This is a genomic window from bacterium (genome assembly GCA_021372515.1).
Lineage (GTDB): Bacteria > Gemmatimonadota > Glassbacteria > GWA2-58-10 > GWA2-58-10 > JAJFUG01.
The window spans coordinates 1-44,302 of sequence record JAJFUG010000132.1 but is presented as its reverse complement, the minus strand read 5'-3'; the positions used below and the strand labels follow the sequence as shown (position 1 = coordinate 44,302).

Sequence of the window (44,302 nt, the reverse complement as noted above, 5' to 3'; positions counted from 1 at the left end):
ACGGGAAATGTTATTAGGTAAATGCTATAATAATACTTTGGTGTTAAAGGAGATATTTGATATGAATGTTTCAAAATATGACAAATGCAACAATTGGAAAACAGACAACATGAGAAAGACTTGACAATTATTCAGGGGGGGTAGAATTAATAAGAGCAATGAATAGCACATAAGCGTTGCGTAAACACTCAATAAAAAGCCCATACCGAATCAATCCGCCAAGATCTCCCCGGTATGGGCTCGTGTGGCAATCCCCTGGGGGACTGCTGATTAAGCATAACAGCATCCCCCGGGGATTGTCAACCTCTTTGTGTATGGGTGGTTACACCACGCGAAAGGAGGTTGGCATGGAGTAGAATCCGTATCTCTTTTTTGGGTGGATAATACTCTCGACACACTCCGGAGGAAAACAATGTACAGGTATCTTGGCTGTCTGTTGCTCGGTCTGGCTCTGCTTTTCGTCTCCTGCAAGGATGACTCGGACCAGTCGCTGGCCCCGTTGGCAGAGGAGAGCATGTCTCTGAGCGGCGCGAAGCTCACCGACGCGGAAAGGGAGGCCATTATCAAGGCCTCGCCCGATTACGGCAAATGGGTCTATCACGAGAACCTGGGCGCCTATATCGAGTTCCGCAAGCAGCACCGTCTGGATGAGGCCATGGGGGACGGCATCGTGGATAAAATGTTCGACCAGGCGGAGAAGCAGGGCCGGGAATTCTGGGGCCAGGCCAGGGGAATCACCCAGGCCGACTACGAGAAGCTGAAGGCCAAGAGCGACGACTGGCTGGCCGCGGCCTATGACAAGGGCGAAATCAGCCGGGAGGAAAAGGAGAAGTATGCCGGAGAGATTGATCTTATGCTCAAGAATTATCTCAATTTACCGAACAAAGCGAAGCGGTATAGCTCTGCCAGATTAGCCTCGGAGAACCCTCATCCTGTGGATGGAGCAAGGATAACGCTGACCGCTCAGGCCGATATCGCAACATATTATGGACCGGCTGTCAATTCCACCTTGAGGCTCCTTTATACAAGGCCGACCGGATACACGGATCGCAGATTGCACGATTTCCGGACCGAATGGTCAGTACCCACATCAGAAACCGCGTTCAATCGTCTGGTCGGCGGCGCCATTGCAGCTACCAACGGCGGCTGTTATGTACCAGACAGCAGTTGGACACCTTTCCTTACCGGGCTATATTCCCAGTCTTTCAGCGGTAATTATGGGAGCACCGGTTATAATGATTTTGGGACTCCTGCTCTCAATAAATGCTTCATGGCATCTTCGTCGTGGAGCTTTGTTGCTTCTTATATTTGTAACGTTGACCTGAATAGCCAGGGTACTGAGACTCTTCAAACGACTAATATTGCCTTTATTGATTATCCACAGAACGGCAACACGTTCATCATGGGCGGCAAGTGCGATGTACTCGGGAATGCATATTATAACATCTATGACTATAACAGGATGATAGATCTTTGGGCGGATTTTACGCAGGCGACTACCTACGAGCACTGGAGCGCGGACAAGGACGACGATGGAGACCTGGATGTTGCTGATATAATGCAGTTGGTGTATGTCCTTACCAATCCATCCATAACCTGTCACAATGATGTTTTCGATCCGTGGAATTAGCAGACAACAGTGCCGCCGCCCGGTGTCAAGCCGGGCGGCGGTCCTTGGGGGCGGAAAATGCGAACGAAATTTTTCCTGTTAATGGCTTTTTTCTGTTTAATCGATCTCCAAAACTCGATGGCAGAGGATGTCCGTGAGCTGGACCTGCATCAGAGCCGCCAGCGGAAACAGAAAGCCGCCCCCGTGCTTGCCGCGGCCGCGAATGAGCAGGTGACAGTGCTGGATTTCAAGGCACAGGTGCAGTTCCTGCCCGACAGCACCCGTCTGACCTGCCGCACCGATCTCACGATCCGTCATCTGAAGTCGGGAACAGAGCCCCTGTTCCTGTATTTCGACGCCCTGAGCCTGGATTCGCGGGTGGATTCGGTCCTTTCAGTGATCGGAATCGACTCGATGCAACTCTATGTAAATTATGGCGTAATGTTGATTTACCAGGGACAGGTCGAGGCCGGCCAGGTCGACACCCTGACTTTTTGGTTCAAGAACAAGACTGATTTTCGCGGCTACCGTCCCCTGTCTCAAGGCCCGGACCGGTTCTATCACAACTATTACGGGATTTTCTACTGGAGCCCGTTCCCGGCTGAACCGAGTTTCGCGGGGGCCTACAAAGTCTCGTTCGACATAACTGCGCCGCAGAAATATCAGGCCGTGGCCATGGGTGAGCTGGAGCGCACCTGGGAACCCTCGCCCGGACTCACGTGCTTTGAATGGAGAACGAAATACCCGGCCAAAGATACTCCGATATTTGTTGTGGACAAGTACCAGGTTAAAACATACGAACGTGAGGCCAGGCGTTTCAACATCTATCATCTCGGAGCGCCGGACAGCCTGCTCGACAGGCGGGCCGAATGGCAGTTCGAGGCCTGGAAAAAATATGAAACGTGGTTCGGCGGAATTGAATACCAGACGGTCAATATGGTTGAACTCACACAATGGAGTTCGCAAACGACGCCCTACTTTTCCTTGCCCGGGACGTTTTTCGTTCCCGAGGGGCATCTGGGCGGCGAGAACTATATTATCGGCAATTCTCCCTATCTGATGCAGAAATCTCAGGTCCACGAGCTGGCCCACCAGTGGTGGGCGCATCGGGTCTGGTCGCCGGAACACTTGTACACGATGGAGGGCTGGGCCGAGTATTCCGCCCTCCGGGTGATGTGGCCGGACAAGAACGAGCTTAAAAACCGCTATCGAAACAACCTGCAGAAAGCGTTGAAAACGATCCTCGGCACCGAAGCGGACCAGCCACTGGTCGATGTGCAACCCACGGAAGACAGGTCACTCTATTATCTGAAAGGCCCCTGGGTGCTGTATATGCTGGAATCCATGCTCGGGGAGGACGCTTTTATCGCCTGTCTCAAAGAATATCAGACTGGTTTTCCGTATCAGGAAAATTCATTGACGGATTTCTTCTCAATTCTGGAAAGAAGCTACGGCCGCGACCTGGGCTGGTTCAGGCGGGAGTGGTTTGAAAAGGCCGGCTATCCCCAGGTGAGGCTCAGGTCGTCCTATCGGAAAGATGGAGAAAGCCTTTCCGGGCGGCTGGTGCTCGAGCAGACCGACGGCCTGTTCGATATTCCGGTCGAGTTGGGAGTGTATCCACCGGGCCAGGCCGTTCCGGAACTGACGGAGATTCATCTGGCAGGGAAGGCGGACACGGTCACCCTGTCTCTGGCGGCGATACCCGATTCCATCCGCCTGGACCCCGGGGTGAAAACGCTGATGGATGTGACCTACCAGCCCCAGATGGCGCTCGCGCCACAGGGCGTGGCTCCGGGCGGACAGAGCCACCGGCTGGAACTCTACCTCGACAGCTCCTCGATCTATCGGGATGCCACCCTGTTTTACAGGGCCGGCGGCGCGGACTGGGATTCGGTCCGCATCCTGTCTCCGGGCGCGCCGGGCGGTTTCCTGGGGCTGGACCTGCCGCCTCAGAACGCAGGCGTGGAAGTGGAATACTATATCCGGGTGACAAACGGGAGCGGGCTTGAATTCAATCTCCCCGAGAGCGCGCCGGACAGCGTGGCCCGGCTTGAATTCAAGGCTCTTCCGCGGCCGGGACGGCGGGCGCTGGCGGGTTTCGAGCCGAGGAAAATGGACCCCCCGCTGACCCATCCCTCGGAAGAGGAAATATTCCCGGCGCAGAGGGCCGGGCTGCTGTGTTTCAACCCCGAGGACCTGAGCGTTTTCGGTATTCTCTACGGAGCGGGCAACCTCGCGCCGGTTGTGGATTCGGAGCAAAAGAAATGCTACTGTTACAACTGGTTCACCAACACGATCGATGTAGTGGACCTCGATTCCTGGGCCATCGAGCGAAAAATTCCGGTGCCGGAGGGAGTGTCGCTCGATTATTCCAGGACCCTCTACAGCCTGCTGGATGAGGATTATAACGCGCTGTACCTGCTCGACTGGGACTGCCTGTACCGGGTGGACCTGGCCAGCGGCGCTTTCAGGATTATCGCCGGACAGGAAGGGGGCACTACTTTCGCTATTGTGCCGATGCAACTGGAATTGTATCCGGGCAAGGACATTTTGTTGCTGAAGAACAGAAGCCTTGTGCAGTTGTATTCCCGCTCCGGCGGGGGACTGTTGCGTGAGATTGAGATGGACGGGACCAACGAGTTTCCGACACTTCTGAGCGATAGTGTCATGCTTACCGCCGAGTTGTATATCAATCCAACAGATTATTTCTCGGGAGACACGAGGCGGCGCTATCTGGTCGTGCGGCGCTACGATATATCCAGTGACAAGCCGGTTTTGCTCAATTCCTCTGTCAGCCGGGGGGAGTCTTTCTCTTTCCCGACCACGATGATACTGGGTGCCGGCAGCACGAAATTCCTGGATGGAGGAAACACGCTCGTGGCGGAGGTGGAGGACACTGTTACTGCGCTTTTGATCTGGGATTGGACCCGCACCGATTCAGTCGCCAGGTTCGCTTTCGATTACGAAAAATACCATTCGAACTCTGTCTACCGGAGCAGCGACAAGGGACGGCTCCTGTTCACCCTGTCAGGCGACCACAATTGCCTGGCCTTGATCGACCTTGACGCAGCGCAGGTGCGGGAGCCGTTCTATTCACCATACACCGGCGAGACTTTCAGCAGCCCACCCATGTACGGCACCCGCCTGATGTGGGTCATCACCCCGGCCGGAGACAGAGACACGGGAGATGTGGACGGTAACGGCCGGGCGGATGTTTACGACCTGCTCGCAATGTTGCACGCGCTGGGCAACCCTGGCGGCTCCGGCATTGCGAGCTTTGATCTCAACTCGGACGGCAAGCTGGATGTGTTCGACCTGCTCGGCCTGCTGAAATTGCTGAAATAGTTGTCCTTTTACCATGTCGACTGTCATTCCGGTTGCCGCGGTCCCCGCCATTGCGCCGCGGCCCGAAATGCGCTAATATTCTAAGTGTAGTCAACAATCAGCCTGCTCAGTTGTCGTGTAACGCCCGGTGCCGGGCGGCCAGGTTCACCGGAAGTCCGCGGCGGGCCGGGTCTGCGCGGCCTTTCGCTTTCCGGGCCGGAAAATATGGAGAAAATTTCTATGACCTTTGCCAAAGTCCCGGGCGCCACGCTCGAAAAAATGAAACAGGCCGATGTGCTGGTCCCCTGCCCGCTGATGCTGGACGACAAGGGCCGCATGCTCGTGGCCCAGCAGGAGCTTCTCACCCGTTATTACATAGAGGCCGGGGCCAGCGCGGTGGTGCCGGGCACCCACACCGGCCAGTTCGCCCGCGGAGATTTGGAGCTTTACGCCCAGTGGCTGGAACTGGTGGCCAGGATACAGGAGCGCCACGGCGACAGCGGACGCATGTTCCGTCTGGCCGCGGTGGGCGGGCCTAAGGGTTTCGAGATGCTGCGTCTGGCCAAAGCCGCCGGCTATGAGGTGGTGATGGTCGCCCCGACCGCCCTGGTGGGAAGCGACGGCCAGCCGCTGGACGAGGCCGATAGCCTGGCGCTTCTGCGCGAGATGGCCGCCCTGGTTCCGGTTTACGGGTTCTACCTCCAGCGGGCCGTGGGCGGGCGTGATTTCAGCCCGTCGTTCTGGGAGGGACTGTTCGAGTTCGCCGCCGGGGCCAAGGCCGCCCCGTTCGACCGGGGGCGCACGGATGACCTGATGTTCGCCGCGCTGCGCAGCGGTCGCACGGACGAACTGGTGATGGCCACGGGCAACGATGACTACATCGTGGGCGACCTGGCCCGCACCTGGGTCCACCCGGAGAACCCGGGCCTGCGCCTGCGGATCACGGTCGGCCTGTTAGGCCATTTCGCCAGCGAGACCCACGCCGCGGTGGGTCTGGTGCAGAAGCTAAAAAAGTGGCGCGAGCTGGCGGACCAGGGCCGCGGCGACGAGATATTGAGCCGGGACCAGCTCACCGAGCTGGCGGCGGACGTGACCGCGATGAACTGGGCCGTGTTCGACAGCATGGCCCTGCCGGGGTCGCCGCCGTTCGAGAACAGTGTCCATGGCATACATTACCGTCTGCGGCGCCTGGGCCTGATCTTCGAGCCGCAGACCGACATCCGCTGGTTCGGCCGTGGCGGCGCGGTGCGTATCGAGACCGGCCGTCCGGCCTTGGAGCGCGAGATCGATCTGGCCTACGGGGCGCGGGGCTACCTGACGGACGATTCCTTTGTGACAGCCGAGAAAGTGGCCGCCTGGCGGCAGGGCCGGTAAGGGCAAGGAAGGAGAGTTTTTCGCATGAGCTGGAACAATCTGGCGGACCTGGACTCGGTGGACCAGGACGACCTCAACGAGTACATGTCCCGCCCGGACGAGCGCGTGCTGGAGCTGATCGCACGCCGCGGCCGGGATGAGATAGTGATCTACGGCGCCACCGGCAAGTGGATGAGTGACCTGACCGAGATGGTGCTGCGCGCGGTGCAGATAACCGGAACCACCTCGCGCAAGGTCCACCTGATCAGCCGGTTCAGCACGGACCGCGAGCTGAAAGGGCGTTTCGCCCCCTACGCAGGCCTGTTCGAGGTGCACCGGGTGGACATGCTGCGCCTGAGCTATCGCGGCCTGGCCGGGGTGCCCGCGGACGCACGCTGGGTGATTTACGGCATCGGTTACAAGTTCCGCACCACGGAGACGCGCGAGGAGTACATGCGCCTGTGCGACATCTACGGCAAGGTGATCCCCTCGCTGATTTTCACCCTGCACCGCTGCGGGTCGGATATCGCGATGATCGGCTCGGGCAACCCGCTGCCGCTCACCCCGCTCGACCGTCAGGCCCGCGAGGATGCCTGGCTGATGGCCAAGCCGGGCAACATCTACGGCGAGTCGATCCGCAACAAGGAGGAAATCCTGCGCCTGGTGGTGGAGAGCGGTGAGGCGGACGCCTCGCGCGGGGTGATCCTGCGCGCCATGTACATGACCAATTTCACCTACGGCGGGCTGGAGCCGGTGATGCTGGCCGTGCGCGACGGGGCCGAGCTGGACCGGCGCAAGCTTTGGGCGTTCAACATAATCAGCCACCGCGACGCCAACATCTACGCGATCCTGGCCGTGCAGTCGGCCTCCAACCCGGTGAGCGTGCTCAACATCTCGGGCTACACCGTGACCCTGGACCGGGTGGCGGATGTGGCGGCCCGTCAGTTCGGACGGCAGCCGCGGCTGTTCGGCGCGCCCAAGCGTTTCCACCTTCTGGCGGATGACAGCCGCACCCAGGCGCTCTACGGCCCGCCCCTGGACTCGCTGGATGAGTTGCTGGCGGCCCAGGCGACCTGGATCGCGCGCGGCGGGCGCTCGCTGCACCTGGACCATAAGGTGGGCCTGGCGATCTGAGGCCGGATAAAAATGTGCAAGCGCGAAAGGCCGTTTCCCGAGGGCGCTCCGGGGGCGGCCTGTTTTACTGGCAGGAGATGAGGATTAACGCCAGTGAAAGATATTTTGCACTTTTCGCTCTATTCGTTATTATGTGAACTAAACGCGCTGGACAAGCTTACCTGTGAATGTCATGTTGCGGCAAAACTCTTTGAAAGGAATGAATTACTGGATTGCATCTAAAAATGACATCTTAATCGATTGCCGTGATCGGCGGGGAGGGGAAAATGGGTTCTGCGGCTGTTGCGACCGAAAAGCGGACTGTGCGGCCGGCCTGACCTGGTGCCTTTGGGTGATGCAGGAGGGCTGAAATGCAGGAAGGAAACAGGATGCTATGGTTGCATATGGTTCACATGGCCCTGGTGTTCTGCAGTGTGTCTATAAGTGCGATTATGGCGCCTTGTAACCCCCCTGCCTGTTTTGTTGCACCGGTTTGTCGACAGACACTTTCTCTATCAATGGCCCTGATGAATCAAGACCCGCCCGATTTCCGCCTCCGAATCCTCCCGCATTGATTGACCTTTCTCAGCCGGCGTTTTATTATCCATCCTGTACAAAGTTTTAACCCAGTTTACGGCTCAACGTGAGCACCCGGTCAGAAGCTTCTACGTGGACACCGTGAGACTTTCGACCCGCTTGCGCGTTCAATAGCTGGAGTCTGAGACAGTATCTTCAATCTGAGGCAGAAATTCGGCATCTTGTGGGAGAGGCAAAGATGAGAATCCGTGCGATGCTTTACGCGGCTTTGGCTGTGACAGTCGCCCTGGCCCTGGGTTGCACCAGCGACGAGGTGCTGGAGATTCCGTTCCCGCCCGGGATCGAGGGCCAGGACGTGCAGGTGAGCCTGGCCCTGCCCGCCGGCATGCTGGACAGCTCGGCGCTCTGGGAGGTGATCCCGCCCGACTGCAAGCGCGGCAAGAAAGCCTACGCCCAGCCGTTCCTCGACCGCTGGGGCCTGGAGCACGGCGACACCACCCGCTGGAAAGTTACTTTCCTCTGGGACCCGGCCACCGGCAGCAAGGGCAACACCAAATATTTTATCTGGCGCAAGTCGCGCGAGGACGTGGCCCCGCTGTTCAGTTTCCAGGATGACAGCACGAAGACCCTCACCGTGCTGCAGGAGGGAAAGCCGGTGCTGTCCTATGTCTACGGGATGAACCTCAAGGCGGGCATGGCCGCCGACCGCATCCGCTCCTGCTACGTCCACCCGCTCTGGGGCCTGGACAAGGAGGTGCTGACCGACGATTTCCCAGAGGATCACCCGCACCACCGCGGCATTTTCTGGACCTGGCCCGAGATACTGGTGGGCGACAGCCCGGACACGCTCTCGCTCTGGGACATCCGCGGCATCCAGCAGCGCTTCGAGAGCTGGTTCGAGCCGCCCAAGGCCGGGCCGACTTTCGCCTCGTTCGGGGCGCAGAACGGCTGGTACGCGGGTGACAAGCGCGTGATGGACGAGCAGGTGCGCCTGACCGTGTTCCGCGCCGGCGATTTCGGCCGGATCGTGGATTTCGAGTTTCGCTGGACCGCCCAGGACGAGCCTGTAAAGGTGATCGGCGCGCCGGAGGAGGACAAGGGCTACGGCGGGTTCGGCATACGCATGGCCCCGTTCACCGAGCCGGTTATCACCACCGACAGCGGCCCGCAGGCCGAGGACAGCAACCGTCAGCCGTTCGGGTGGGCCGATTTTTCGGCCCGTTTCGGCCAGAGCGAGAAAGCCTCGGGCGCGGCGATTTTCCCGGACCCGGCCAACCCGGGCTATCCCAACGGCTGGACATTGCGCCATTACGGCTATATCGGAGTGGCCTGGCCAGCCCTGGAGCCGTTCACGTTCCAGCCCGGGGCGCCGGTAACCATGCGCTACCGGGTCTGGGTGCATCGCGGGGACGTGGACTGGGGACGGGTGGCGAGCACAGGCAAGATCTCCCTGACTCCGATCCAGGCCCGCCTTCTGCAGGAAGCCCCGCCGGGGGCGCTGGAGAGCCAGACCTCCAACCCGGAGCGCAACCGGGAAGGCAAGTAGAGCGCTATTGTGTCAGGAATGAGAAATCCCGGAGGACACCGGTCCTCCGGGATTTTTTTCCCCCGCTGAGGACTATGAGCGCAACTGCTGGCGGGTGATACCATTCAAGGCAAGCGTGGCGGTTGCGTTTTTCTTGCCAAAATGGATAGATTGAATAAATTCTATCAAACTTGTGCTTGGCACCGGATTCGGAGACCCACGTGAAGAAACTGACGAAACAGATCGCGGAACGTTTTGCGCCGGGCTACGGCGATCCGCACAATATAGAAGCGCGCAGCCGGGTGGGCCTGCTCGAGGGCTGGGTCAGCATCGTGGTCAACACCCTGCTGGGCGCGTTGAAAATCTGGCTCGGCCTCGTCACCGGCAGCCTGGCCCTTATGGCGGACGCGTTCCACACCCTGGCCGATTCGGTCACCTCGGCCGTGGTGGTGCTGGGTTTCTGGCTGGCCCGTCAGCCGGCAGACCGTGAGCACCCGTTCGGCCACGGCCGGATAGACAGCGTGGCCGGGTTGGCCATAGCGGTGCTGCTGGCTGTGGTGTCGTTCGAGAGCGGCCGCGCCGCAGTGGAACGGATTGTCAACCCGCAGCCGGTGGAGGCCGCGTTCTGGGTGATAGCAGTGGTGGCAGCCTCGGTGCTGGTCAAGGAGTGGCTGTCGCGTTTCTCGCTGGAGCTGGGCCGCCTGATCGGCTCGGACGCCCTGGTGGCGGATGCCTGGCACCACCGCAGCGACGTGTTCGCCACCTCGCTGGTGGTTGTGGCCTTTTTCGGGGGGCGCCTGGGCCTGCCCTGGCTGGACGGGGTGATGGGCCTGGGGGTGAGCATATTCATCGGCTGGGCGGCCTGGGCCATCATCCGCCAGAGCGTGGGTCCCCTGCTGGGCGAGCCGGCCCCGGACGAGGTATACCGCGAGATCGGACGGATCGCCGCCGCGGGCGAGGGCGTACGCGGCGTGCACGACATCATAGTCCACCGCTACGGCCTGACCCACGTGATCTCGGTGCACATCGAGGTGCCGGGCGACCGCAGCGCAATCGAACTGCACGACACGAGCGAGCGGATCGAGGAGAACATCGCCCGCCGGTTCCCGGGCCACGCCGTGGTGCACGTGGACCCGATAGATTTCAACCACCCGCATTACGCCGCGGTCCAGGCCCGGGTGGCCGCCGCGGTGGAGAGCAGTCCGTACTGCGGCACCTACCACGACCTGCGGATCGTGGGCGGCGAGGAGCATTTCACGGTCATCCTGGACATCACCCTGAACGGCCGTCCCACCGAGTCTCAGATCGAGCAGTGCCGCCAGTCGATAACCGACAGCGTGCGGGGGAGCAGCTTCCCCCAGGCCCGCGTGCTGATCAACGTCGAGCCGCTTTTCAGCCATCCGGCCCAGAGCGTCTGAGAGCTGGCCTTGTTTCTCCACCCCGTTTGCAGATAATCTCTCCGCCCCGGTGCCGTCAACCCACCGCGCAGCCCTTTCTTTCAAGGTTGCGGTGGCGGGCAGCGGCGAAATAACGTATATAAGAAGTATTCTCAGGCTCTGTTTCAAGCTTTCTCTCAGACAGGAGCGAGCTATGTGGAATGGTCGTGTCAGGTCATTTTTTCCCCTGGCCCTGGCGGTCGTGGTGGCGCTGTCCGCGGCCGGCTGCGGCGGCGCGAAGAAGGAGCCCCTACGGCTGAACGTGGCCTGCGCGGCCAGCCTGACCGATGTGATGGAGGCGGCGGGCAAGGCCTACGCGGCAAAGACCGGGGTGCAGGTGGAGTGCGAGTTCGGCTCGAGCGGGGCCCTGGCGCGCAAGGTGGCCGGGGACGCGCCGTTCGACCTGTTCGTCTCGGCCAATCTCCAGTGGCTGAAGTTCCTGGAGGACAACGGCCGGGTGGATTCGGGCGCCGGAGTGCGCGTGGCGCTGAACACTCTGGTCTGCGTGGTCCCGGCGGAGGCCAAAGCAGTCCCGAGGTCGGCGGCGGAGCTGGCCGGCCTGGATAGAGTGGCCCTGGGCGACCCGGAGCACGTGCCAGCCGGAATCTACGCGCGCCAGGCGCTGCAATATTCGGCTGTCTGGGACTCGCTGCAGAATAACAATCGCCTGGTTTTGAGCCAGGATGTGCGCGCGGTGCTCGCCCTGGTGGAGCAGGGGGCGGTGGACGCCGGGATAGTATACGCCACGGATGCCCGGATGAGCGGGCGCGTGCGCCTGGCGTTCACGTTCCCGGAGGCATCCCACGACCCGGTGGACTACTACGCCGCGGTGGTGACAACGAGCGGCCACGCCGCCGAGGCGGCCAGGCTGCTCGAATTCATGCAGGGCGCCGAGTTCCGCGATATCCTGACCGGCTACGGCTTTTCACTGCCCTGAGCGCTTACCCGGAGCGAACGGATGCTGGGGATCCAGGAATCGGAATGGATGGCGGTGGGGCTGTCGCTGTTGATGGGCGTGGGTGCCACGGTTCTGGCCGTGGGGCCGGGAGTGGCCCTGGCCTGGCTGCTCAGCCGTCACAGTTTCCGGGGCAAGAGCGTGCTGGAGACAGTGGTGTTCCTGCCCCTGGTGCTGCCCCCGGTGGTGACCGGCTATACGCTTCTGATGCTGTTCGGTGCGCACAGCCCGCTGGGCCGTCTGCTTGACGCGCTGGGCGTGCGGCTGGTGTTCACCTGGGGCGGCATGGCCGTGGCCGCGGCGGTGATGGGCCTGCCTCTCTTGGTGCGCACGGCGCGCCACGCCATCGAAAGCGTGGACCCGCGCCTGGAGCAGGCCGCGCGCACCCTGGGTTGCTCGCCGCTGCGAACTTTCTTCACGGTCACCCTGCCGCTGTCCTGGCCGGGGATAGCCGCCGGGCTGGTGCTCTGCTTCGCCCGCGCCCTGGGCGAGTTCGGGGCCACGGCGATGCTCTCGGCCGGGACACGGGGCAACCGCACGATCGCCCTCGAAATATTCCGCCACTACCAGACCCCGGGACAGGATTGGGAAGTCCTGCGCCTGGCCCTGATCTCGGTGACCTTGAGCGCCCTGGCCCTGGCTGCGAGCGAGTACCTGATCGGCCGCTCGGCCGCAGCGCGCTACCGTGCCGAGCGCGGGAGGCAGGGATGATCGAGCTTGCGGTGCGCGTGCGGCGCGGAGCCTACAGCCTGGAGGCGGCCCTCTCCAGCCGCGCCCGAGTGACCGGGCTGATCGGCCCCTCGGGCAGCGGCAAGACCACGCTTCTGGAGGCCCTGGCCGGGCTGCTGCGGCCCGCCTCCGGGCGGATCGCGCTGGCGGACGGGCAGGTGTTTTTCGACTCGGCCCAAGGGATCGACATACCGGCCGAGCGTCGCCGCCTGGGGGTGGTGTTCCAGGAAAACCTGCTCTTTCCCAACCTGAACGTGCGCGACAACCTCCTGTTCGGCTACCGTCGCGTGCCGCCGGGCGAACGCCGTCTGGAGCCGGAGGAAATCTGTGCGCTGCTCGACCTGGGGCCGCTCCTTGGGCGGGGCACCGCCGGGCTGTCCGGGGGCGAGGCTCGCCGGGTGGCGCTTGGCCGCGCGCTGCTGGCAAGCCCGGTGCTGCTCCTTCTGGACGAGCCGCTCACCGGCCTGGACGCCGCCCTGCGCGACCGGGTGCTGGCCTACCTTCTGCGGCTGAAGCAGGAACTGGCTATCCCGATGATCTTCGTGAGCCACCGTTTCGCGGACATATTCTGCCTGGCCGACTCGGTGGCCCTGCTGGAGGTGGAGCAGGCCGGGGACGGCCGGAAGAGCGCGCGCGTGGCGGCACAGGGTGAGCCGCAGGCGGTGATCGCCGCGGCTGAGAAAGTGGTGGGGCTGGACCAGCTTGAGACCATTATCCCGGGCGCTCTCGCGGAGGCTGCCCCGGTGACGGACTGCCGCACGGTCCAGGCCGAGGGACTGAAGCTGCACGTGGCCCTGGACCACGGCGCCCCCGGCGCGCGCTGCTATGTCAGCCTGCGCGCGGATGAGGTGATCCTGGCCCGCAGCCGTCCGCCCGCGCTCAGCAGCCGCAATGTCTGGCCGGGCCGGGTGACCGGCGTGCGCTGCCTGGAGCATACCACGGTGGTGACAGTGGACGTGGGGATACCGATTGCGGTGGAGGTCACCCGGGCGGCGGTGCGCGAGCTGGAGCTGGCCCCGGGGGTGGAGGTGTTCGCGATTGTCAAGGCCCGCAGCCTGCGCACGGTGGTGCTCGGGCAGCCGGGGGAGTGAGCGTATCCTGTCGGAAAACGACGCCCGGAGCGCAGGGGGGAAACTCAACGCTCCGGGCTTTTTCTTTTCAACCTGTCAATCTCCGCTGTCTGAGCTACTCTAACAGCAGTGTCTGGTCCTCGTCGTCGGTGGGACGGTAGACACGGTAGAACGGGTTGTAGCGGAAGGTGTTCGAGCCGGACTTGAGGTTCACGCTGCCATCGACCGGGTACTGGCGCAGGACAGTGTCCTCGGCGGTCACGGCGACCAGGCGGCCGAGTGAATCCAGCGGGAGCCTGAGGTCATTGAACTGGATTGAGCCCTTGTAATCCCCGGCAAAGTCAGTCGATTGGCTGATATAGAGAGTCTTCGGAACCCAGTAATCGCCGCGAAACTTCATGGTCCCGTCGAACTTGAGCTTGCCGCCCAGGTACAGGTGCCCGTCGTCCGTGAAGTCGTTGTAGGCCAGCTCGAACTTGAACTTCACCCCGTCGAGCGTGTTGCCGGACAGCTCGGTGAAGCCCGGAGTGACGGCGTAGCCGTACATGTCGGCACTGACGCGCACGGTCTTGGTGCCGTACTCCGCATCGACCATCAGCTCGCGCGCGGCCTGGACATAGCTCCGGTAGACCATGCTGAAAATGTCCTGGCAGACCGTGTTCCGGGTCAGCTCGGAGACAGTCTGGTTGTCGCGGCTGCCGCCCATGGTCAGACTGCCGTCCAGGTTGTTCTCGTTATCCGGCGAGTTGGGGTTGTCGCTTCCGCCGCAGGCGACGGCGAGCAGGAATAAAACAGTTACGCTCAGAAAGGTCAGTCTCTTTTTCATCCGGGTCTCCGAAGCATAATGAGCAGCGGGTCGGAGCAATCTGCCTCCGGCCCCCGAGTCAACCGACATTGACTTGAATGTGCGAACATGGCTTCTGATTTACAAGGTTTTCCGCCTGGGGGGGCAGCCCGTCCCGGCCTCACGGCCGGGGCGAACGGTAATAGGGGTTGAACCGAATGCGCAGGTCCCCGTAGATCAGGGTCTGGCTCCCCTCTATGTTAAAGTAGCTCAGCTCCCCGGCCGAGGCGTAGACACTGGTGATCCGGTCAGCCGCGTCTATCGGCAGCCGCATGGAATTGTACTCCACCGCGCCGGTGTAATTGCCGGCGAACGCCAGGCCATCGGTCAGGACCAGCCGGAACTGGGTGACCTGGCCGCCCGCGGACCGGACAAAGCCCTCGGCCCCCAGCTCGCCGCCCATGAAGACGAAACCCGAGTCCGAGAAGTCGTAGAGGGTCATGCGGAAAGAGAAGTCGACCACCTGCTTGTCCGACTCCCGCATCTGCCTGTTCCCCGTAACCTCGGCATAGCCCGAATAACGTCCGCTGACCCGGGTGGTGAGCAGGCTGTCGCCGACTGTCTGGGGGCTGTTGGATATCCCGGCCAGGGCGCGACGGCTGAGGCCGTAAAGCTCGGAGTTCAGTATCTGCGCGACCGCCAGCTGGTTATCGGAGGAAACAGGCGTGTTCAAGCGGTCGGCGCCCAGGGTCAGGCGGCCGCCGTAGAGGGTGGAATTCGCTCCACCGGATGTCGGGTCACCGCGGCCGCTGCTGCATCCGGCAAGCACCACCGCCAGCAGCAGAACTGCCGGAAAAAGGGTGTTGCTTTTCACTCACTCCTCCGGGTATACATAGCCTCAAAAACAGTCCGTTCAGCCCAGGCCTGCATGGCTCCGCGGGGGTGCGCTCTACTGGCAGCCGCAATCCAGGGAATCGGGATCGACATAAACGTCCTTGAAATACGGCTTAAAATTAAATCTCGTATCCCCGCTTATCAAGGTCATGCTGCCCTGCTCCAGCTCCGGGTAGCAGTGAAGGACTTTCGCCGGGGCGTCGGGGCTGATTATCTGGTTGCAGGGGTCGATGGGCAGCCTCTGTGTTTCGTAGAGCGCCTCGCCGGAGTAGCCGCCGGCGAAAGCCAGGCCGCCGTTCAGGACTACCTTGACGCTGTACCTGTGCAGGCCGATCACGTCCATGTACCCGCTGCAGTCGACCTGGCCGCCCATGAACACGGCCGCCGAATCGGAATAGTCGAAGAAAGTCATCCGGACCCAGAAATTCTGGCCCGTGGTGTCGGGCTGATATGTCGTGGCGCCCTGGACCTGCATGTAGCCCGAATAGCGGCCGCTGACCCGCACTATGCCGAGGCTGTCCTCTTTCTGCGGCGTGTCGGCGAGCCCTTTCAGCGCACTCTGGTAAGCGCCGTAGATCTCTCCGTTCAACAACTGGCAGATCCTCAGTTTGTTGCTTGACGACACCGGGGTGTTGACCCGGTCCTGGCCCAGGGTCAGACGGCCGCCGTAGGCGGTGGCGTTCCGGTCGGAGGCAAGCGGGTCGCCGCGGCCGCCGCTGCAGGCGAGCGGGGCGGCCAGGAACAGGCAAAGCAGAGCGAACCGGACGAGCGTTGTTGTCATGGCCGGCCTCCCTGAAAAGGTTAAGGCGTCAGACACCCCGCTTGGGCGTTCCCTGCTCAATACTGCCGGTTGTGGTCCCAGGTCTCCAGGGTGAAGCCGAGGAAGAAATAGGTCCCCGGCGTGCCGGCGCCCTCGGTGAAACCGTAGATGTTGGGATCGTTGTTGAGCAGGTTGTTCACTCCCCCGTAAACTTCGAACGATTCGCTGAAACGCTTGGAGGCGAACAGGTGCACCAGCGAGTAGCCGTCCGCCCGGTAGGTGTCCGAGATTATCCGCGTGCCGACCGAGGCCAGGCGGACGCCCGTCTTGAACCTGCGCTTGGAGTCCTCCCAGCGCAGTTCGGCCGTGTTGAGCATGTCGGGCTTGTTGAGCAGACGCTTGTCGGTGGTCTTGTCCTTGGTCTGCATCACCGTGGCGTCGTCGCTGAAAACGATCCTGTCGGTCAGGCGGGCGCTGAGACTCAGTTCGAAACCGTGGCTCAGGGCCTTTTCCACGTTTCTGTACTGCAGCACCGGGCGCACCCAGGCGGGCGTGCTATGGCTGATCGCCGACTGGCCGAGGGTGTCGAAGCCGGTCTGCACCGGGTTGATCATGTCGGTCAGGTCGTTGCGGAAATAGCGCACATCGCCTTTGAGCTTCCAGTACTCGCCCTCCAGGCCGATCTCCCAGGAGTTCGATTTCTCGGCCTTGAGGTCGATGTTCGGCAGGACCAGGCTTTCCTTGCTCGGGTTCTCGATGTAGAGCTCATAGATGCTGGGTGCGCGCACGCCCCGTCCGTAGCTGCCCTTGAGCCGCAGCGGCTCTAACAGGCCGAGGGTGAAACTGGCCTTGGGGCTGAAAGTGGCGCCGAACTGGGAATGGTCATCCACCCGCGCGCCCAGGACAGTGAGGAACCGCTCGCGGGGCTGGAAAATGTCCTGCAGGAAAGCGGCGGTGTTGCGCACCTCGTGGTAGGTGGTGTTGTCGTTTCTCTGTTCCCAGCGGCTCTCGGCGCCCAGGGTCAGGCTGTTGCCCGCGGGCAGGTGCTGGGTCAGGCGGGTCTCGACCTGCTTGAGACGCTGCTCCAGGTTGTAGTCCTGGTCGCTGCCGGTCAGGGGGTTGGTCACATCGCCGTAGATTTCCGGGTCGATGCTGATGTCGGTGTTGAACTGGTAGTAGTTGCCGCGCAGGGTGAATTCGGTTCGCTCTGGGATGACGTAGTTGTACTCCAGGTAGAACGATTTGCGGTTGTCATCCGTGCGGCGCTTGCCGTCGCCCCAGTCGTATGGCCGCACACCGCGGCGCTTGACCAGGGATTTCTCGAAGCCGCCCTGGACGAGCTGGCGGCCGGTGAGGTCCATCGAAAGGTCCACTCCGCCCGAGCGCAGGTTCCTGCGGTCCCCGTCGGTCCAGGGCGTTTCCTTGTAGCGGTCGAACTGGCCCTCGTGGTCCAGACAGGCGAACAGGGAATAGCCGAGCTGGCCGACCCGCTCGGCCATGTAGCCCTTGATGAACGGGTTCTGGTCCTCGCCGTACTTGCTCTGGCCGTAGCGGACCGAGACCCCGGCCACCATGTCCTCGGGCGGTTTCTTGGTGATGATGTTGATCACCCCGCCGATGGCGTCGGAGCCGTAAAGGGCGCTGCTGGGCCCGCGGACGATCTCGATGCGCTGGATCATGGCGGTGGGAAGGTCATCCAGGTTGACATTCTCGCGCAGGCCGGCGGCCACGCGGCGGCCGTTGATCAGGATCAGGGTCTGGTTGGTGCGCAGCCCGCGCAGGCTGGCCGACAGGGAGCGCTCCTCGTCCCCCTGCAGGTAGAGGCTCTGGGCGTCCATCAGGGCATCGGCCACGGTCAGGGCGCCCATCTCCTGGATCGTCTCGTCGCTGATTATCTCCACGGCCGAGGGCACCACCTTGATGTCCATGGGGACGATGGTGGCGGTGACAGAGACCCGGGGCACCGAATCGCTGACCTCCACCGCCGGCAGGGGGATGATACTCTCCTTGAGCGCAAAACGGACCACCACGGCCTGGCCCTCGGGCACATAGACCCGCTCGGTGCGGGTCTCGAACCCGGTCATCCAGGCGATCAACTGGCAGTAGCCGGAGGGGACCTGCATGATCTCGTACTTGCCGTCACTCAGGGCGACCGTCCCCAGCTTGGTGCCGCGGATGGACACCTGAGCCCCTTTGAGCGGCTGGCCTGTTTCCGTCAGCACGGTCCCGCGGACAGTGCCGGTGCCGGCGGCTAAAGCCGGTGCGGCGATCGCTGTCAGCAGGAGTATCAGGATTCCACGCAGCATGGCGATCATCCCTCGCGTAAGACGTTGAAAGGCGGTTCGGGTGGACACAGAGGAACGTGTGAGCCGGTCCTGTTCTTCGGGGAGCTCGATTTGATCGAAATGCCTGGCTCGGGGCGACGCCTCGACATTATCGTCCGGCCCGGGAAGGGAGGTGGTTGTGTCGATCCGGACTTCGCCGCAGGCGCAATGCGGCTTTGCCGGCCGGTCAATCACAGGCGGGCGCCGGAACTAATTTTACCACTCATTCAAGAATACACGATTCGAAACGCGTGGTTCCAGTTTTTCTCTTTACATCGCAACCGGTAACAGCCTGCCGGTGAATTTTTTCCGGGTTTCGGGCGGACCTGGACGTGTGTTTCTGATGGGTACAGGGAAATGAGTTTTTGTACAGAAAAGCAAGGTGTCTTTCCAGATAGTTGAAACTTATCCGCTCTTGTAATAATATAAACACTCAATAGACCCGGTTCGCACCGGCCGTCCCCCCGGCCGAAGACTACAATCCACCGCGACAGACCAGACGGAACTCTATGACACTCCCGGGAAAACCATACGTGCCGCAGCCGGATGAGCTGCCCGAAGCGCAGTGGGCCGCCGGCATCCGGTCCGGGGACAGCCGGGCTTTCGAGGCCCTGTTCCGCAGTTGCTACGGCCGCCTGTTCCAGTACGCTGGCCGTCTGGTGCGCGACCCACAGACCGCCGAGGACATTGTCCAGGAAGTGTTTGTCAAGTTATGGGCCGGCCGGGTGGGCCTGGCGATCCACACCAGCCTGCGCGCCTATCTCTACACCGCGGTGCGCAACGGCTGTTTCAACCATATCCAGCACCTGCAGGTCCGCGAGAGCCGCCGCGATGAGATCCAGCAGGCGGCGGCCCCGGAGCCGACCCCGGACCAGGTGCTGGAGGCCCGGGATTTCGAGCGGGCGGTGGGCCGGGCGGTGGAGGCGCTGCCGCCGGCCTGCCGCGAGGCGTTCCTGCTCCGCAAGCAGGACAACCTGTCCTATGCCGAGATCGCAGAGCTGCAGGGCGTTTCGGTCAACACGGTCAAGACCCAGCTTTCGCGCGCGCTGAAAGCGCTTCTTAAGTTCATGCCGGGCCAATGATACGGCCGGTAAAAGGACGCCGGGCAGAGGGCGGTGATTTTTCTTCGCCGCTTTGTCACCCATGCCGGGCAAAGGACTGTCATTATATCCAGAGAGCCAGGGATGGCTCCTGTCCCTGAAACCGTTTTGCCGCGAAGGGGCGGAGGATGAAAGAGGATATCGAGTACGAGCTTCTGCTGCGCTACCTGCACGGGGAGTGCGATCCGGCCGAGGAAAGCCGGGTCGACCAGTGGCTCTCCGCGGACGGGGAGAACCATGCTCTCCTGGAAAGGCTGGCCGGAGTCTGGGCGGCGCCCTCCCCTGGCCTGCCGGCGCCGGACCTGGAGAAAGCCTGGACCTCGGTGGCGCAGAAAGCCGGACTCATCGAGGCGGCACGGTCCGAGAGCGCTGCGGACAACGTGCGGCCGCTCGGTACCCGCGCCGCGGGGTGGTTCACCGGTGGGAACAAGGCGGGACGCTGGCTGCGGATCGCGGCGGCCGTGGCGCTGCTGGCCCTGCTGCCCTACTGGGGAGGCCACCTGCTGACACGCCTGGGGCCGGACTACTCCGCGGCCGAGCTGAAGGAAATCAGGGTCGAGATGGGCAGGATGGAGTCGGTGGTCCTGGCGGATGGCAGCCGGGTCACGCTGGAGGCGGGGAGCATTTTCCGCTATCCGGAGAGTTTCAGCGGTGGCGAGCGCCGGGTCGAGCTGGAGGGCGAGGCCTATTTCGAGGTCGCCCCCGACAAGGAGCACCCGTTCGAGGTGCGGGCCACCGGGGCGCTGGTCCGGGTGCTGGGCACCAAGTTCGATGTCCGGGCCTGGCCGCAGGGAAGCTCAGTGCAGGTGGCGGTGCTGGAGGGGGCAGTCTCTTTCAGTCACGACCGTCTGTGGCGGAACGGCAAAGTGGTGGTGCACGGCGGCCAGTTGAGCCTGATGCAGCGCGGGGACGGGATCAGCCCGCCGGTCGAGGCCGATATCGCCCGGCAACTGGGCTGGCTCAAGCGGGAGGCGGATTTCGAGGGCGCGCCCCTGTCCGAGGTGCTGGCCTGCCTGGAGCGCTGGTACGGGGTAAGATTTGTCCTGACCGACTCGTCTCGCCTGAACGAGCGCCTGACTCTGCAGTTGGACAACCAGTCGCTGGGGAGCGCACTGGAATTGCTGGCCCTGCTGACCGAGCTGCAATGCGAGCAGAAAGCGGACACGGTGTATCTGAGCGCCGGGCCGGATGGGAAGCCTTAACGGGGTGAGGAAATATCAATGGAAAGTTTAATTAATGGAGAAAACATGTGGTTTACGCAGCGAAAGATATTCATTCTTATTCAAGTTTTCATATGTATTGCCTGTCATTCCCTTCTGGCCCAGAGCGACAGCCTGACAGCGGAGGTGGAGCGCTACCGGGGACGGGTGCCGGAGTCACTGTTCAACACGGTCTCGATCGAGCTGAAAGATGTCCGGTTCGAGGACGCGCTGAAAACGGTGGCCGACAAGGGCAAGATCCGGCTGAACTTTAACCAGGACCGTATCCTGAGCGACAAGAAAGTGAGCCTCAAGCTGGAGAAGGCCCCGCTGCTCAAGGTGCTGTTCAGCCTGTTCAAGGCCACGGGGACGGGGCTGGTGATCACGCGGGACGGGCAACTGGCCGTGGTGCCCTCGGACAAGCCGGTGGCCCGCAACGAGTACCGCAGCGCGGACAAGGCCCCCTCAAGCGCGATCAAGGGCGCCGTGCTGGAGGCCCAGACCGGTGCACCCCTGGCCGGGGCGAGCGTTGAGGTGCTGGGCACGCATATCGGGGTCACCTCGGCCGGGGACGGCTCTTTCACGATCGAGGACGTGCCGGTGGGAATCTACGTGCTGCGGGTCAGCCTGACCGGGTATAAGCCCTCGGTCATCCCGGACGTGGTGGTCCGCTCGGGCCGTGACGCCTCGGTCAATTGCGCCCTGACCCAGATGGTGTTCGAGATGGACAGCATCACGGTGAGCGGGAACTATTTCTACCAGTCGGAGCAGGAGCCGGTCAGCACGGTGGGGTTCTCGCACGAGGAGGTCCGCCGCGCCTCGGGTACGGCGGGGGATGTCAGCCGTCTGGTGGGTGTGCTGCCCAGCATCGCCAAGGTGGACGATACGGTGAACGGCCTGATCGTGCGCGGCGGCAACCCGGTGGAGAACGCGTTCTACCTTGACAACATGGAGATTCCCAACATCAACCACTACCCGGCCCAGGGCAGCAGCATAGGACCGATCGGGCTGATCAACCTGGATTTCCTGCAGGATGTCAATTTCAACGCCGGCGGTTTTTCATCACTCTACGGCGACAAGCTTTCCTCGGTGATGGAACTGAATTTCCGCGAGGGCAACCGGGAAAAGTTTCAGTCCCAGGTGGACCTGAACATGATTGGCCTGGGCCTGGTGGGCGAGGGCCCGCTGGCCGGGGGCAAAGGCTCCTGGATGTTCTCGGCGCGCAAGAGCTACCTTGACCTTCTGGTGGGCGCGATCGGAACAGGCGTGGCCCCGCGCTACGGGGACTACCAGGGCAAGGTGGTGTTCGACCTGCCGGGTAACAGCAGCCTTGAATTCCTGGGCGTGGCCGGGGTGGACCATATCAACCATAAAAAGGATTACGCCGTGGACAACGGCGATGATGACTACGGGGACGCGGACAACGTGGAGCACCTGTTTGGCGTGAATTGGAAATACACCCGGGGCGGTTTCCACAGCGAGACCTCGCTGTCGGAGATGTTCACCAGCTACAAGTATAAGTTCTGGGCCACCACGGATGACAGCCTGGAGGTGACCGACGGGACAAACGAGCAGGCGGTGGGTCTCAGGAATGTCAACACCCTGAGTCTCGGCCTGGGCCGCACCCTGCGTTTCGGGGTGGAGGCGCGCTCCATGTTCAACGACTATGATTACTACTTCAAACCCTATTTCGATCACTACGGCAACAACTATCCGGAGACAGTCATCCGCCGCAAGCTGAACGCCTCCCGCCTGGGTGCGTTCGCCAGCTTCACCTGGAGCGTGACCCCCAGCCTGGACCTGAGCCCGGGGCTGCGCCTGGAGCATTACACGGTCAACGGCCACACGCACTTTCAGCCGCGGCTGTCGCTTGTCTACCGCCTGAGTGAGCGGACCTCGCTCACCGCCGCCGGCGGGGTCTACCGTCAGAGCCTGCCGCTGACCCTGTTGTCGCAGGACCCGAAATACGAGAAACTGAACGATCCGGCGGCTTACCATACTGTGATCGGCCTGAGCCAACTTCTATCCGAGAACACGCGCCTGACCGTGGAAGTCTACGACAAGCAGTATCGCCATTTCCCGCTCGACCCGAGCCAGCCGGCGCTTTTCATCGCGGACGAGGGTGGCAACCGCACCTCGCTGACCGACAACGGACAGGCCTACGCACGGGGCGTGGAGGTGGTGCTGCAGAAAAAGTTGGCCCGCGACCTGTTCGGCCTGGTCAGCGGCTCGTATTACACCTCACGCTACCGGGGCTACGACGGGCGCTGGCGCGACCGTATCTACGGTAACCGCTTTACGTTCAGCGCCGAGGGCGGGTACATCGCGAGCAAGAAATGGCAGTACAGCTTCCGCTGGATCGTGGCTGGGGGAAGGCCCTACACGCCGTATGACCAGGAGGCCTCCAAGAGCCTCGACTCGGGGGTTTTCGATCTGGACCGGATCAACGGCGAGCGCCTCCCGGCCTACCATTCGCTGAACCTGCGCGCCGACCGGACCTTCAACTTCAAGAACTCCAACCTCGTCTTGTACTGGGACATCTGGAATGTCTACAACCGGAAGAACATATCCAGTTATTCCTGGAACGAAACTGAAAACCGTCAGGACCGCGATGACCAGTGGAGCTTAATGCCCATCTTCGGACTGGAATGGCAGTTCTAAACTCTGCAGCAACGCTGAAAACAAAGGGCCGCCACGGGCGGCCCTTGTTGTTCCAGCAGTAATCCGGAATATTCCACGACAGCATTCACTGGACCGTGACCGGCACGCCCCAGGAGGTGTTGCTCACCCCGTCGTTGTCCGTGCTGCGGGCCGAGATGACATGGCTGCCCGCGGAGGCGCCGCTCCAGTTGAACTCGTAGGGCGGTGAGCTGACCTCGCCCAACTTGGTCTTGTCGGCGAAGAACTCGACCCGCACCACTGAGCCGTCGTTGTCGCTGGCCGCGACCCGGATCGGGATGTCGGCCCCGGCGGCGAAAACGGCCCCGGGCGAGGGCGAGGTGACATCCGAGAACGGCCGGATTCTATAGCGCGAGCCTCGTCCCGAGACCACCATGCTCTCGGCGTCCACCACCTCGAAGTTCGAGCCGTTGATGGTTTTAAGCTGGTCAAGTTCGTTGTCGTTCCATTTGCGGCTAACCCCTCCGGAGAAGAACCAGTCGCCGCCATTGTCGGCCAGGATCATGCCGTATTTCTTGAGCGCCTGGGCGATCACCTGCGACTGGCCGGTTAGGCGGGAGATGTCGTAGCTCTTTTTGAGCCGCACCCGCAGGCCCATGGGCGGAAGGTAGGGGTCGGTGCGGCTGGAGGCATAGTGCGAGGCCGGGTAGACATAGGCCCGCCGGGTGACCTCCACGGTGAAACGGATGGCATGGTTGACCTCCCCTGCGGCCACCTCGTCGTATTGCACCACTCCGGGCAGCATCGGCAGGCCGGCGGCATCCACGCTGGTCCAGGTGTCCGGGCGCTGGGCGTTGGAGTTGAGGTTGAAAATCGCTCCGCAGCCTGCGCTCCAGCCCGGAGGGTTGGGGAAAACGCGGCCCAGTTCGTAGAGCACGCAGTTCGTCGAGTCGAGGATCAGTGAATGCCGGTCGCCAGTGGAGCTTGGCCCGCCCTCGATCAGCACGTCGTCTGGGACTGGATAGGGGCCGGGGTCGCTGTCGTTCGGGTAGGTCACCATTGTAATGGGCACAAGCGGCTGGTCGCCTCCCACCACGTTGTAGGGTATGGCGGACATGTCCGGATGCAGCGGGGCGCTACCGATAGTTCGGATAATGTTGTCCGACAGAGCGTGCACCGGGAAACCCTCGACCGGCTGGTTCCAGGGGTTGTCGGCCGGGAACAGCCGGCAGCCGCCCAGGGTGTGGACATTGGTGTTGCGCAGGTTGAGGAAACGGGTGCCCAGGGTGTCGCCTCCCGAGACCACGGTGAGGAACCCGCCCACGAAACTGTCCGGCGCCACGAACGTGGCGGCGGAGGCCCGCACGGACAGCAACTCGGTCTCGGCCTCGCGCAGGTACAGGCGCAGCGGCGCCGAGCCGTGCAGGTTCTGGAAAGTGAGCGTGACCGTATCGCCGGGCAGGGCGTGGGCCGGGGACACCTCGACCAGGCTGGGCGGGCCCCAGTAGACCGCCTCGGGCGCCAGCACGCCGGCGAGCACCTTGAGCAGGGCCAGCAGGTCGAACACGCCGATTGCGCCGTCCGCCGACTTGTCCACGTTGGCCAGGACACGTTGGCGCTCGGTGGGGGCTGTGGCCCCGCCCAGGATCTTGAGCAGGTCCAGCAGGTCGAACACCCCCAGCACACCGTCGTCGTTGACATCCCCCAGCCAGGAGGCGCCCGCGGGCGGCGCCGCGGCGGCTTGTTTCGCCGCATGTGCGGCCGGGCAGAGGCCAAGCAGAAGGAACAGGATCAGTACAGGAACGGTTTTCCGCACTTATCGGCTCCCGGTCGGGGTGACATGGATAGTGGCTGAATGGTTCTTAATTAAAACCAATTTAGCCCGGCTCACCCTTCAGGTCAAGCTTCCGAATTACAGTCCGCCCGAATTTCACGAAAATCAGCGGCTTTTCAGGACCAGCGTGCAGATACGCTTGCCGGGGAGGTCCACCTGGGCCTTTTCCCCGGCCATATGCACGGCGGCGCGGTTGTCCGGCGCTCCGGCCAGGGTGATACTCTCCGCGCCGGTCAGGCCGGAGCCGGAGGACAGAAGCGCCCGGCAGGCCGCGGCGCGCGGGTTGAAAAAGCGCACCGCCAGGCCTTGCGGCATTTCCTGCACCGCGGTCACCACCACCGGGCCCTCGACAGCGAGGAACGAATGCTCACGCGGCAGTGCGCCGGCCCTCTCGCGCGCCACATAGAGGTCACGCGGCAGGAGGGTGGCGCTGCGCGCCGCGCCGCCGACCCGCTGGCCGAGCAGACAGAGACGTTCCACCGGCACGGGGCCGGAAAGCGGCAGGATATCGTAGCGGAACTCGTGTGGGCCCTGTATCTGTCCGCCAGGGTTGTCGTCGGCGAACACGGCCTTGCGGAAAGAGCGCAACAGGGTCAGGGCCAGGGGGCGCTGCGGGGTGTCGAGCACGGCGCACTCGGGAAGGCCGCGGGCTATCACGGCCAGCCCCGCGGCGCCATCGCCGAACGCGGTCCAGCTTTCGCGCGGGACAGTCTCCACTGCCAGTTCATCGCGGCTGTCGTTGTCCGCGGGCAGGGCCACGGGGCGCTCGACAATGTCGAACGCCGAGTTGGACAGGCTCGCGCCGCCCTTGACCCCGGTGGGAAGGAGCACGCGCAGACGGTGGTCCAGGACGTTGTTCTCCACCCGGGTGCTGACCTCCAGGCGGTCCGCGCCGCGGCGCAGGGTGATGTCGCTGATTATGCGCAAAGCCGCCGTGCGCTCGGAGCGCCGCATGTCGCGGAAATCGAACTCCGCGGGCAGGTTCATGGTTAAATCGATCCGCAGGGTGGAGCGCGCGAACCCGTCCTCCAGCACCGAGATATCCGCCCCGCAGGCGCTGGACAGTTGCACCCGGTCGTTGACCGCCACTCCGTGGAACCAGCCGTCGCCGATATCCGCGCAGTCCTCGAAAGCGAGCAGGCCGCTGTAGGTGCGCCCGCTGCGCTTGTCGGTGACACTGAGCGTGCCGCCCGGCTCGGCCCGGACCAGGAGGAACTCGTTCTCGATGGCGCCGGAGGCGGCCTTGAGGCTGCCCGAGTAGCGCACCGGACCGGGCGCGGGCTCCACGCTCAGCGTGGTGTAGCCGAAAGCCGGAACTTTGAGCTGGCAGCAGACCCGCACCAGGTTCCGGGGGTCCCACTCCGGGCCCTGGTAGCGCTCGCGGCGGAAACCCTCCCGGTTCTGCGCCTGACCGCAGAGCTGCCAGGGAATTACGGCGCCGTCAGGCCCGCGCAGGATGAAAGCGAACTTGCGCTCGTAGCCGAAAAACTCCTCGAACGTGGTGGCCCAGTCGGTGGGCAGACAGATATCCAGATCGACCGGCTCATCCAGGGCCGAGGCGGTGGGGTTGAACACGGCCATGAACAGCGCACTCTCGGGAAGCGGGGTTTTGGGCGCGGCGGCCTCGGCCAGGGACTTGAGCGCCGCGGCGCTCAGGTGGCTCGAGATGCCGAGCGACTGGTCGAAGCGGTAGAGCATGTCCTGGTGGATCTGGTCGATCGAGCAGCCGCACATACTGTCGTGGGGATGGTTCTCGAGCAGTTGTTTCCAGGCCAGACGCAGGTAGTCCGTTGGGTATTCCGCGCCCAGGGCCAGGGCGGCGAAAGCGCTGAACGGCTCGGCCCAGAGCGTGAGCTCATCCTCGCACCGCGCGTTTTTCTGCTTGAGGTGTATGCGGCTGGAGAGCACGCCCGGTATCAGTTTTCCGTCGCGCTGCGTGCGGCAGCTCATGCGCAGCTCACCGGTCACGCTGCGGGTGATCTTGCCGCGCTCGGCCAGCAGGTCGCGCATGTAGTCGGCCGGGGTGGAATGGACCACCCGGATGCCCTCGGCGGCCAGGCGCTCATTGGCGCGGGCCAGGACCGCGGGCATGCGCGGCTCGATCTCGATGTGGTCGCGCCCGTCGTACAGAAGCAGCGTCCCCGTGGCGCTGCGGGCGGACTCGGCGTGGACAAACCGTATCAGGCGCTCCAGGGCGCTGTCGGGGTCGAACGGCGCGCGGCCGAAATCGCGCACCCGGGCCTGGAACGTGGTGTAGCCCTCCGCGCCGAAACGGTAGGTGGGCACGGTGGTGCCATCCGGGGCGCGCCAGTTGAAACAGGCCGTGTCGACCCCCACCGGCGCTCCGCGCCAGACAAAGGCCACCGGGCAGCCCATCTGGTCCAGTATCTGCGGCATCTGGCCGGTGTGGCCGAACTGGTCGTTGACAAAGCCGGGCCAGACAGTGGCAGTGGAGCCAAGCTCGCGGCAGAGGTCAGTCCCGAGCTGAAGGTTCCGCACCAGGGACTCGCCCGAGACCAGCCACTCATCCGGCTCCACGTACCAGGGCCCGGGCAGGAGCCGTCCCTCGCGCACGTAGCGCTCGACCAGCTCGCGCTTCTCGGGCCGCACCTCCAGATAATCGAACACCGGGATTGCCTGGCCGTCGGTCACAAAGTTCCGGAACTGCGGCTCCTTCCCGAACGTGTCGAAAGCCTCATCCAGCAGCGAGACCAGGCGCATGCGGAAACCCTGGAACGGCTCGTACCACTCGCGGTCCCAGTGCGTGCTGGCGATGTAGTGGGCGGTGCGCGCCGGCGGGGTCTGGGCCGGAGCGGCGAGAGCAACGATGAGGATCAGGCTGAACAGGCAGAGCGAGAGGCGCGTTTGCATTACGGTCCTCCGGGAGCGGGGAAACGTGGGTGGAAAAGCGCATTTTCTATCGTATAGACGGGCAATGTCTGCGAGGAGCAGTCTGCGCGGATCAGTCTTTCAGCGCGGCGGCCACAGAAAAGATAAGGCTGTCCCCGATTTGCCGCCAGGGCGCTTTACGGCCGGTCAGAAGCGACTGGTTCAGCTCGATCTCGATCCCGGCGTAGCGCTCGGGGAACAGCCGCCGCAGCGCCGTGACATGGCCGTCCGACACGCCGCGGTAGGGGTAGTTGAAGCGCACGCGCAACTCCGGCAGGGCGGCGGCAAGAGTGGCCTTGAGCTTGCGGCAGAAAGCTTTCTCCGCCGCGCGGCGCGGGTCGTAGAGCAGCCCCAGGCCGGCGTTGCGGACCACGCCCTCCAGAGCCGGGGTGAAACTGTGCACGGACAGGTGCAGCACCTGCTGCCCGCGTTCCAGCGCGGCTCGGATTTCAGACTCCACCGCGTTGCGGAAGGGCAGATAATGCTTATCTATCAGGCTCTTTTTCTGTGATGGTCCAAGAGCGCTGGTCCGGTCGGAGAAAAGGCGCGGGTGGTGCAGGCTGCGGTTGAGGTCCACCAGCAGGCGAGTGTTGGTGGAATAGAACAGCGGGGCGCCCAGGGCCGCGGCCAGCTCACGGGCGAGCGCGAGCGCGCCCGGGTCCCAGCCGCGGTGGCTTGCCAGCAATTCACCGCAGCCGGCAAACAGGGCGGCCCAGGACCGGGGCACGGAGTTGCCGCCGTGCTCGCAGGTGATTATAACAGCGGTCTCAGGGCAGGAACATTGCGCCGTGGTCGAGGCAGCGGCAGAGCTCAAGGTAGACCTCTTTGAGACGCTCGCGGCGGCAGTCGCCGTCCAGGGCGGCCAGGATGCGCCCGGACAGGCAGCCGCGCCGGAGCAGGACTTCCAGCGGCTTCTCCCAGGCCGGGTCGTGCTCGAAGCCCGGTAGGCAGAGCGCGGCCAGGTGGTTCCAGAACTCCAGGGCGGTCACCGGCCTATCCGGATTCAACCCGAACAGGGCCAGGTAGCCGCGGTCCGCGATCCGGGCGGCGTGTCCATCACGGATCACCTCGCGGAAAAGCGTGGCCAGGGGCTCCACCTCCCAGCGTTTCTGAGCCTCTGGGTCGATCCAGTCTTCCATGGAAAGCTTTTTCAGGACAGCACAGATCAGCGCGGCCGCGGCCAGGTCGGCCGGGGGGCACTCCTGGAGGTCGAGGACGCGTATCTCGATTGAGCCGCGGTCGAAACGGGCGATGGCCCCGCGGGAGTTGAGGAACTCTTTCTTGAGTATGCCCGCCGGGTCGAACGGGGCGATCTGGGCCAGCATGGGCTGGTAGATACGGCTTTCGTATTCCGCCTCGGAGAACGCGGCCTCGGGCACGATTTGCCCGGCCACGGCGGGAAGGCGCTCGGAGTTGTGGCAGTAGACCTCCATGCGCGAGTCGAGCCAGCCGGTGGGGCGGCTGTCCAAGAGAGGCGAGCTGGCGGTCAGGGCCGGCATAACGGGCAGCAGAAGCCGGATGGCGGCGTGCAGGCGGCCGAATTCGTTATCCCCGCTGAACGGCAGGTTGATGTGCATGCTCTGCAGGTTCGACCAGCCGTGGCCCTTGCAGCCGAAAATGCGGTCGTAGGTCTGGTAGACCTCGCTGTACTCGTGGGGCCAGAGACGGGTCTGGGTGTGGGGGTCCATCCAGGGATGGGCCGCGCCGGGCATCAGGCGCGCGCCGAGCGGCGCGGCGAGTTCGGACGCGCGGGCCACGTTGCGCCCGAAAGCCCCGGCCAGGCCGGAAAGCGCCGGGGCCGGGCCGGCGGTCTTGAACTCCAGCACGTGCAGCACCAGCTCGTTGGACCAGTCGATCCGCTCCAGGCCCTCGGCATCACCGGCCAGCTCACCGGCCTGGGCGGCCAGGAGCTTATCGGCGACGGGCAGGACCTCCAGGCTGTCCCGCCCGACCAGCATGTATTCCAGCTCGACCCCGAAAGCCTGGAACAGGTGGATGGGGCTCGCGTCGCTCAAACCGTGGCGCTCCCCTGCTTGCGGGTTTCGAGGCGGCGGAGGAAGACCTCCATGATCCGGATGTAGAGCTCCTCGTCCAGCACCTCGTCCTCCACCCCGGCATCGATATTGGGATTGTCGTTGACCTCGATCACGTAGACTTTGTTGCCGATCTGCTTGAGGTCCACCCCGTAGAGGCCGTCGCCGATAAGGTTGGCCGCCTTGAGCGCGGTGCGGACCACGCCCTTGGGCACCTTGCCCATCGGCAGGGTGTCGAAGCGCCCGTAGACATCGTTGCCGCTCTTGTCCTTGCCCACGATCTTCCAGTGCTTGTGGGCCATGTAGTAGCGGCAGGCAAACAGGGGCCGCCGGTCGAGGATGCCGATTCTCCAGTCGAAATCGGTGGGCAGGACCTCCTGGGCGATCACCAGCTCGCTTTTTTTGATCAGGGCGCGGGCCTCGCGCAGAAGGCTTTCGCGGTCGGAGGCCATCACCACGCCCTGGCTGAACGAGCTGTCGGGCTGCTTGAGGATGCAGGGCAGGCTGAACTCCTCCAGGAGCTGATCGTAGTTCTTGCTGTGCACGATCAGGGTCTTGGGCGTGGGCACACGGTAGCGGCTGAGCAGCTCGGCCAGGTAGACCTTGTTCGAGCAGCGCAGGATCGACTCGGGGTCGTCGATCACAACCAGGCCCCCGGCCACGGCCTTGCGGGCGATGCGGTAGGTGTGGTGGTCGACGTTGGTGGTCTCGCGGATGAACAGGGCGTCGAACTCGGAGAGCCGGTTGGAGTCATCGCGGGTGATCAGCTCCACGCTCATCTCCAGCGATTCGGCGGCCTTGATGAATTTCTTGATCGCTTTCTGGTTGGAGGGCGGGCGCTTTTCCTGCGGGTCCTGCAGGATCGCCATCTCGTAGCGCGCCACCGGGCGCTTGGGGATGACCAGTTTCTTGCCGCCGAAGAACTCGCTGAACACCTGCTCGGCGAATTCGCGCTCCTCCAAGGGGATTTCCTTGACTCCCAGAGGACTGACATTGACCAGCTGCCACTGCTGGGCGATGAAACTGAAATCGGCGCGCAGGAACGGCGTGGGGAAATACTTGAACAGCTTGGAGCTGAGCTGTTCGAACCGCTTGTCCGGCGAGCGGCCGAAATAGATGTTGACCGAGGTTTTCCTGGCCTCGCCGACATCGCAGCCGGCCAGGGTTTTCTGGATCAGCTCGTCCATCTCGTCCGAGGCGAGGCGGATGATGCCGACCGATTTCATGTCCTGAATGGTGGTGACGCTGGGCACGGGCTTGTGGCCGCGGGCCTCGGCCAGCAGCGAGACATAGTAGCCGATGGATTGGTAACGGTAACTCTGGCAGATGTTGAAGACCTTGTCGCCCTTGAGTACGGAGTAGAATTCATCGGCCAGGTAGGAGCGCGCCGCCACCGGGCCGATCCCGTCCACCCTGAGTGGGAAATCCTCGGGGTTTTCGATCACTACTATAACCGACACTTAATGCCTCCCTCGCCTTTGCCTGCTCGGGGTGATCACCAGCAGGTTGGCGTCGAATGTCAGGATGCCCAGCATGATCGAGCAGATGAGGTGGTTAAGTTCGACCTCGTAAATCTGCGTGTCGCTCACCGGGTTGGGCATCAACGGGTCCGCCACGCGCGCGGTTTTTTCTTCCATGTTGTAGCCGCAAAGCACCACGAAATGCCCGACCGGCACCCCGCGGATATCGTCGTAGATCATCCGGTTGCCCTGCTCGATCTCGCGGGCCGTGCGGTAGAGATAGGTCGAGCACAGGCCGGTGAGGATCGGGGTGTCGTGCTTGAGCAGTCGCCGGATGAGCGAGGGCTTGAGGTCCTCGAAAGTGATCCGTCCGCCCAAGCCCAGGAAACGCAGGTAGGCCTCGGAGGCGAAACGGATTTTCTTGCCGCTCTTGTGCTTGATCTGCTCGTTCAGCTTGGCGCTCAGATCGACTTGCGCCGCGGACCTGAACCAGGTGGGGTCGAACACCTTAACGTCGTACGTGTACAGCGTGGCGTCATAGCCGTTCTCCAGTGCGTGCAGCCCCAGCAGCACGGCCAGCGTCCCGCCGTCAGCCAGCTTGGGCACCTCGCGGATGACCTGCATGAGGTTGCGCTCGTCCTCGTAGTAATTGTATACGGCATGCAGGCAGGTCGGGCCGCAGGTGATGTCATCCGGCTGGGGCAGTATCTCCATGTGAATTGTGTTCTGCATATCGGTTGTCCGTGAAGTTGAATACAGGCCGAGGAAAGCACACCGTTAAATATAAGCGAGAACTGGCCGTGGGAGGAAATTTTTCGGGCAAAAAGGGAGGCAGGCGAGGCAAAGGAGGCGGCCTTTACGTCCAGATGCCCGACGGGCGCGCCTCCGGGGCGGTCGGACGCCGCGCGGGGCCCGGCCCGCTGCGACGGCGGCCCGCCAAGCCGTTAGAGAGCGGGGTTTAGAGCCTCTATTCTATTGCAAATACGGGCGCGGTGGAATAAAATCCATTCGAACCCGTGACCCCAAAAAGGAGAAAACATGCATTCCACCCGGACAGACCTCAAGTATGCCCTGGCGTTCCTGCTCCTTCTGACCGCCGGCTGCGTGAACGCCCAGTTCAATCCCGCGCCCGGAGCACCGAGCTACCCCGCCACAAGAAACGTGATGGTTCTCAAGGGCATCCCCGAGAAGCCCTACATCGAGCTGGGCGAGATAACCGCCCGGGGCCAGGACGAGCACAGGATGCTGGAGCGCATCCGCAAGCAGGCGATGGAAGTGGGCGCGGAGGCGATCATCCTCACCCCGACCCAGACCCGGACCAGCGGCATCAAGGAGCAGCACCAGGGCCAGTTCGCCACCACCGAGGTGCTGATGCGGGCCATCGCGATCCGGTTCAAGGCGAATTGAACGGCAGGGGGAGATGAGAAATCTGCCGGCAGAGAGGCAGGTTGAAGCGCAAGAGGAAAACGGAATATATGCCTTTTCAGCCGGAATCAAGTTCCGGGCTGTATCTGTTAACGTATAAAAACTAAATAGATTCCCCGCCTCGTGTACCCGCGTGCCAGGCTCTCCGCATAACTGTGCCTGTAGAAATTCTAATGTTCAGCAAATTTGAGTGCAACATACGGCCGTTAACTTGCCTCCGTGTGGTCGGGTATTCCGCAGAACTTCGGTACGTGCGACTGTTCGTTCGTTCCGGAAGGGATGCGGATTGATTTATAACCATATCCCGGAGGCGAAATGCGCAGTGTCGAGTCTGGTTTGCGGCGCTTTGTCGGCGTCGCGTTGTGCCTGTTCCTGGTTCTGCCCGCGGCTGTGATGGCCCAGGGGTCGGATGTGGCGCTCAAGAGCGGCCGCGGGGTGATCGCGGGCCGGGTGGTCGGCGAAAGCGGCGCCCCCCTGCCCAGCGCCCAGGTGTTCGTGGAGGGGACCTCCTACGGCGCGGTGGCCGACCTTCAGGGCTACTACCGTGTCAGCAACGTCCCGGCCGGCAACTACAAGCTGGTTGTGACCTATGTGGGCTACGACCGGGAGAGCCGCGAGATCACCGTGGGCGCGGGCAGCACCTCGGCCCAGAATTATCAGCTCAAGTCGATAGTGATCGAGGGTGAGAGCATCGTGATCGAGGGCGGGCTGCGTCACGGCCAGGCCGAGGCCCTGACCCGCCAGAAGAGCGCCGACAACATCAAGAACGTGGCGGCCGAGGACCTGATCGAGGCGTTCCCGGACCCGAACACGGCCGAGGCTTTGCAGCGCATTCCCGGCGTCTCGATCGAGCGCGACCAGGGTGAGGGACGCTACGTGCTGATCCGCGGCATGGAGGCCCGGCTGAACGCCATGACCGTGAACGGCGAGCGCCTGCCATCGCCCGAGGGCGATATCCGCACCGTGGCGCTGGATGTGATCCCGGCGGACGTGCTCTCCAGCATCGAGGTGATCAAGGCCATCACCCCGGACATGGACGCCGACGCGATCGGCGGCTCGGTCAACCTGATCACCAAGAGCGCCATGGACTACGACAAGCCGGTGGTCAAGGGCAGTTTCTCCGGCGGCTACAACTCGATAGTCGAGGACGGCATCTACAAAGCCGGCATCACCCTGGGCAACCGTTTCGGCGCGGAAAAGAAACTGGGCCTGCTGGTCAGCACGGATTACTACAAGTCGAACAAGGGCTCGGACAACAACGAGCTCGCCTACAGCGTCGAGAATTTCGGCGGACCGGACGTGAAGGTGCTGGAGGACTACCAGCTCCGCGACTACGTTATCACCCGCGAGCGCTTCGGGATCAGCTCCACCCTGGATTTCCGTCCCGATGACCGCTCGAGCTATTCGGTGCGCGGCTTCTTCAACGACTTCGACGACACCGAGAACCGCCGCCGCCTGCGCTACCGCCCGGGCAAGGGCGATATCGAGAGCGCCACCAGCGCCACCGGCGCCACGGTGGAGCGCGAGCTGAAGGACCGTTTCGAGCAGCAGCGTATCGTGGGTGTGATCGGCAGCGGCCAGCACAAGCTGGACAAGGTGAATGTGGACTACCAGCTCTCCTGGACCTGGGCCCAGGAAAAGGAGCCGGGTAGTTTCTACAGCACCTTCCGCCAGAAGAAAGTCAACCTGGACTGGAGCGTGGCCGACCCGGATTTCCCGGTGTTCAACGTGACCAACGGCAAGAACCTGTTCGACAACGAGGACTGGGATTTCAGCTCATTCTCGCACGAGCACAACGCCACCCGCGACCGGGACATCACGGGCAAGCTGGACCTGGAGCACCCGTTCAGCTTCGACGGCGGCACGGGCTCGCTCAAGTACGGGTTCAAGGTGCGCAACAAGGACAAGAACCGGGTCAACGACGTGCGCTACTACGACTGGGCCGGGGATGAGGATTTCACCCTGGCCATGGTGGCGAGCGGTTTCGAGGGCAAGGATTTCCTGGACGGCCGCTACACTCTGGGCAAATTCCAGGGCCCCAAGGAAGTGCGCAGTTTCTTCGGCCGGAACTACGGCAGCTTCGAGTACCTGCCCAGCGATTCCCGTCTGGACACCGATCCCTCCAATTACGAGGCGACCGAGAACATCTATGCCGGCTACGCCCAGTCGCGGCTGAACTGGGGCCCGAGCATGCTGCTGTTCGGCCTGCGCGTGGAGCGCACCAACATCGATTACACGGGCTACGACGTGGAGACCAACGAGGACGGGGACTACCTGAGCACCACCCGTCTGAACAACACCAACAACTACACGAACCTGTTCCCGATGGTGCACTACCGCTACAAATTTGACGAGAACACCAATTTCCGCGCCTCGTTCACCACATCGCTGGCCCGGCCGGACTACTATTCCCTGGTGCCATACCGGATCAACAACGTGAGCGACACCGAGATGGAGATGGGCAACCCCGCGCTCAAGCCGACACAGGCGATCAATTTCGACCTGATGCTGGAGCACTACCTTCGGCCGATGGGCGTGGTCTCGGGCGGGTTTTTCTACAAGGACCTCAAAGACTACATATACAGCAGCGTCTACACGCAGCGCGGCGGAGATTTCGACGGGTACAAGATCTATCAGCCGCTCAACGGCGACAACGCCACGCTCTGGGGTTTCGAGCTGAACCTTCAGCACCAGCTCACGTTCCTGCCCGGGGCGCTCAACGGCCTGGGCCTGTACGCCAACTACACCTACACCGACTCCAAGGCCAAATTCCCCGGCCGCACCGGGAACGACGCCAGCCTGCCGGGCCAGGCCAAGCACATCGCCAATTTTTCGCTCAGCTACGAGAAATACGGGTTCGCCGGCCGCATCTCGATGAACATGCACGGCAAGTACATCTCCGAGGTGGGCGAAAGCAGCGATTTCGACCGCTACTACGACAACCACACGCAGTGGGACATCTCGCTCAGCCAGAAGATACATCCTAAGATATCGCTCTACATGGACATGCTGAACCTGGGCAACGAGCCGCTGCGCTACTACGAGGGTGTCACCGCGCACCCGGTGCAGCAGGAGTTCTACCGCTGGTGGGGTGACGCGGGCGTGAAGTTCGAGCTGTAATCCGGCAGCGGACGACTGTCATCGGCCGTGTCCCGCGCGGGGCACGGCCGGTCCATTAACAAGGAGCTTGCCGATGAAAAAGTATCTGAGCTTTTTATACCTGCTTCTGACCGTGGCGTTGTTCGTGCGTTGCGGCGGCGCGGCGCAGCCGCAGGGCGCCGGCGCTCAGGCGGCGGCTGCCGATTCCTCTGCCGCCACGGCCAGGAAAGTGCTGGCCGAAAGCTGGATCAGCCCCTGCACGCCGGGCGACAACATCGACTCGCCGGCCCTGTGGCGCGCCCCGGACGGCGCGGACTGGGTGATCTGCACGGCCAAGAGCACGGATGAGCTGGTGGTGTACAACGGGGCCGACGGCCGCGAACTGCGGCGCGTGGGCGCCCCCGGCGAGGCCCCGGGCCGGATGCGCCGCCCCAACGGCGTGGCGGTGATCGATGACCTGTGCGTGGTGGTGGAACGCGACAACCACCGCGTGCAGGTGTTCGGTCTGCCGGCGTTCAACCCGCTGGGCACGTTCGGCGCGGCCGAGCTGATAAAGCCCTACGGGCTGTACGTGCTGCCCGCCGCCTCCGGCGGCTACCGTCTGTACGTGACCGACAACTACGAGACCGCCGAGGGGAACACCCCGCCTGACTCGGCCCTGGGGGCGCGGGTGAAGCTCTTCAGCCTGCGCGTGGAGAGCGGGGCTGTCAAGGCGAACCTGGAAAAGTTTTTTGGTGAAACCAATGGCTTGGGCGTTCTGCACGTGGTGGAATCGATCTGCGCCGACCCGTCCTCCGGGGTGCTGCTGGTGGCGGATGAGGATGCAATTTACAACGATATCAAGGTTTACGACCTGGAGGGAAATTTCAGCGGGCGGGTGATCGGCCACGGCCTGTTCCGTTACCAGCCCGAGGGGATCGCCCTGTACGAGAGCCCGGACGGCGGCGGCTACTGGGTGATGACCGACCAGGACATGCAGAACAACACTTTTCACGTGTTCGGGCGCAAGGATTTCAAATTCCTGGGCTCGTTCGGCGGCGAGGTGACAGCCAACACCGACGGCATAGCGGTGACCAGCCGGGCTTTCGGCCCGTTCGCCGCCGGGGCGCTGATCGCCGTGCACAACGATTGCGGCTGCGCGGCTTTCGACTGGAACGAGATTGTCAAAGCCTTGGGATTGGGGATGCAGTCGCAGGGGAATTGAGGCGGTAAACAGTTCGAGGTCAAAGCCTTGTCAAGGGCGGGGAATATGCTTATATTCCCCGCTTGTTTTTTGTTTTTCCTCAAAACCAAATCCTCTGCGCCGAGGTCCCCGTGTCGATAATCGATTATTCGCTTGTGATCCTCTTCTTTATCGGTCTGATCAGCATGGGGTTTTACTTCAACAAGTGGGTCGGCGGAGCCGAGGACCACTTTCTGGCCGGACGTCAGTTGCCGCCCTTCATCCTGGCCGCGGTGGTGGCCGCCACCAACATCAACCTTTACAACTACGTGGGTTACGCCGGGATCGCTTACAAGACCGGTGTCTCCATCGTCTGGCAGGAGTGGACCGGCCTGATGTGCATGGTCACGGTGGGCATGTTCATCCATCCCCTGCTCTGGCGGCTCAAGATCAGCACCGTCCCGGAATTCCTGGAACTTCGCTTCAACAAACCTCTGCGGGCGGTGATGGGTGTATTCATGATCTTGCGCGGCGCTTTCTGGATGGGCGTGATCCTCTACCTCTCGGTGACCATCGCCATCGGAGTGACCGGAATCGACAACCGCGAACTGTGGGTGTTCATTTTCAGCGTCATCACCCTGTTCGTCATCGCCTTCACCGCCATGGGCGGAGCCTGGTCCGTGGCCATGACCGATGTCTCCCAGTTCATGCTTCTGCTCCTGGGCACCTTGATCATCATCCCCATAGTCATGCCCAGCGTGGGCTGGGTGCCGGGACTGCGCCAGGTGCTGGCCCCCGAGACTTTCAACCTGATGCCGCAGCACGGTGATTACAACTGGGCCTTTGTCCTGGCCATCTGGCTGCTGGGCATCCAGTACTGCAGCACCAACAACGACCTGGTGGTCCGCGCCCTGGGCGCCTCCTCCCCGCGCACCTCGGCCATCGGCTGGGTGCTCTCCGGCGCGGTGATGGTGCCGTTTGCCTACCTGATCGTCCTGCCCGGCCTGGCTGCGACCCAGATCCTCCCCGGTCTGACCGGCCCGGCGGTGGACAGCGCCCTGCCCATACTGCTGCAAAAGTACATGCCCACCGGCCTGTTGGGCATAGTGCTCTGCGGGTTCATGGCCTCCAACATGTCCACCATAACCGGCAGCCTCAACGCCAACTCGGTCATCGCCGCCAAAGACCTCTACCAGAGCCTGATCAACAAGGACGCCACCAGCCGCCAGCTGCTCGTTTTCGCCCGCTGGGCCACGGTGGTCATCGGCGGGATGATGATCGCCTTCTGCTACCTGGTGCCCCGCATCGGCTCGGCGGTGGAAGCCTATCTGACCGTAGTCAGCATGGTGGACATGCCCAGCTTCGTCATTTTCATCATCTGCGGCCTGTTCATCCGCCGGGTGAACTCCTTCGGCGCCGTGGGCGGCTTCGCCTGCGGCATCGGCGCCGGGGCGTACTGCCAGATCGAACACTGGGCGCCCTTGACCGGCCTGCCCTTCGCCGACACCACCCTGATCTCCTCGGCGGCGACTCTGGTGGCCGCGGTCGCGCTCTCCCTCGTCACCAAACCCGCCCCGGCTGCCAAGCTGGAGCGCGTGCATTCCGCTTTCCGTCCCTCGGAGCAGGAAGCCACCGACGACAAATTCTTCCATCTCTGGCCTGTCTCACCCAAGGGCCGTTTCTGGATGACCGTGCATCTGTTGGGCCTGGCCCTGTTCTTCCTGGGCATCGGCCTGGGCGCTTTCGCCGTGCCGCATGCCGGGGCCGTCTCGGCGATAGGCATGATCATCTTCCTCATAGGCGCGATCCTGCGCCTGCTGTACGACTGAGGCGGGTTTTTACAAGACGGAACTGGTTACACAGCTACGAAATCTGCAGGGGCACGGCGCGCCGTGCCCCTGCGTTTTTACCCCCCTGGAGTTCTCTTTTTCCGTACGAATTTATAATCTGCCGGCAGGAAGGTCGGCGTCGGCCGCCCCCTTTTCCAAAGGGGAATTGAGGGGGATTTGATAAAAAAGGGCGACATATATGTCGCCCCTACGACAGATGTGGACTATACTGGACAGGCGACCGGCCGTCCGCCCCGGCGCTTGTACCCGAATTTATTTTGATTCAAGCCCTTCCGTCTCACTCCACCCGGCGCGCCAGGGCCAGCACGGCCACCGCGCCCGCTCCGGCCTCGCGCAGGGCGCGCACGCACTCGCGGACCGTGGCCCCGCTGGCCAGGATGTCATCCAGCAGAAGCACGGGGCAACCGTTCAACTCGCGGCGGCAGAGGATGCCGCGGTGGATCACCTCCTCGCGGCAGCTCAGGGCCACGCTCTTGAGGGGCGGGATCTCGCTGCGGAAAGCCAGCAGCCCCTGCTCCAGGCGGAAACAGCCCGGAGCGCAGGCGCCCTCCAGAATGCAGCCGACCGCGTGCGCCAGCCCGCTCAGGTGGTAGTCCGCGGGGGGCTGATTGAGCTTGGGCGGCACGATGGCCCCCAGGCTCAGGTTATCGCCCAGCGGCCCGGCCAGGATCGCGACGGCCAGGCAACGGGCGAAGAAAATCATATTGTGGCGTGCCCCGTCCCCGGCCCGCCCGAACCGTCCCTTGTTGTCCTTGAACTCCATCAGCGCCCGCGAATAGGAGTGCTCCAGGCGCCCGCAACGGTACTCGCCCAGGCAGAGCAGGCAGTCCGCGCCCAGGCCGGCAGCATCGGCCTCAAGCTCCCAGGCTTCGTCCCGTGCCAGGGCGAGGGCCTGCTCCAGGCTGTCCATCCCCGCATCGAGACACCTTTCACCGAATCGCATTTCCGTTCGCCTTTCCGATATTTTGCCTGACAAAGCCCTATTCGCTCTTAAGCGGCTCGATAGTCTCCTCGGCCGCCTCGCCGATCTTGATCCGCGCGGTGAGCGGCCCGCTCTGCGCGAACAGCACCCGCACTTTCCGCCCGCCGGCGTCGATCTGCGCCCCCAGGCCGTCCGGCTCCTGGATCAGCTCCACGTCCGACATCCGGCTGTCGGCCTCCTCGCCCAGCTCGAACACGTGCAGGAAGAAGTTGCGCTTCGACCCCTGCGGGGCCTCCACCTCCAGGCGCCAGGGGACAATGGGCGGCCGCAGGCTGTTCTTGTTGACATGGTTGTACTGGGCCGTGGGCTCGTAGGGATGGCCCCAGTGGGTGTAGCCCTCGCCGCCGCGCTTGGTGATCCGGGCGCGGTACGGCAGCAGGGTCTTGAGGAAGACCCTGCACTTGCCGCTGGAGAGCGTGCCCTCCTCGCCGGCCGGGTCGCTGAGCCAGGTGGAGACCGCCGCGCTGTCGTAGTTGAACACGTGCTGCGGCACCAGGGGGACTTCGTGACCGTCGACCTTAGGCTCGGTCGGCACATGCAGGAACCAGATCTTGGGGAAATCGGGACGGGTGGACTCGACCCGGTCGAACACCACGAAGAACTCGCGCGGCCCGCGCAGGAAAAGGAACTGGCGCGTGACCTCGGCGGCCTTGCTCCTGGAATATCCCAGGCTGATATCGCCGGCGGCATAGGTGTAGCGGTCGTTGTGGCTGTAGGCCACGATTTTCCCACGGTCATCCCGCTGGTGGCTGGAATAGACCCAGCGGATCAGGCCGCCGTCGTTCTCGTTCTTGATCCCGTCCTGCTCCCCGGGGCCCGGGTCGGTGCGGCGGAATTTTTCATCCGGGTCGTAGATGGTCACGATGTTGTAGGCCAGGGAGCCGCCGATGTAGTAGTCCCCGTCGTTGTGCCCCTGCCCCCCGGCGCGCAGGGCGATCCAGCCTTTCTTGGCGATGAGGAACGCGCCCTCGTCATCCCGCGAGTGCCCCTCGAACTTGGGCCCAACCCCGAAAAAGGCCCAGGCGGCGTTGGGGTCATCCCAGGCCGAGCGCATGTAGACATGGCCCGCGCCCTTGAACCACGCCGCGGTGGGATAGCCCGCGGCAGCGGGCGATTTGCCCTCTATGGAAGGATCGTAGAACAGGAAACGGTCCCAGGGCAGACGGTTCCACTTTTCGCGCCAGGCCTGGTCGCAGATGAAATTCGCCACCGGGTCGTGATAGCGGGCGGCGAGCAGGGGCGCGATCCGGGCGTAGTCGCGCAGCTTGTCGGCCCCGTTGTCGTCGATCCAGGCGGTATGGTCGGCGAAAGGGACCACCAGGTTCACGGCCCAGCGGGTCATGCCGGGCAGGTAGCTGGTGGGGGCGCAGGCGGCGAAAAGGTCCTGGCCGGTGGCGGTGCGCCAGGCCTCGAAGGACCAGGGGATCACTTCGAGGGGGCCGTAGCCGCCGTGGCCCATGCTTTCGGACCAGACCTCGCCCATTTCATCGAAAGCCGGGATGCACTCGGTGGGCACGCGCGCGGCCCAGGAGTCGAGGAAGCGCTTGCAGTCCGGCTGCACGGCGGTGCCCGCGCCCTCCAGGGCCAGGGCCACCATCAGCTTGGGCGTGATCCCGTCCCGGGTGTTGGGCGTGTTGAGGTGCGCCGGCCCCCAGGTCTGGTTGTAGAGCCAGCCGCCGTTGTTGAGCGTTATCTCGGGGGTTTCACTCCAGTAGCGCAGCCACTTGCCCAGACAGTCGCCGTAGAGCTTGCGCTCGGCGGGCGTGAGGCCGTCGTAGACCCAGTCGAACACGATCCCGTGCCAGCCGAAATAGCCATCCCCGTCCAGGTCCAGCACGCTGCCGTCACCCCAGTACTTGCGCGCCACCTCCACGTACTGGGAGCACTCGTGGCCGAGCTGGCGCTCGACCAGGTAGCAGATACCGGCGCAGACCAGTCGCATGGGCGGGCGGAAACGGCTGCGGGTGCGCTCCACTCCGCCTGCCACCGCGCTGTCGGCCTGGGCCTTGACCGCGGCGTACTCCGCTGAGAGCACGCCCTGGGAACGCTGGGCCAGGCCGGGCAGGCTCGCGGAGGTGATGAAAATGCGCGGGTGCGGGGCCAGCTCGTAGCCCGACGCGCTGGAAACGGCTATGGTGGCAAGGAACAGCAGGACTGCAAGGAACCTTTTCATCGGGGTGTCTCCGGTTGAGGACTTTCAGTCCCGGTACAGGCAGGGCCGGCTTTGCCGGGCAGTAATGGGGACTCAATTTTCAAGATAAGCACTTGCCGCCAAATATGCACCTTCTCCGGCTGCGCGGGAAGAAAATTGGCACTGGCGCCGCGGGCCGGGCGGGGTTAAAATACAGCTTTCCGCATAACGAATGTAATTACTTGCATCGGCGCCGGCGGGAGAGGACGGATGAGATACAGCTCGGTCAAGTGTCTGCTGATCGGCCTGGCGCTGATTGCACTGTGCGGCGCCTGCCACCGGACTCCCCCCAAGTATCCCGCCCATCCCCGCCTGATCCTGAGCGGCCCGTTCCTGGAGGAGACCCGCGAGCGCTGCGCGGGCAGCCGCAAGGCGCTCTGCGACAGCCTGACGGCGGCAGTGCGCGACCGGCTGGAAATCCCGATCGAGAACCTCGAACAACGCACTGCCGGCGAGCTGGCCGAGAAATGCGCTTTCCTCTACTTAGCCGCCGGGGACACCACAATGTATGCCCCGGGCGCGGCATGCCTGGAGCGCGCCCTGGAGCGCTGGGTCGAGCTGGAGGACAGCGAGAGCGGCGGATTCTGGGAGACAGTGGAGCTGCGCCGCCGCTGCGCGTTCGCCTACGACTGGCTCTGGCCGGGGATGAGCGACAACCTTCGCCTGGCGTTCGGCGAACGGATCGTGCAGGCTGGCAATCTGGCCTGGCAGAAACGCTATTTCACCCCCTACGGCGGCGGAGGCTACGGCACGCTGGACCCGGTGTTCTGGCCCGCGGTGAGCCTGGCCGAAAGCGGGGTCAACGACAGCCTGGCCGCGCGCTGGATGGCCTGGAGCGACAGTTGCATCCACCAGTGGCGCGCCATGCAGGACCAGGTGGCAGGCGATGACGGCGGCATGTACTCCGGGATGGCCTACGCCGCCTACAACTACGTGCGCACCCCGATCTTTGATTTCGAGGTCTGGAAAAGCCTGACCGGCGAGGACCTGGCCGAGAACAACGCCTACCTGAGCCTGTTCCCCCTCTGGTGGCTGTATTCGACCAAGCCCAACGGCGAGTGGCTGCGGATCGACGACGCAGGGAGCGTGGCGGGCGAGATCGCACCCTGGCATTTCAAGTACCTGGCCTCGCGCTACCGCGACCCGCTGGCCCTGTGGTACCTTCAGAACCGCGCCGAGAAGTCCGTATCGACAGTCTGGGACGTGCTCTGGGACCCGGGCGACCTGGGCCTGAGCCCTGCCGGACCCGACAGCTCCTGGCCCCTGGCCCGTCATTTCGAGGGCCTGGGCTGGGTAGTGATGCGTAGCGGCTGGGACAGCCTGGCCGTGCACGCGGTGTTCGACTGCGGCGATTTCTACTACGGGCACCAGCACCCGGCCGAGGGCGGGTTCGTGATTTTCCGCAACGGCAGCCTGGCGATCAACTCGGGCCGCTACGAATGGGGCTCGGAGCACCGTCCCAATTACATGGCCCGCACAATCGCCAGCAACACGATGCTGATCTACGACGAGGACGAGAAATTTGTCACCGCCGGGGGGGATGAGGAGGCGAACAATGGGCCGGACGGCCGCGAGCTCAGCAACGACGGGGGCCAGCGCTGGCCCAAGCCCGAGCGCACCGCCCTGGGGGATGCCCGTGGAACGGAATGGGACACCGGCGACATCACGGCTTTCGAGACCAACCGCTGGTACAGCTATGTCTGCGGGGACGCCGCCCGGGCCTACAGCCCCCACAAGCTGAAATCGTTCACCCGCCAGTTCCTGCACCTCCAGCCGGACCTGTTCCTGGTCTACGACCGGGTGGAGTCGACCCGGCCGGAGTACCGCAAGTACTGGCTCCTGCACACGGTCAACGAGCCCTGGGTGCGACGCCGCGAGGCCACGGCCCGCGAGCGCGGCGGGCGGCTGCTGTTGCGCTCGGTGTTCCCGCAGGATGCCAAGCTGAACAAGCTGGGGGGCCGGGGCAACGAGTTCGTGGTGTTCGGCCGCAACTACCCGCCGGCGCTGACCCACTACAGTGCCGGGCCGGGCGAGCAGTGGGGCGGC

The 44,302-nt window shown here is 63.4% G+C and carries 29 protein-coding genes; 17 read left to right on the top strand and 12 right to left on the bottom strand.

All coding sequences use genetic code 11. The annotated features are described in order from the left end of the window. Positions 1-412 precede the first annotated feature (412 nt). The 9 genes from LLH00_12795 (at position 413) to modC (ending at position 13,672) form a co-directional block, all read left to right on the top strand. The gene (locus LLH00_12795; GenBank protein ID MCE5272147.1) at positions 413-1,630 is read left to right on the top strand and encodes a hypothetical protein; all 1,218 of its coding nucleotides are present in this window, start codon (positions 413-415) and stop codon (positions 1,628-1,630) included. A gap of 117 nt (positions 1,631-1,747) precedes the next feature. Next, positions 1,748-4,954: a hypothetical protein gene (locus LLH00_12790; protein MCE5272146.1), complete on the top strand. Its 3,207-nt coding sequence runs from the start codon at positions 1,748-1,750 to the stop codon at positions 4,952-4,954. A 219-nt stretch (positions 4,955-5,173) separates the two neighbouring features. Further along, positions 5,174-6,307: a hypothetical protein gene (locus LLH00_12785; GenBank protein ID MCE5272145.1), complete on the top strand. Its 1,134-nt coding sequence runs from the start codon at positions 5,174-5,176 to the stop codon at positions 6,305-6,307. 24 nt (positions 6,308-6,331) lie between these two features. Further along, complete coding sequence (locus LLH00_12780; protein ID MCE5272144.1) at positions 6,332-7,420, top strand: hypothetical protein; 1,089 nt, start codon at positions 6,332-6,334, stop codon at positions 7,418-7,420. A 754-nt stretch (positions 7,421-8,174) separates the two neighbouring features. Then, positions 8,175-9,482, top strand: a complete 1,308-nt coding sequence (locus LLH00_12775) for a PmoA family protein (GenBank protein ID MCE5272143.1) — start codon at positions 8,175-8,177, stop codon at positions 9,480-9,482. Positions 9,483-9,682: 200 nt separating this feature from the next. Next, positions 9,683-10,879 carry a cation diffusion facilitator family transporter gene (locus LLH00_12770; GenBank protein MCE5272142.1) on the top strand — a complete coding sequence of 399 codons (1,197 nt, stop codon included), beginning with the start codon at positions 9,683-9,685 and terminating at the stop codon, positions 10,877-10,879. A gap of 172 nt (positions 10,880-11,051) precedes the next feature. Next, a complete protein-coding gene (gene modA / locus LLH00_12765; protein ID MCE5272141.1) occupies positions 11,052-11,834 on the top strand; it encodes a molybdate ABC transporter substrate-binding protein in 783 nt (260 codons plus the stop codon). Positions 11,835-11,855: 21 nt separating this feature from the next. Next, the gene (modB, locus tag LLH00_12760; GenBank protein ID MCE5272140.1) at positions 11,856-12,563 is read left to right on the top strand and encodes a molybdate ABC transporter permease subunit; all 708 of its coding nucleotides are present in this window, start codon (positions 11,856-11,858) and stop codon (positions 12,561-12,563) included. Continuing rightward, the gene (gene modC, locus LLH00_12755) at positions 12,560-13,672 is read left to right on the top strand and encodes a molybdenum ABC transporter ATP-binding protein (GenBank protein ID MCE5272139.1); all 1,113 of its coding nucleotides are present in this window, start codon (positions 12,560-12,562) and stop codon (positions 13,670-13,672) included. The genes modB and modC overlap by 4 nt, the downstream gene beginning before the upstream one ends. A gap of 94 nt (positions 13,673-13,766) precedes the next feature. Here the strand turns inward: modC and LLH00_12750 are convergent, their stop codons facing one another. From LLH00_12750 to LLH00_12735, 4 genes are all read right to left on the bottom strand, one after another. Then, positions 13,767-14,477: a hypothetical protein gene (locus LLH00_12750; protein MCE5272138.1), complete on the bottom strand. Its 711-nt coding sequence runs from the start codon at positions 14,475-14,477 to the stop codon at positions 13,767-13,769. 139 nt (positions 14,478-14,616) lie between these two features. After that, positions 14,617-15,309, bottom strand: coding sequence for a hypothetical protein (locus LLH00_12745; protein ID MCE5272137.1), 693 nt, complete (start codon positions 15,307-15,309; stop codon positions 14,617-14,619). A 75-nt stretch (positions 15,310-15,384) separates the two neighbouring features. Then, positions 15,385-16,110 carry a hypothetical protein gene (locus LLH00_12740; GenBank protein MCE5272136.1) on the bottom strand — a complete coding sequence of 242 codons (726 nt, stop codon included), beginning with the start codon at positions 16,108-16,110 and terminating at the stop codon, positions 15,385-15,387. Between the two features lie 56 nt (positions 16,111-16,166). Next, positions 16,167-18,395, bottom strand: coding sequence for a TonB-dependent receptor (locus LLH00_12735; protein MCE5272135.1), 2,229 nt, complete (start codon positions 18,393-18,395; stop codon positions 16,167-16,169). Positions 18,396-18,946: 551 nt separating this feature from the next. Here LLH00_12735 and LLH00_12730 point away from each other — a divergent pair. The 3 genes from LLH00_12730 to LLH00_12720 all read left to right on the top strand — a co-directional run bounded on the left by LLH00_12730 (position 18,947) and on the right by LLH00_12720 (position 23,373). After that, a complete protein-coding gene (locus tag LLH00_12730; GenBank protein ID MCE5272134.1) occupies positions 18,947-19,495 on the top strand; it encodes an RNA polymerase sigma-70 factor in 549 nt (182 codons plus the stop codon). Between the two features lie 146 nt (positions 19,496-19,641). Continuing rightward, positions 19,642-20,715, top strand: coding sequence for a FecR domain-containing protein (locus LLH00_12725; GenBank protein ID MCE5272133.1), 1,074 nt, complete (start codon positions 19,642-19,644; stop codon positions 20,713-20,715). Between the two features lie 45 nt (positions 20,716-20,760). After that, the gene (locus tag LLH00_12720; protein MCE5272132.1) at positions 20,761-23,373 is read left to right on the top strand and encodes a TonB-dependent receptor; all 2,613 of its coding nucleotides are present in this window, start codon (positions 20,761-20,763) and stop codon (positions 23,371-23,373) included. A gap of 85 nt (positions 23,374-23,458) precedes the next feature. On the opposite strand, the gene LLH00_12715 is transcribed toward LLH00_12720, so the two are convergent. From LLH00_12715 to LLH00_12690, 6 genes are all read right to left on the bottom strand, one after another. Next, positions 23,459-25,147 (bottom strand): Ig-like domain-containing protein, encoded by a 1,689-nt coding sequence (locus LLH00_12715; GenBank protein MCE5272131.1) that lies wholly within the window; start codon positions 25,145-25,147, stop codon positions 23,459-23,461. Between the two features lie 123 nt (positions 25,148-25,270). Next, positions 25,271-28,036, bottom strand: coding sequence for a glycoside hydrolase family 38 (locus LLH00_12710; protein MCE5272130.1), 2,766 nt, complete (start codon positions 28,034-28,036; stop codon positions 25,271-25,273). A 91-nt stretch (positions 28,037-28,127) separates the two neighbouring features. Continuing rightward, positions 28,128-28,868, bottom strand: coding sequence for an N-formylglutamate amidohydrolase (locus tag LLH00_12705; protein ID MCE5272129.1), 741 nt, complete (start codon positions 28,866-28,868; stop codon positions 28,128-28,130). Next, positions 28,822-30,069: a glutamate--cysteine ligase gene (locus tag LLH00_12700; protein ID MCE5272128.1), complete on the bottom strand. Its 1,248-nt coding sequence runs from the start codon at positions 30,067-30,069 to the stop codon at positions 28,822-28,824. The genes LLH00_12705 and LLH00_12700 overlap by 47 nt, the downstream gene beginning before the upstream one ends. Next, positions 30,066-31,547, bottom strand: coding sequence for a RimK family protein (locus LLH00_12695; GenBank protein ID MCE5272127.1), 1,482 nt, complete (start codon positions 31,545-31,547; stop codon positions 30,066-30,068). The genes LLH00_12700 and LLH00_12695 overlap by 4 nt, the downstream gene beginning before the upstream one ends. Continuing rightward, positions 31,548-32,279, bottom strand: coding sequence for a peptidase-C39 like family protein (locus LLH00_12690; GenBank protein ID MCE5272126.1), 732 nt, complete (start codon positions 32,277-32,279; stop codon positions 31,548-31,550). Positions 32,280-32,585: 306 nt separating this feature from the next. Here LLH00_12690 and LLH00_12685 point away from each other — a divergent pair, with 306 nt between their 5' ends. From LLH00_12685 to LLH00_12670, 4 genes are all read left to right on the top strand, one after another. Beyond that, the gene (locus LLH00_12685) at positions 32,586-32,954 is read left to right on the top strand and encodes a hypothetical protein (GenBank protein ID MCE5272125.1); all 369 of its coding nucleotides are present in this window, start codon (positions 32,586-32,588) and stop codon (positions 32,952-32,954) included. Between the two features lie 333 nt (positions 32,955-33,287). Continuing rightward, positions 33,288-36,092, top strand: a complete 2,805-nt coding sequence (locus LLH00_12680) for a TonB-dependent receptor (GenBank protein MCE5272124.1) — start codon at positions 33,288-33,290, stop codon at positions 36,090-36,092. A gap of 73 nt (positions 36,093-36,165) precedes the next feature. Then, positions 36,166-37,275 carry a phytase gene (locus LLH00_12675; GenBank protein ID MCE5272123.1) on the top strand — a complete coding sequence of 370 codons (1,110 nt, stop codon included), beginning with the start codon at positions 36,166-36,168 and terminating at the stop codon, positions 37,273-37,275. 110 nt (positions 37,276-37,385) lie between these two features. Beyond that, entirely contained in the window at positions 37,386-39,062 is a 1,677-nt protein-coding gene (locus LLH00_12670; protein ID MCE5272122.1) for a hypothetical protein, read from the top strand. Positions 39,063-39,360: 298 nt separating this feature from the next. Here LLH00_12670 and LLH00_12665 read toward each other — a convergent pair whose 3' ends face one another. Both LLH00_12665 and LLH00_12660 read right to left on the bottom strand, forming a co-directional pair. Next, positions 39,361-40,026, bottom strand: coding sequence for a phosphoribosyltransferase (locus LLH00_12665; GenBank protein ID MCE5272121.1), 666 nt, complete (start codon positions 40,024-40,026; stop codon positions 39,361-39,363). Between the two features lie 37 nt (positions 40,027-40,063). Then, positions 40,064-42,238 (bottom strand): hypothetical protein, encoded by a 2,175-nt coding sequence (locus LLH00_12660; GenBank protein ID MCE5272120.1) that lies wholly within the window; start codon positions 42,236-42,238, stop codon positions 40,064-40,066. Positions 42,239-42,466: 228 nt separating this feature from the next. Here LLH00_12660 and LLH00_12655 point away from each other — a divergent pair. Continuing rightward, a partial coding sequence (locus LLH00_12655; protein MCE5272119.1) for a heparinase II/III family protein occupies positions 42,467-44,302 on the top strand: 1,836 nt, incomplete at its 3' end.

Coding starts and splice junctions, on each gene's coding strand:
- LLH00_12795 (MCE5272147.1), top strand. CDS start 413: ATGTACAGGTATCTTGGCTGTCTGTTGCTCGGTCTGGCTCTGCTTTTC.
- LLH00_12790 (MCE5272146.1), top strand. CDS start 1,748: ATGGCAGAGGATGTCCGTGAGCTGGACCTGCATCAGAGCCGCCAGCGG.
- LLH00_12785 (MCE5272145.1), top strand. CDS start 5,174: ATGACCTTTGCCAAAGTCCCGGGCGCCACGCTCGAAAAAATGAAACAG.
- LLH00_12780 (MCE5272144.1), top strand. CDS start 6,332: ATGAGCTGGAACAATCTGGCGGACCTGGACTCGGTGGACCAGGACGAC.
- LLH00_12775 (MCE5272143.1), top strand. CDS start 8,175: ATGAGAATCCGTGCGATGCTTTACGCGGCTTTGGCTGTGACAGTCGCC.
- modA (MCE5272141.1), top strand. CDS start 11,052: ATGTGGAATGGTCGTGTCAGGTCATTTTTTCCCCTGGCCCTGGCGGTC.
- modB (MCE5272140.1), top strand. CDS start 11,856: ATGCTGGGGATCCAGGAATCGGAATGGATGGCGGTGGGGCTGTCGCTG.
- modC (MCE5272139.1), top strand. CDS start 12,560: ATGATCGAGCTTGCGGTGCGCGTGCGGCGCGGAGCCTACAGCCTGGAG.
- LLH00_12750 (MCE5272138.1), bottom strand. CDS start 14,477: ATGAAAAAGAGACTGACCTTTCTGAGCGTAACTGTTTTATTCCTGCTC.
- LLH00_12740 (MCE5272136.1), bottom strand. CDS start 16,110: ATGACAACAACGCTCGTCCGGTTCGCTCTGCTTTGCCTGTTCCTGGCC.
- LLH00_12735 (MCE5272135.1), bottom strand. CDS start 18,395: ATGCTGCGTGGAATCCTGATACTCCTGCTGACAGCGATCGCCGCACCG.
- LLH00_12725 (MCE5272133.1), top strand. CDS start 19,642: ATGAAAGAGGATATCGAGTACGAGCTTCTGCTGCGCTACCTGCACGGG.
- LLH00_12720 (MCE5272132.1), top strand. CDS start 20,761: ATGTGGTTTACGCAGCGAAAGATATTCATTCTTATTCAAGTTTTCATA.
- LLH00_12710 (MCE5272130.1), bottom strand. CDS start 28,036: ATGCAAACGCGCCTCTCGCTCTGCCTGTTCAGCCTGATCCTCATCGTT.
- LLH00_12690 (MCE5272126.1), bottom strand. CDS start 32,279: ATGCAGAACACAATTCACATGGAGATACTGCCCCAGCCGGATGACATC.
- LLH00_12685 (MCE5272125.1), top strand. CDS start 32,586: ATGCATTCCACCCGGACAGACCTCAAGTATGCCCTGGCGTTCCTGCTC.
- LLH00_12680 (MCE5272124.1), top strand. CDS start 33,288: ATGCGCAGTGTCGAGTCTGGTTTGCGGCGCTTTGTCGGCGTCGCGTTG.
- LLH00_12675 (MCE5272123.1), top strand. CDS start 36,166: ATGAAAAAGTATCTGAGCTTTTTATACCTGCTTCTGACCGTGGCGTTG.
- LLH00_12665 (MCE5272121.1), bottom strand. CDS start 40,026: ATGCGATTCGGTGAAAGGTGTCTCGATGCGGGGATGGACAGCCTGGAG.
- LLH00_12660 (MCE5272120.1), bottom strand. CDS start 42,238: ATGAAAAGGTTCCTTGCAGTCCTGCTGTTCCTTGCCACCATAGCCGTT.